This window comes from Rhizobium giardinii bv. giardinii H152 (genome assembly GCF_000379605.1).
Classification (GTDB): Bacteria; Pseudomonadota; Alphaproteobacteria; order Rhizobiales; family Rhizobiaceae; genus Pararhizobium; species Pararhizobium giardinii.
This window is the reverse complement of record NZ_KB902686.1, coordinates 1-57,671: the sequence shown is the minus strand read 5'-3', so window position 1 is coordinate 57,671 and position 57,671 is coordinate 1. Positions and strand designations below refer to the sequence as shown.

The 57,671-nt window shown below is 61.5% G+C and carries 46 protein-coding genes; 13 read left to right on the top strand and 33 right to left on the bottom strand.

What is annotated here, in order from left to right; translation table 11 throughout:
- Nucleotides 1–416: 416 nt before the first annotated feature.
- Nucleotides 417–725, top strand: coding sequence for a hypothetical protein (locus tag A3AY_RS0120520; protein WP_018327552.1), 309 nt, complete (start codon nt 417–419; stop codon nt 723–725).
- A 208-nt stretch (nt 726–933) separates the two neighbouring features.
- Entirely contained in the window at nt 934–1,434 is a 501-nt protein-coding gene (locus A3AY_RS0120515; RefSeq protein WP_018327551.1) for a DUF4334 domain-containing protein, read from the top strand.
- 130 nt (nt 1,435–1,564) lie between these two features.
- On the opposite strand, the gene ligD is transcribed toward A3AY_RS0120515, so the two are convergent.
- The 4 genes from ligD to A3AY_RS0120495 form a co-directional block, all read right to left on the bottom strand.
- Nucleotides 1,565–2,611, bottom strand: coding sequence for a non-homologous end-joining DNA ligase (gene ligD, locus A3AY_RS0120510; protein ID WP_018327550.1), 1,047 nt, complete (start codon nt 2,609–2,611; stop codon nt 1,565–1,567).
- The gene (gene ku / locus A3AY_RS0120505) at nt 2,608–3,417 is read right to left on the bottom strand and encodes a non-homologous end joining protein Ku (RefSeq protein WP_026203657.1); all 810 of its coding nucleotides are present in this window, start codon (nt 3,415–3,417) and stop codon (nt 2,608–2,610) included. Before ku (A3AY_RS0120505) ends, ligD begins: the two co-directional genes overlap by 4 nt.
- A gap of 15 nt (nt 3,418–3,432) precedes the next feature.
- Entirely contained in the window at nt 3,433–4,329 is an 897-nt protein-coding gene (gene ku / locus A3AY_RS0120500; protein ID WP_026203656.1) for a non-homologous end joining protein Ku, read from the bottom strand.
- Between the two features lie 702 nt (nt 4,330–5,031).
- On the bottom strand, nt 5,032–5,271 hold the full coding sequence (locus A3AY_RS0120495) for a DUF982 domain-containing protein (protein ID WP_018327547.1): 240 nt from the start codon (nt 5,269–5,271) through the stop codon (nt 5,032–5,034).
- Nucleotides 5,272–5,799: 528 nt separating this feature from the next.
- Here A3AY_RS0120495 and A3AY_RS38025 point away from each other — a divergent pair.
- Nucleotides 5,800–5,946: a DUF1127 domain-containing protein gene (locus tag A3AY_RS38025; RefSeq protein ID WP_018327546.1), complete on the top strand. Its 147-nt coding sequence runs from the start codon at nt 5,800–5,802 to the stop codon at nt 5,944–5,946.
- Nucleotides 5,947–6,439: 493 nt separating this feature from the next.
- On the opposite strand, the gene A3AY_RS0120485 is transcribed toward A3AY_RS38025, so the two are convergent.
- The 6 genes from A3AY_RS0120485 to A3AY_RS0120460 are packed head-to-tail and all read right to left on the bottom strand — an operon-like array spanning nt 6,440 to nt 13,660.
- The gene (locus A3AY_RS0120485; RefSeq protein ID WP_018327545.1) at nt 6,440–7,732 is read right to left on the bottom strand and encodes an amidohydrolase family protein; all 1,293 of its coding nucleotides are present in this window, start codon (nt 7,730–7,732) and stop codon (nt 6,440–6,442) included.
- A gap of 16 nt (nt 7,733–7,748) precedes the next feature.
- A complete protein-coding gene (locus A3AY_RS0120480) occupies nt 7,749–8,690 on the bottom strand; it encodes an ABC transporter permease (RefSeq protein WP_018327544.1) in 942 nt (313 codons plus the stop codon).
- Entirely contained in the window at nt 8,687–9,736 is a 1,050-nt protein-coding gene (locus tag A3AY_RS0120475; RefSeq protein WP_018327543.1) for an ABC transporter permease, read from the bottom strand. Before A3AY_RS0120475 ends, A3AY_RS0120480 begins: the two co-directional genes overlap by 4 nt.
- Entirely contained in the window at nt 9,726–11,252 is a 1,527-nt protein-coding gene (locus tag A3AY_RS0120470; protein WP_018327542.1) for an ABC transporter ATP-binding protein, read from the bottom strand. The genes A3AY_RS0120475 and A3AY_RS0120470 overlap by 11 nt, the downstream gene beginning before the upstream one ends.
- Nucleotides 11,249–12,661 carry an amidase gene (locus A3AY_RS0120465; RefSeq protein WP_018327541.1) on the bottom strand — a complete coding sequence of 471 codons (1,413 nt, stop codon included), beginning with the start codon at nt 12,659–12,661 and terminating at the stop codon, nt 11,249–11,251. The genes A3AY_RS0120470 and A3AY_RS0120465 overlap by 4 nt, the downstream gene beginning before the upstream one ends.
- Before the next feature lie 12 nt (nt 12,662–12,673).
- On the bottom strand, nt 12,674–13,660 hold the full coding sequence (locus A3AY_RS0120460; RefSeq protein ID WP_018327540.1) for a BMP family protein: 987 nt from the start codon (nt 13,658–13,660) through the stop codon (nt 12,674–12,676).
- 1,024 nt (nt 13,661–14,684) lie between these two features.
- Between A3AY_RS0120460 and A3AY_RS0120455 the strand changes: the two genes are divergently transcribed.
- A complete protein-coding gene (locus A3AY_RS0120455) occupies nt 14,685–18,875 on the top strand; it encodes a N,N-dimethylformamidase beta subunit family domain-containing protein (RefSeq protein ID WP_018327538.1) in 4,191 nt (1,396 codons plus the stop codon).
- Between the two features lie 4 nt (nt 18,876–18,879).
- Here A3AY_RS0120455 and A3AY_RS0120450 read toward each other — a convergent pair whose 3' ends face one another.
- The 9 genes from A3AY_RS0120450 to A3AY_RS0120410 form a co-directional block, all read right to left on the bottom strand.
- The gene (locus A3AY_RS0120450) at nt 18,880–20,220 is read right to left on the bottom strand and encodes a glycosyltransferase family 4 protein (protein WP_018327537.1); all 1,341 of its coding nucleotides are present in this window, start codon (nt 20,218–20,220) and stop codon (nt 18,880–18,882) included.
- The gene (locus A3AY_RS0120445) at nt 20,217–22,382 is read right to left on the bottom strand and encodes a glycosyltransferase family 2 protein (protein ID WP_018327536.1); all 2,166 of its coding nucleotides are present in this window, start codon (nt 22,380–22,382) and stop codon (nt 20,217–20,219) included. The genes A3AY_RS0120450 and A3AY_RS0120445 overlap by 4 nt, the downstream gene beginning before the upstream one ends.
- An 86-nt stretch (nt 22,383–22,468) precedes the next feature.
- Complete coding sequence (locus A3AY_RS0120440) at nt 22,469–23,206, bottom strand: hypothetical protein (RefSeq protein WP_018327535.1); 738 nt, start codon at nt 23,204–23,206, stop codon at nt 22,469–22,471.
- A 9-nt stretch (nt 23,207–23,215) separates the two neighbouring features.
- Entirely contained in the window at nt 23,216–24,466 is a 1,251-nt protein-coding gene (locus tag A3AY_RS0120435; protein WP_018327534.1) for a glycosyltransferase family 4 protein, read from the bottom strand.
- A complete protein-coding gene (locus tag A3AY_RS0120430; protein ID WP_018327533.1) occupies nt 24,463–25,302 on the bottom strand; it encodes a class I SAM-dependent methyltransferase in 840 nt (279 codons plus the stop codon). The genes A3AY_RS0120435 and A3AY_RS0120430 overlap by 4 nt, the downstream gene beginning before the upstream one ends.
- Nucleotides 25,299–27,557 carry a glycosyltransferase family 2 protein gene (locus A3AY_RS0120425; RefSeq protein ID WP_018327532.1) on the bottom strand — a complete coding sequence of 753 codons (2,259 nt, stop codon included), beginning with the start codon at nt 27,555–27,557 and terminating at the stop codon, nt 25,299–25,301. Before A3AY_RS0120425 ends, A3AY_RS0120430 begins: the two co-directional genes overlap by 4 nt.
- 65 nt (nt 27,558–27,622) lie before the next feature.
- Nucleotides 27,623–28,282 (bottom strand): calcium-binding protein, encoded by a 660-nt coding sequence (locus A3AY_RS0120420; RefSeq protein ID WP_018327531.1) that lies wholly within the window; start codon nt 28,280–28,282, stop codon nt 27,623–27,625.
- A gap of 274 nt (nt 28,283–28,556) precedes the next feature.
- Nucleotides 28,557–29,957 (bottom strand): HlyD family type I secretion periplasmic adaptor subunit, encoded by a 1,401-nt coding sequence (locus A3AY_RS0120415; protein WP_018327530.1) that lies wholly within the window; start codon nt 29,955–29,957, stop codon nt 28,557–28,559.
- Nucleotides 29,954–31,714, bottom strand: coding sequence for a type I secretion system permease/ATPase (locus A3AY_RS0120410; protein ID WP_026203653.1), 1,761 nt, complete (start codon nt 31,712–31,714; stop codon nt 29,954–29,956). Before A3AY_RS0120410 ends, A3AY_RS0120415 begins: the two co-directional genes overlap by 4 nt.
- A gap of 166 nt (nt 31,715–31,880) precedes the next feature.
- On the opposite strand from A3AY_RS0120410, the gene A3AY_RS0120405 reads away from it, so the two are divergent.
- The 7 genes from A3AY_RS0120405 to A3AY_RS0120375 all read left to right on the top strand — a co-directional run bounded on the left by A3AY_RS0120405 (nt 31,881) and on the right by A3AY_RS0120375 (nt 41,665).
- Complete coding sequence (locus tag A3AY_RS0120405) at nt 31,881–32,483, top strand: MarR family transcriptional regulator (RefSeq protein ID WP_018327528.1); 603 nt, start codon at nt 31,881–31,883, stop codon at nt 32,481–32,483.
- A 44-nt stretch (nt 32,484–32,527) separates the two neighbouring features.
- The gene (locus tag A3AY_RS0120400) at nt 32,528–33,772 is read left to right on the top strand and encodes a glycosyltransferase family 4 protein (protein WP_026203651.1); all 1,245 of its coding nucleotides are present in this window, start codon (nt 32,528–32,530) and stop codon (nt 33,770–33,772) included.
- Nucleotides 33,773–33,957: 185 nt separating this feature from the next.
- Nucleotides 33,958–35,439, top strand: a complete 1,482-nt coding sequence (locus A3AY_RS0120395; RefSeq protein WP_040669043.1) for a DUF6212 domain-containing protein — start codon at nt 33,958–33,960, stop codon at nt 35,437–35,439.
- A complete protein-coding gene (locus A3AY_RS0120390) occupies nt 35,429–38,107 on the top strand; it encodes a glycosyltransferase (protein WP_018327524.1) in 2,679 nt (892 codons plus the stop codon). Before A3AY_RS0120395 ends, A3AY_RS0120390 begins: the two co-directional genes overlap by 11 nt.
- A gap of 38 nt (nt 38,108–38,145) precedes the next feature.
- Nucleotides 38,146–39,324 (top strand): polysaccharide pyruvyl transferase family protein, encoded by a 1,179-nt coding sequence (locus tag A3AY_RS0120385; RefSeq protein WP_018327523.1) that lies wholly within the window; start codon nt 38,146–38,148, stop codon nt 39,322–39,324.
- Between the two features lie 39 nt (nt 39,325–39,363).
- Nucleotides 39,364–40,536: a polysaccharide pyruvyl transferase family protein gene (locus tag A3AY_RS0120380; protein ID WP_018327522.1), complete on the top strand. Its 1,173-nt coding sequence runs from the start codon at nt 39,364–39,366 to the stop codon at nt 40,534–40,536.
- A 4-nt stretch (nt 40,537–40,540) separates the two neighbouring features.
- A complete protein-coding gene (locus tag A3AY_RS0120375) occupies nt 40,541–41,665 on the top strand; it encodes a TroA family protein (RefSeq protein ID WP_018327521.1) in 1,125 nt (374 codons plus the stop codon).
- Nucleotides 41,666–41,966: 301 nt separating this feature from the next.
- Here A3AY_RS0120375 and A3AY_RS0120370 read toward each other — a convergent pair whose 3' ends face one another.
- From A3AY_RS0120370 to A3AY_RS0120305, 14 genes are all read right to left on the bottom strand, one after another.
- Nucleotides 41,967–42,674: a GGDEF domain-containing protein gene (locus A3AY_RS0120370; RefSeq protein ID WP_234913151.1), complete on the bottom strand. Its 708-nt coding sequence runs from the start codon at nt 42,672–42,674 to the stop codon at nt 41,967–41,969.
- A 341-nt stretch (nt 42,675–43,015) separates the two neighbouring features.
- Nucleotides 43,016–44,014 carry a dihydroxyacetone kinase subunit DhaK gene (gene dhaK, locus A3AY_RS0120365; protein ID WP_018327519.1) on the bottom strand — a complete coding sequence of 333 codons (999 nt, stop codon included), beginning with the start codon at nt 44,012–44,014 and terminating at the stop codon, nt 43,016–43,018.
- 166 nt (nt 44,015–44,180) lie between these two features.
- A complete protein-coding gene (locus tag A3AY_RS0120360) occupies nt 44,181–44,579 on the bottom strand; it encodes a hypothetical protein (RefSeq protein WP_018327518.1) in 399 nt (132 codons plus the stop codon).
- 1 nt (nt 44,580) lies between these two features.
- Nucleotides 44,581–46,179, bottom strand: a complete 1,599-nt coding sequence (locus A3AY_RS0120355) for a putative PEP-binding protein (protein ID WP_018327517.1) — start codon at nt 46,177–46,179, stop codon at nt 44,581–44,583.
- On the bottom strand, nt 46,163–46,507 hold the full coding sequence (locus A3AY_RS0120350; RefSeq protein WP_018327516.1) for an HPr family phosphocarrier protein: 345 nt from the start codon (nt 46,505–46,507) through the stop codon (nt 46,163–46,165). Before A3AY_RS0120350 ends, A3AY_RS0120355 begins: the two co-directional genes overlap by 17 nt.
- A complete protein-coding gene (dhaM, locus tag A3AY_RS0120345) occupies nt 46,504–46,902 on the bottom strand; it encodes a dihydroxyacetone kinase phosphoryl donor subunit DhaM (RefSeq protein ID WP_018327515.1) in 399 nt (132 codons plus the stop codon). The genes A3AY_RS0120350 and dhaM overlap by 4 nt, the downstream gene beginning before the upstream one ends.
- Nucleotides 46,899–47,513, bottom strand: coding sequence for a dihydroxyacetone kinase subunit DhaL (gene dhaL, locus A3AY_RS0120340; RefSeq protein WP_018327514.1), 615 nt, complete (start codon nt 47,511–47,513; stop codon nt 46,899–46,901). The genes dhaM and dhaL overlap by 4 nt, the downstream gene beginning before the upstream one ends.
- A gap of 12 nt (nt 47,514–47,525) precedes the next feature.
- Nucleotides 47,526–49,181, bottom strand: a complete 1,656-nt coding sequence (locus A3AY_RS0120335) for a dihydroxyacetone kinase subunit DhaK (protein ID WP_026203648.1) — start codon at nt 49,179–49,181, stop codon at nt 47,526–47,528.
- 35 nt (nt 49,182–49,216) lie between these two features.
- Complete coding sequence (locus tag A3AY_RS0120330) at nt 49,217–50,224, bottom strand: ABC transporter ATP-binding protein (RefSeq protein WP_018327512.1); 1,008 nt, start codon at nt 50,222–50,224, stop codon at nt 49,217–49,219.
- Nucleotides 50,217–51,314, bottom strand: coding sequence for an ABC transporter ATP-binding protein (locus A3AY_RS0120325; protein ID WP_018327511.1), 1,098 nt, complete (start codon nt 51,312–51,314; stop codon nt 50,217–50,219). The genes A3AY_RS0120330 and A3AY_RS0120325 overlap by 8 nt, the downstream gene beginning before the upstream one ends.
- A 3-nt stretch (nt 51,315–51,317) precedes the next feature.
- Entirely contained in the window at nt 51,318–51,524 is a 207-nt protein-coding gene (locus tag A3AY_RS0120320; protein WP_018327510.1) for a hypothetical protein, read from the bottom strand.
- Nucleotides 51,521–52,474 (bottom strand): carbohydrate ABC transporter permease, encoded by a 954-nt coding sequence (locus A3AY_RS0120315; RefSeq protein WP_018327509.1) that lies wholly within the window; start codon nt 52,472–52,474, stop codon nt 51,521–51,523. The genes A3AY_RS0120320 and A3AY_RS0120315 overlap by 4 nt, the downstream gene beginning before the upstream one ends.
- Nucleotides 52,471–53,418 (bottom strand): carbohydrate ABC transporter permease, encoded by a 948-nt coding sequence (locus tag A3AY_RS0120310; protein ID WP_026203647.1) that lies wholly within the window; start codon nt 53,416–53,418, stop codon nt 52,471–52,473. Before A3AY_RS0120310 ends, A3AY_RS0120315 begins: the two co-directional genes overlap by 4 nt.
- A 105-nt stretch (nt 53,419–53,523) precedes the next feature.
- The gene (locus tag A3AY_RS0120305; protein ID WP_018327507.1) at nt 53,524–54,849 is read right to left on the bottom strand and encodes an ABC transporter substrate-binding protein; all 1,326 of its coding nucleotides are present in this window, start codon (nt 54,847–54,849) and stop codon (nt 53,524–53,526) included.
- A 424-nt stretch (nt 54,850–55,273) separates the two neighbouring features.
- Between A3AY_RS0120305 and A3AY_RS0120300 the strand changes: the two genes are divergently transcribed.
- Both A3AY_RS0120300 and A3AY_RS0120295 read left to right on the top strand, forming a co-directional pair.
- Nucleotides 55,274–56,134 (top strand): tyrosine-type recombinase/integrase, encoded by an 861-nt coding sequence (locus A3AY_RS0120300; RefSeq protein ID WP_018327356.1) that lies wholly within the window; start codon nt 55,274–55,276, stop codon nt 56,132–56,134.
- A 10-nt stretch (nt 56,135–56,144) separates the two neighbouring features.
- Nucleotides 56,145–57,320 carry an IS91 family transposase gene (locus tag A3AY_RS0120295; protein ID WP_018327355.1) on the top strand — a complete coding sequence of 392 codons (1,176 nt, stop codon included), beginning with the start codon at nt 56,145–56,147 and terminating at the stop codon, nt 57,318–57,320.
- Nucleotides 57,321–57,671 lie beyond the last annotated feature (351 nt).

Genomic DNA, 57,671 nt, shown 5'->3' with positions numbered 1-57,671 from the left:
ATCATCGAAGAAAGCGAGATCGCACGGCGCAGGAAAACCGAAGTCCTGAGGGCGTTGCGGTTGGCTAGGTCCGAAGGTACGAGTGTCAACTCGTCTGACAACGCGCTCGCTCAACAACAAACGGGTCCAGGACATCTCTAATTGGCGCTCGGCATCTGATTTTTTGAACAATGTGACTGTTCGCTTGCCGCGAGCAGTCTTGGTTCGCCGAGCGCCGAAAAATTCCTCAGGCGTCCTGACCAGAACGCTGCTATTGATCGTCGACCTCAAGGATCGACCGAAGTCGCCTCGTGGTGATCGGCGCGCACGTTCTGGATCGACCAATCACGCCGTCCTCACTTGACCGGCTGTTCTACGAAACTACTGGGCTCTAAATGCGTTTGGTCTTTTGGCAATATGCAGCAGGAGCAAGCAACATGGCTGACGACAGCATCATCACGATCAGAGCCACTTTCCGAACACGCGAGGCAGCCGAACTTGCCGTCGAGCACCTGGTTCAGCGACAGGGCGTCCCAAGGCCCGACATCTTCATCCAGTCTACGACAGATCAAAATACCACGGGCACGCAGCCATCGGGTGGTGATGCCTCCCGTGAAGAAGGCGCGCGAAGTGACGCTCCACTCGCAGGCGAGATCGAGGTCTCAGTGGATACCGCAGCCGGCCAAATCGACGCCGTCCAACGCAGTCTCAGTGTCGCGGGCGCGATCGACGTATCGGGCAGTTAGGTAAACAAAGGAGCCGGTGCGACACGGTTCGCTGAAAGAGTTGGTGACGACCTGACCAGCACGAGCGCCGCCTGGAAAAAAAGGAGCTCGCTCGAGGAGGTGGCTACCGAAGGCGCGCTCCAAATAGCAACGGTTAGGACAGGGCAGATACCGCGCGGGTGGAGCCGTAGATTGCGGAAGAGGAACCTCCGGCTTCAGCAGGCCAACGATGCAGAAAGCGATTCAGGTATTTCAAGGTTTGCCGTCGATCGAGCCGCGCGACATGATCGGACTATGGACCGGTCGGGGCATTCCCTCCGGCCATCCGCTCGACGGCGTGCTGGAAAACCTCGGCTGGTTCGGCAAGCGGTTCACGCCGGAGATGCGTGCGGATGCGCTTCTGTTTCGCCTGGACGATCGGCGACTGGTTCCGATCGACCCCGCAAAAATACCGCTTCGCCTCGCGCTCCGTCTCCACAAGATGGGGAAGACCCGCGCTGCAAGAAACCTGTTTTCGTATCTTCAGCGCGGACTGCTGGCCAAGGGTCCCGTGGCTTCCTTGAGAACAATTTCTTTCCAGGGCGTGCCGAGTGCTGCGATGGTGTATGACGACCAGCCCATTGTCGATCATTTTCGCCGAATCGACGATCGCAGGGTTATGGGGGCGATGAGGATCCAGGAAGATGATCGAATTTATTTCTTCGAACTGGTTCGGGTTGATGTGCCATGAGCGCTGCAGCGATGAGCAGCATTTGGATTGCCGACAGCCAATTGTCATCTTTTGCTGCCCGTTTCGCGGCCGCCTGCCGCAGCAGCTTGGCGCGATTGTCCGGGTCTGACAAGGGTCGAGCGCCCTATTATTATCGAGGGGCAGCTCGCTCGACCAGATCAAAGACCGCGGCGTTATCCTGAACCTCACGCAGGCCTTTATAGGATGCATGGCGCAAATTACCGTCCTTGGTCCAGCCACGAAATTCGATTTCCGCGATCAGAGTCGGCAGAGTGAAGACGAGGTTCTTGCCCTTGAGCGGCACGATCGGTTGTTTTGTCTCGAGCTTGTCGAGCGCCTTGTGCAGGTACTCGGCATCCTTCGTGTTAAACCCGGTTCCGACCGAGCCGACATAGACCCAATCGTCTCCGTTTCGGCCGGCAAGGAGCAAGCTGCCGATTCCGCCGCGCGCCGAGGCCGATTGCTCATATCCGACAACTATGAAGCTCTCACTTTGCACACATTTGATCTTCACCCAGTCGCCGGTGCGACCCGAGCGGTAAATGCTGGCGCGGTGCTTGGCGACGATACCTTCCAGTCCGATGGCGCATGCATTCTCCAGAAGCCTGGCACCATCACCACCCACTTCCTCCGACAGCTGGATCGCGCCGCTGGCCCCCTCGATCAGGTCCTCGAGAAGGTGCCGTCGGACCGAGAGCTCTGTCCGCGTCAGATCATGACCGTCGAAATAAAGAAGGTCGAAGGCATAGAAGATGGATTCCGTCGACGTCCGCTTGCCGCCCCGTCCGCCGAGCGAGCGTTGCAGGGCCCCGAAATCAGATCGACCTTGTTCATCCAGAACAACGGCTTCTCCGTCCAAGATAGCTGTCGCGACACCAAGCTGACTTGCGGCGGCGGCGATCGCCGGGAAGCGATGGGTCCAGTCGTGGCCGCCGCGCGTGATGAGGCGCACACGCGCCGGCTCAATATGGATAGCGAGCCTATACCCGTCCCATTTCACCTCAAAGGCCCACTCTCCGCCCGCCGGTGCTGTTGTCTTCAGCAACGCCAGACATGGCTCGATGCGCTCCGGCATGGGATCGAATGGAAGGTTGGGTTGTGCCTCGTCGCGGCGCGAGCGCAACCGAGACTTGGCGACCTGGTCGTCTTGCTGTAGCAGTTTAGCACGTCTGCTCATTTGCCAGACCGGCTTTCCGCCGCAACCGACTTGCGCAACGCGTCCATGATGTTGACCACATTGTTCGGAGCTGGCGACGATGCGGGTTTGGTCTTGCTCTTCGACGGCTTCTTGAGTGCCTTCTTCTTTGCGTCGATGATGTCTAGCAGCCGGTCCTGCACCGGGTCGATGACCAATTTGGGCGTCCAGTCCTGCGTCTGCTTTTTAATCAGTTGCTGGATGAGTGGCATCATCTCGGGATCGGCGTTGTCATCGCCAATACCCTCGAAATAGGTTTCTTCATCCCTGACCTCGTCACCATAGCGCAACGTCCAAAGAACAATACCCTTGCCGCGCGGCTCCAGCATGACGGCGCGTTCACGACGGGTGATGACCAGCCGGGAGATGCCCACCATGTCCTGGGACGCCATGGCGTCACGAATGACGGAGAAGGCTTCCTGGCCCACAGGGTCGTTTGGGGAAAGGTAGTAGGGGGTGTCCAGCCAGATCCACTCGATGCTGTCGCGCTGCGTAAAGGTGGAGATGTCGATCGTTTTTGTGCTGTCCAGCGCGACATTCTCGAGCTCTTCATCCTCCAGAATAATGTATTCGTTTTCGCCACGCTGATAGCCTTTGACTTCGTCTTCCTCCTTTACTTCTTTCCCGGTGACCGAATCCACGTAACGGCTGACAACACGGTTTTGGGTCTCGCGGTTCAGGGTATGGAAACGGACCTTCTCGTTCTCCGAGGTGGCTGGCATCATTTGCACCGGGCAGGTGACCAGCGAGAGCTTGAGATAGCCTTTCCAGTAGGGACGAACTGCCACGGCAATATCCTCCAACTAACCCGCTCGCCGCGGGCGCGCCGCGGCGGGCTTGGGCTTCTCCGCCGGTTTTGCCGCTTTCTGACGAGCAGCACCCTTGTTGGCGTTGGCAGCGGTGCGTTTCGGTTTGGCCGCTTTCGCGCCCATGCCAGCACTTTCGCGCAGCGCCTGCAGGAGGTCGCTCGGCTTCGAGGCCACTGGTATCTTCCTCTTCGGCAGCGAACGGCCCTCGATCTTGGCTTTCACCAGTTCGGCAACGGCTGCCTCGTAGCGGTCGTCGAATGTGCGCGCATCGAAACTGCCCTTCTTGGTGCCGATGATGTGTTGCGCAAGCTCGAGCATTTCGCCTTCGATCTTGAGGTCAGGCATTTCCTCGAACGCTTTTTCCGATGAACGGACCTCATAATCAAAGTTGAGAGTGTTGGCGATGAGGCCTTTGCCTTGCGCGCGGATGAGGACGGTGCGCATCCTGCGGAAGAGAACGGTGCGGGCAATGGCAGCGACTTTTTCCTTTTTCATGCCATCGCGCAGAAGTACAAAGGCATCCGTGCCCATCTTGTCGGGGGCCAAATAGTAGGGCTTGTCAAAATACGTCGTATCGATCTGCGAGCAGGGAATGAAAGCCTCGATTTTCAAAGTTTTGTCACTGTCAGGCACTGCAGCCGCGACCTCCTCTGGTTCAAGTACTATGTACTGACCGTTCTCAATTTCGTAACCTTTGACTTGATCGTCGCGCTCGACGGGGTCACCCGTTTCACTGTCCACGAACTCCCGCTTGACCCGGTTTCCGGTTTTACGATTGAGGGTATTGAATGCGATGCGCTCGGACGAGGACGCGGCGGTGTAGAGTGCCACCGGGCAGGTGACCTCCCCGAACTTAACGGAGCCTTTCCAATTCGCTCTTGGGGCAACCATGACACCACCACTCCCGACGCCACCGCGATTCAACCGAATCACCGGGCGAATCGTTCCGTTTCAAAACGATTCATTTTTCAAATGCTTGGCCGTGGCGCGCTTCCTGCATTGCAAGCCGCGATTAGCGGCTTGATTCGCATGTATCTTTTGACGTTCGGGTGCGTTTCTCACGAGAGCAACCTCACAGGAGTCCTGCAGTGAAAAAGCGTGATGTTCGTCGCAAAAGGCGCTGAATTCAGCGTCGCCTTGAAGAGGGCTCGGAAGGAGAGTCGCTGTCGCCGGAAAAAAGACGTAAATGCCGTCACGCAGGGCGGTATGTGCCCACCACCCTCAGGCGTGTGGATGCAACCGTCGATCTGCCAGTTCAGCTTAGGTCTCTCAAAACATCGCCAATGCTCGGCAGGTCCGGATTTGGTTCGGGTTTGTCATCCGGCAGCCGGTCAGGATCGGGCTCATCGGGAGTCGGGTTCGGCTGATCGAGCGGCGGGACGGGCGGTGTTGGCCCCGGAAAATCAGGCCCTGGGTTTACGGGGATAGTCATCGTCGTTTCTTCCTTCTTTGATCTCCGTCAACCAACCAGCCGCATCATTGTTCCGATCGGAAGGCCGTGAACGACACTGCCCTCTACATAAGACTCTTTCCCCTGGAGACGATTGAATGCCGTCGCTGCGTCGCTGGCCAAGCAACGGCAACGGAGCGACATCAATTTTGTCGCAGGATGCCAGCCTCCTTCGCCGCAGCCTCAAACGCGACACGCGCTTCCGCGCCAGGGACAATCCCCTTCGCCGCGTCCAGGCATGCCTTCCGCGCTTTTGCGTAACTCGCGCTCTTTGTCTCTGGCCAGTATCTCTTCAGGAATGCGACTGCCTCTCGAGCGCTCCTGATCACGTGAAAGCGCTCATCTATCCTCAACTCAACGTTTGCATCCCATATGCTGATCATGGCGTCCTCGCAGTCAGGCTTCCCACAAACGTATATTAGCGAGATCTGTTCCCCGCGATCGATCCGGCCGGACTAAGGGTGGCTGTTAGGCTGTTCCACGACAAATGGCTTCGGCGAACTGTAACCACGCAGCTTCGATTTCATCATGGCGGATCCGCAGACGACAGCCCGATCTGGAAAGACGTGAAGAAGGTGTGACCGGCAGGCTGACAACGTCCTGCCGCTTTCGCGCGAATGCGAGTTGTCTAACCGTATGGAAGTCGCATGTAGCGATCAGTCCGATGTATAGCCGAAGTGATGGCAGATCAATGACCAGAAACAAGTCACCCCTCGGGAAGGATTTTGATGCCGCTGCTTGAAAAAGAGCTTTCCGTGCAAAAAATAACGTTCCATGCGCCCAGTGCATAGGTGGTGCGAGGGATTGTCACTGTTTTAAACCGATTGAACCATCTATGTTCCACTCATCGAAACGACGCCGGACCAAGCAAGATTGGTGACGTCAGACAGCCCTCAGGAAAGGGGATCATCATGAACGTAGCACGCTCCTTCAACAATTGGCGCAAGTTCCGTCAGACAGTCACCGAACTCAGCCGCATGTCCAGCCGTGAACTGCAGGACCTCGGCATCGACCGCGCCGATATCCGCAGCGTGGCGCGCGCATCGGTCGCGCGCTAACCGCACAGTATTTGATCCGAAGACTGCTCGACGCCCGCTAATGACGCGGGCGTTTTTGCGTCGAACTTTGCCTTGGGCCGATCAGATCGGCGGTTTCATCTGGGCCCTTTCCGACATGCAGTTTGTGCATAGCTGCAGTGCAGCAGAAGACATTGGTACACTGCAGGGTCGGTGTATGATCAAGCCATCGAAGCGATGCACCTCCTCCCGCAAAGCTTCGGGGTTCAGACGGCCCACTCCTCCTCCCGAAGGGACGTCTGTCGGAACGGCGGCACTCCTCCTCCCAAGTCGCTGTTCGGTTCTTTTCGGAAAGCCTGCCGCACCTCCTCCCGCGGCAGGCTTTTTGATTTTCGGAGATTTGTTGGGCGAGGTGACCGGCGACCTAGGTGATGCACGCCCCTGCGCAGCGCGCAGAGGATCGTACCCTATGGCCGCGGCCGCGGCGCTGGCATCAGATTGTCAACACGCCAGCCCCGCCGCCCGGGCATCGGTCTCATCGGATCTTCGGCACGTAGTCTCGGCCGCCGTCGATGCTCTTCGGGCGGCCGTCGAGAAAGAGTTCGCCTATCCGGGGCGCCGTGCGGGCGATCACCTTGCCGCCCTTGATGACCGCAAGCCGGTTCGGCTTCAGCCGGAGCGCCTCCATCGCATCGGCGGCCTGAAGGATAATGATGTCGGCCTTGCAGCCTTTCTCCAAACCATAGCCCTGGAGGCCGAGCGCTTTTGCAGAATTGACCGTGAGTGCGTCGAAGATCTGTCTCTTGTCTTCAATGCCTGCCATCTGGGCGACATGGATCGCCATGTGTCCGACCTCAAGCATGTCGCCCGACCCCATCGAATACCACGGATCCATCACGCAATCATGCCCGAAAGAAACATTGAGCCCGGCTGCCATCATCTCGCGTACACGGGTCATGCCCCGGCGCTTGGGATAGGTGTCGTGCCGGCCCTGCAGCATGATGTTGATCAGCGGATTGGGAATTACGTTGATTTGGGCCTCCGCCATCAGCGGGATGAGCTTCGAGACGTAGTAGTTGTCCATGGAATGCATGGACGTGAGGTGCGAGCCGGCGACGCGACCCTGCAGGCCGTGGCGGATTGTCTCGGCGGCCAGCGTCTCGATATGGCGCGACATCGGATCGTCGGTCTCGTCGCAATGCATGTCGACGGGCAGGCCTCGGTCGGCGGCTATCCGGCAGAGCGCCTCCACCGATAGCCGGCCATCCTCCATGGTGCGCTCGAAATGCGGAATGCCGCCGACAATGTCGACGCCCATGTCGAGTGCGCGGTTGAGCGCGGCGACACCGTCCTTCGCGCGATAATAGCCGTCCTGTGGAAAGGCCACGAGCTGCAGCTCGATATAAGGCTTGACGCGATCTTTAACTTCCAGCAGCGCTTCGACCGTGACGAGCCTGGGATCGGACGTATCGACATGGCTGCGGATGAAGAGCAGGCCCTGCGTAACTGCGAGGTCGCAATAGCGTAGCGCCCGCTCGACCAGTTCCTCCTTGGTGACGATCGGTCGGAGCTCACCCCAAAGCGCGATGCCTTCGAGCAACGTGCCGGACACGTTCATGCGGGGAATGCCGAGCGACAGCGTTGCATCCATGTGGAAATGCGGGTCGATGAAAGGCGGGCTCACCAGTCGGTCGGTCGCATCTATCTCCTCGCCGGCACTGGCCGCGATCCCCTTCTCGATTGCGGCGATCTTGCCTCGGGTGATTGCGATGTCGATGCCGCTACGCCCATCGGGAAGGTTCGCGTTTCGGACAATGAGATCAAACATGTCAGGACCTTTCAAATTATCGTTCGCCGCGGCGGTAGGGCTGCATCAGCGCCTGCGGTACGCGGGCTCGTCGCGCCATGAGGGCGAGTGCGAAGATGGAGAGGATGTAAGGCGTCATCAGGAAGATCTGGTAAGGCACGCCTTCGACGACTGTCTGCAGCCTGAGCTGGAAGGCATCGAAAAAGGCGAAGAGCAGCGCACCGAACAGTGCCCGCCCCGGTCGCCAGGAGGCGAACACCACGAGCGCGATGCAGATCCAGCCGCGTCCCTGTACCATGGTCGGGAAGAAGGAGTTGAACGCCGAAAGCGTGAGGAAAGCGCCGCCGACAGCCATCAGCGCACTGCCGACGATCACCGCGCCGTAGCGCACCTTCATCGGGTTCACCCCTTGAGCTTCGGCGGCATGCGGGTTCTCCCCCGTCATCCGGATTGCAAGCCCGACAGGCGTGCGGAAGATGATATAGGCCATGATCAGCGCGACGACGATGGCGAGATAGGTCGGAGCCGTCTGGGTGAAAAAAGCCGGGCCGATGAAGGGAAGCGACGAAAGCGCCGGAATGTCGATCGGCTGGAACGGCATGACCGTTGGCGGTGTGCCCGCCACGGGGACAACCAGCCGGAAGACGTAGTAGCTGAAGCTCGAGGCGAAGAGCGTCACGCCCAACCCCGAGACGTGTTGCGAGAGCCCGAGTGTAACCGTCAGCAGCGAATGCAGAACGCCGAAAAGGGCACCAGAGATCGCGGCGACCAGCACGCCTGTCCACAGATCCGCACCGTGGAACACGGCAAGCCAGCCGATCATCGCGCCGAAGGTCATGATACCTTCGATGCCGAGATTGAGGACGCCTGCCCGCTCGCAGAGCAGCGCGCCGAGCGTCCCGAAGATCAGCGGTGTGGCAATGCGCAGGATCGCTGCCCAGAGACCCGCCGAGGCCAGTATGTCGAAAACGACGCTCATCGGCGGATCCTAAACTGGGTGAAGAAGAGGGCGACCAGCATGGTGAGCAGCGCTAGCGCCACGGTGACATCGGCGATGTAGGTCGGGATTCCAAGGCTGCGGCTCATGCCATCGGCCCCCACGAACATGATGGCGGTGAACAGGGCTGCCAAGACGACGCCGATCGGATTGAGATTGGCGAGCATGGCGACGACGATGCCGGCATAGCCGTAGCCCGGGGACAGGTCGGTTGTGACATAACCCTTGATCCCCATAACTTCAATCGCGCCGGCCAGGCCCGCAAGCCCACCGGAGAGACAGGCAACTTTGACAAGCGTGCGCCCGAGCGGCACGCCCATGAAGAGGGCCCCTTGCGGATTGAGCCCCGCCGCGCGCGACTGCAGGCCGAACACGGTACGTGACTGGACGAGGTAAACCACGACAGCCAAAACGATTGCAATCGCAAGGCCGATATGAAGCCGCGACCGCGCGATGAGCTTCGGAAGCGTTGCATGGTCGGCCACCGGCTGGGACTGTGGCCAGCCAAAGGCGAGGGGATCCTTAAGCACGCCATCGATGAGCATCGAGACGAAGAGAACGGCGATGAAGTTCATGAGCAGACTGGTCACGACCTCATCGACCGAGAAGCGCAATCTCAGCCAGAGCGGCACGAGGATCAGCGCCATTCCCGCGATCGCGCCGATGACCAGCAGCAGCGGGATCAGGATCGGGCCTGGCAGATCCGCCAGCAGCTTGGAACCGAACGCGGCGACAGCGATCGCACCGAGATAGAACTGTCCCTCGGCACCGATATTCCAGAGCCGGGCACGGAAGGCGACGGCGGCCGCCAGTCCTGTCAGGATCAACGGTGTGGCTCGGGTCAACGTCTCGGTCGCCGAAAGCCGCGAGCCGAAGGCGCCGATCAGGATCCGCCTGTAGGCATCAAACACCGGTGCGCCTGCAATGGCGATCAGGATGCCCGAGAGGGCGAGTGCTGCGACGATCGCTGCGATCGGTGCACCGATCAGCAGCAGCAGCGGACGGTGTTCGCGACGTTCAAGGCGCATGGGCGGCCTCCGCCACGTGGCTCCAGTCGCCGGACATCATAAGTCCAAGCCGCCGGGCATCGACCCTTCCAGCGTCGAGGGGCGGCGAGAGCCTCCCACCAACGATCGCTTGGATCCGGTCGGCCAGGGAGATAACCTCGTCGAGGTCCTCGGAGATCAACAGCACTGCTGTACCCGCCTTCCGGGCCTCGAGAATCCGGGTGTGGACGGCCGCGACTGCGCCCTCGTCGAGCCCGCGTGCAGGTTGCGCAGCGATTAGGATGCGCGGTCTGTGCGACAGGTTGCGGCCGAGGATAAGTTTCTGCATGTTGCCGCCCGAAAGAAGCCGCGTGCGGCTCGCGGGCGTCCCGCCGCGCACGTCGAAGGCATCGATGATGGACCTGGCGAAGGCCATCCCGGCCTTGCGATCGACGAGACCGTTGTGGGAGTAGGCCGGCAGCCTTTCCAGCACTGCATTCTCCCAGATCGACATTTCCCCGATCACGCCTTCGCCATTGCGGTCTTCGGGGACGCGACCGATACCGGCGTCGACAACATCGCCGACACTGAGATGCCCCACTGCCTCGCCATAGAGCAGAAGTTCGCCGGAGGTGCGCGCGAGCGTGCCCGAAAGCACGCGGGCGAGCGGCACCTGGCCATTGCCGGACACGCCGATGATGCCCAGCACCTCCCCCTCGCGCAGCGCGAAGCCGATATCCTTCAGCCGCTCGACGCCACCGATCCGAACGCCGAGGTCACGCACTTCCAACACCACGGCGCCCGGCGTTGAGGGTTCGCGCACCGGCCGCATTACGCGGCGACCCACCATAAGTTCTGCGAGCTCGGCCTTGTTGCTTTCCGACGCCTTGCGCTCGGCCACCACCTTTCCACCGCGCAGTACGACGATACGGTGGGCGGTCGCCATCACTTCATCGAGCTTGTGTGAGATGAAGATCAGTGACAGGCCCTGTCGCGCCATGTCCTTGAGCGTCGCAAACAGCCGCTCTGCCTCGATATTGGTCAGCACCGCGGTGGGCTCGTCGAGGATCAGGATACGGGCGTCATTGTAGAGCGCCTTCAATATTTCCACCCGCTGCTGCTCGCCAACGGAGAGGTCGCCGAGCCGGGCATCAGGATCGACCTTGAGTCCGAAACGCTCAGCGATCCTTACAAGCTTCCTGCGCGCCTGCTGGGTTGCCGACCACAGCTTCCATAGCTGCTCGGTCCCGGTCATAACATTCTCAAGCACCGTGAGATTGGACGCCAGGGAGAAGTGCTGGTGCACCATGCCGACCCCGGCGCCGATGGCGGCGCGTGGTTTGCCGGGAGGCAGTTCTTCGCCATCGATCCGGATTTGGCCGTCGTCTGGCACATAGTGGCCGAAGAGAATGCTCATCAGTGTCGTCTTGCCGGCGCCATTCTCGCCAAGCAACGCCACGATCTCGCCCTTGCCGAGCGACATGGAAATTCCGTCGTTTGCGAGGGTGTCGCCAAAGCGCTTGCTGACGCCGATAATGTCGAGGACTGGTGTTGTCATGCTGCGAGCCCCGCGACGGGAAATCTGTGTTGCCAGCGGTCCTCGGACTCGAGCCGGGCTGCGAGCGCAAGAAGCAGCGGCTCATGACCGAACGGGGCCATCAGTTGCACCGGAAGCGGCAGGCCCCCTGCGTCCGCGCCGAACGGCAGCGTGATCGCGGGAAAGCCCGAGATATTGGCGAGAGATGCAAGCGGCGCGAATGTGGCCATGCGGTCGAGCTGGAGCTCGGCGTCCTCATGATTGGTCGGGAAAGAACCTATTGGCAAGGGTGCGCTGGCCAACATCGGCGTCACGATGACATCGACGCGTTGGAAGACCCGCCAAAGGTCGCGGCTCACGAGTACGCCCTCGTTCAGGATGTCCCAGAGCGAGGTGCCAGACATCGCGCGGCCACGCGCCACAAACGCCTGCGTCAGGGGTTCCGCTCCCTCGATCGCGATGCCCGACGACTCCACCATGGCCGCGAGGTTGACCGCAACGATGCCGCCAAACGTCCTGCCGCTCGCAGCAACCATGGCCTCGAATTCCATCCAGTCGAGCGGAACGAGTGTGTGTCCCTGCGCCTCGAGGCCGAGAGCCGCGGCCTCGACGGCTGCGCTTCGCTCGGCTGATGTGGGCTGCGCGGCGCCCGTGTCCGTGAGGACGCCAACCCGAAGCGCCATCGCCTCGAAGCGTACCGGTGCGCTGTCCGCGAAAGGTCCGCGCGCCTGTCCACCGAGGGCTTCGAAAGCAGACGCCGCATCACGCACCGAACGCGCCACGACCAACTCGTTTGCGATTCCGCCGAGATGGTTGCCGAAAGAGGGCCCTGCCGGGACGGCGCCGCGTCCCGGTTTCAACCCCACGAGACCGCAGCATGCCGCCGGCACGCGGATCGAGCCGCCGGCATCGGTCGCATGCGCGATCGCGACGATTCCGGCCGCGACCGCCGCGGCGGCACCGCCCGAGGACCCCCCCGGTGTCAGCGACCGATCAAGCGGATTGTGGCAAATCGGCCCAATCGCAGGCTCGCTCGCAAACGAAAGGCCGAATTCCGGGCTCGTTGTCACGCCGAAAGGACAGAAGCCGGCATGGCGAAACCGCTTTGCCAGATCTGAATCCGATTTGGATGGCTCGCGCTTGAACAGCCGTGAGCCGGCAGTGACCGGCAGTCCTGCGAACGGCCCGCCGAGATCCTTGGCGAGCGTAGGCACGCCCGCGAACGGGCGCTCCTGAAATATAAGGGTTGCGCTATCGCGTTCGCGATCCATGCCGCGCGCGGCGCTTTCGCCCAACTCCCGATTGAGATAGACGATCGCACCGAGCGCCTCAAGGTCATGCGCGGCGTGGAGAGAAGCCTGCATCGCATCGAATGCGGTCAGGCGTCCGACCTTGATAGCCTCAGCCAGCGTGGTGGCGTCTCCGGTCATGACGGAGCCGAGTTACTTCGGCTCTTCCATGTTCCTCGGAACCTCGAATGCACCTGACTTGATGTCGGCCCGCACCTTCTCCATGGCCATTTCCGCGTCTGCTGGCGCCACGCCCTTGACGTAGACAATGTCGCTGCCACCTTCCTTCATCAGGCCGGAGGCGGTGTAGTTCTTGCCGACCGGCTTGCCGGCCTGCACGTCGGCGATCGCGGCGTCGAGGATCGGACGGAAGCCCCAGAGCGCGTTGGCAAAGACAGTGTCGGGATAGCGCGGGGTGTAGTCAATCAGCGAGCCGACCGCCTTGATGCCGCGCTCCTTGGCAGCGTCTGCCGTGCCGATACGCTCGCCGAACAGGATGTCGGCGCCAGCGTCAATCTGGGCGAGGCCGGCTTCGCGCGCCTTCGGCGGATCGAAGAAGGTGCCGATGAAGGAGACGAGGTGCTTGGCATTCGGGTTGACGGCTTTCACGCCCTCCGCGAAGGCGTTGATCAGCATGTTGACCTCGGGAATCGGGATTGCGCCGACGGAACCGACGACATTCGACTTCGTCATCTTTCCTGCCAGCATACCGGCGAGATAGGCGCCGTCATGATTCCAGGTGCCGAACACGCCAAAATTCGAGCCTTCCTCGTTGCCGCTCGAACCGAGCACGAAGGCCGTGTCGGGGTAGTCGGCAGCCACCTGGCGCGCCTCCTTCTCGACGGCGTAGGATTCACCAATGATCAGCTTGTTACCCTGCTCTGCATATTCGCGCATGGCACGGGGATAGTCAGTGCCCGAGACTCCTTCGGAGAACACATACTCGATCACGCCTTCCTTGGCGGCGGCCTGAAGCGCGGCATGAAGACACGAATTCCAGGCATTCTCGACAGGCGAGGCATGGATGCCGGCGACCTTGAGCGGCGCAGCGGCGCGGGCGATCGGCGCCAGCGTCGAAACGCCAAGAGCAATGCCCGATGCGATCACGCCGCGGCGTGAAATCAGTATGTCTTTGGTCATGATCGTTCCCCTTTTTTACCATTTGGTTTAAAAACCATATGGAGGGGTAGAAGGGGTGTCAAGCAAGGGTGAGGGGCGAAGGGAAAGGCCGTTTTTCGTTGCGGCCGATTGGTTGGACCCATGCTACCGCGCGGCTTCGACAGTTTGCCGGCTCCCTGCGGGAATGACATGACAGGCCCCCCCGGGGGAGCCATTCACCTACCCATTGTAGTCCCAAGGGAACCGGCGCCGCTCACACAAGTTCGTTCACCTGAAAGGATGCCGCCTGTAGTCGAAATGGGTAGGATATGCTGCGTCATTCTTCGACTATAATTTTGGCGGAACGATCCTCAGATATCTGACTTTGCCAATTTCACGAGAGGGGCTTGCAATGGACCGCAAAGCTCGCCGGTGGGCTTCACGCTCACTCCTAGTGGATTCCTGGGTTCCCCAGTGGCTGATCGTGGGCGCAAGGGGGAGGTCGCGCAAGTCTACCGACACGCGCGAGGTTTCTGTTCAAACTGCGACATCCGTGCAAGCTGCGGATGGGAACAAATATCAGGCCCTTGTCGTCGGTCCCCTCGCCAGCTCTACGCTCACTGAGCATGACATTGGACAGGGAGTGAGCGTGATCCCCGCCACGGACGGTCAGGTCAATATCAAACCGCCGACCTTGCCCCACACGTTCGCAACAATTAGCGGAACGGGGGTTCCAAGCGACGCTGTTACCTCGCCTCTGCAGTCCGCCATTGCGTCGGGTCTTGCACCTTTCGAGCAGAACGCGAACGCAATTACAATCGGGGTTGCATCGTCCCCTTATGAGGCTGACGCTGACGCCGGCGGCGGGATGCTTCAACAGGACGTTCAATTGTCGAGTACAAGGCTGAGCGCCGATGCGAATAGTGTGCCGAGCGGTGACGGCATCTTGGATACTTCGACCAGTGATCCGTCACTCGCGCGGAGCATGGCCCCGTTGGCACTCGGAAGCGGGGAGACTGCCAACGCAACGACGACGCCGGTCAGCACGTCGCCCAGCTCGGTCAGCATGGAGGCGGTTGCCCCCAGCAACTCTCAAATTGTTTTCGCGGCGGCAGCGACCAATCCGATCGTTCTCGAGAACCAGAAGCCTGGCAACCCGGAGAGTGAGTGGGGCATTGACGGCGCCGGCAGCTCGAATATCGAGGGCTTCGCCACCGACATCAGCATCAATCGCGGCCAGACCGTCAGCTTCAAAATCAATACGAATTCCAGCAACTATCGCATCGACATCTATCGCCTCGGCTATTACGGGGGCATGGGAGCGCGCAAGGTTGCCACCATTCAGCACACGGGCGTCCAGAACCAGCCTACGCCGTTGCGTGACAGCGCCACCGGTTTGGTCGACGCCGGCAACTGGTCGGTTTCAGCGTCCTGGGCAATTCCGGCCGACGCAGCGTCGGGGATCTACTTCGCCAAGCTCGTGCGGCAGGACGGAACCGCCGGCCAGAACCATATCCCGTTCATCGTACGCGACGACAGCAGCCACAGCGATGTCCTCTTCCAGACCTCGGACGAGACCTGGCAGGCCTACAACCCTTGGGGCGGGGCCAATTTGTACCAAGGCAACGGGCCGGCCACCGACTCCGCCCCAGGTCGCGCATATGCGGTTAGCTACAACCGCCCGATCACCACCAGGGGCGGCGGCCTCGCGTCCGGGCCGCAGGATTATATCTTCGGTGTCGAGTACCCGGCCATCCGGTGGCTCGAGAAGAACGGCTATGACGTTGCCTATATGGCCGGTGTGGACTCCGATCGCCTCGGCAGCCTGATCCAGAACCACAAGATGTTCCTGAGCGTCGGCCACGACGAGTATTGGTCGGGACAACAGCGCACCAACGTCGAGGCAGCACGGGATGCGGGCGTGAACCTTTGCTTTTGGAGCGGCAACGAGGTCTACTGGGAGACGCGCTTTGCACCCAGCATCAGTTCTGGCGCACAAGCGTATCGCACCCTGGTGTGCTACAAGGAGACCAGGGCCGGCCCCATTGATCCGAACAACCAATGGACGGGAACCTTCCGGGATCCGCGGTTCGTCTCGCCGACCGCGGTCGGAGGAGGGCGGCCGGAGAATGCGCTGACCGGCACCATGTTCCAGGTCGACTCGTACCGAAGCGATGCGATCACGATCCCCTATGACGACGCCAATCTGCGCTTCTGGCGCGATACCAGCGTGGCAAACCTGCAGCCGGGGCAGACGGCCACCCTTGAGCGGAACTATCTGGGTTATGAATGGGATGAGTCCCCTGACAATGGCTGGCGTCCCGCTGGACTCATCGCGCTATCGTCGACAACCTTGCCCGTGAACCAATATCTGCTGGACTACGGCACCACGACCGGGTCGGCCACCGCCACTCACAATCTGACGCTTTACCGCGCTCCGAGCGGCGCCCTGGTGTTCGGCGCCGGCACAGTTTACTGGGCGTGGGGACTCGACGAGAACCATGATCTCGAGCCCACCCCGGTCGACCCGCGGGTCAAGCAGGCTATGGTCAACCTGCTGGCCGACATGGGTATCCAGCCTGGCACATTGGAGGCCGGACTGATATCAGCAGTCCAGTCGACGGATAGCACAAAACCCGTGTCATCGATCACCGCGCCGAATGACGGGACCGCCCTGAAGGTGGGCAACGCCGTCACCATCAGCGGAACCGCTTCCGATATTGGCGGCGTCATCGCCGCGGTAGAGGTCTCGACCGATGGCGGCACGACGTGGCACCGGGCGGTTGGAGACGAGACCTGGACATACAGCTGGGTCGCGCCGAGAGCCGGCACGTTCACCATCAAGACTCGGGCGGTCGACGACAGCGTTAATCTGGAGACCCCTGGCAGCGGCCGCACCGTAACGGTAACCGGCAACAACTTCTTTCCCGCTTCGGCCATACCGCCCACCGTGCCGGACGTCGATGCCAACGCCATCGAAGTGGGAATGAAGTTCCAGTCGTCAGTGGCCGGCACCGTAACGGGCGTGCGATACTACAAGAGCGACTTGAACATCGGGACGCATACGGGATCTCTGTGGTCGAGCACTGGAACCAGGCTGGCGACCGTCACCTTCACCAACGAGTCAGGAGTAGGCTGGCAGGCAGCGAGCTTTTCCAACCCGGTCGCGATCGCCGCCGGCACGACATATGTGGTCTCGTATCACGCGAACTATGGACACTATAACGCAACCGGAAACTATTTCGCGGCGCCTGTGACAAATGGACCACTTACCGCGCCGACGAATGCGGGTGTCTACGCCTACAATTCGGCCAGCGTCTTCCCGAGCAGCACCTTCAACGGCGAGAACTACTGGGTCGATGTCTTGTTCAACCCGACGACGTCAAGCAACACGACGCCGACGGCGGTTGCCGACACGGGGGATGCGACCGAGAAGGGCGGTGTGGCCAACGGCTCGGGCGGCGCGCCCGCCACCGGCAATGTGCTCACCAACGACACCGATCCGGATGCCGGTGACACCAAGACCGTCACGGCGGTCAGCTTCGGCGCGACGGCCGGCACGCTCGGCTCGGCGCTGAACGGCACGTACGGCAGTCTCGTGCTCAATGCCTCGGGCGCCTTCACCTATACCGTCAACGAGAACGATGCAGCCGTGCAGGCCTTGCGGCAGTCGACCAATACGCTGACCGATGCGTTCAGCTACACCATGCGCGATGCGGCCGGCGCCACCTCGACGGCAACGCTGACCGTCACCATCCACGGCGCAAACGACGCGCCGGTGCTCGCCGCCCAGACCGCCAACCAGAACGCCACCGTCGGCTCGGCCTTCTCCCTGGTGCTGCCGGCCAACACCTTCACCGATGTCGACAGCGGCGATACGCTCACCTACACGGCGACCAATGCTGCCAATGGCGCGCCACTTCCCGCCTGGCTGAGCTTCAACGCCGCGACGCGGACCTTCAGCGGCACGCCGGCGGCCGGCGATGTCGGTACGCTCAGTGTCAGGGTCACCGCCGCCGATCTCGGCAGCCTTGCCGCCAACGAGACCTTCAACATCGCGGTGTCGTCGACACCGAACGCGACGCCAACGGCGGTTGCCGACACGGGCGACGCCACCGAGAAGGGCGGCGTGGCCAATGGTTCGGGTGGCGTGGCCGCCACCGGCAATGTGCTTGCCAATGACACCGATCCGGATGCCGGTGACACCAAGACCGTCACGGCGGTCAGCTTCGGCGCGACGGCCGGCACGCTCGGCTCGGCGCTGAACGGCACGTACGGCAGTCTCGTGCTCAATGCCTCGGGCACCTATACCTATGCCGTCAACGAGACCAATGCCGCCGTGCAGGCGCTGCGGCAGTCGACGAATACGCTGACTGATGCCTTTAGCTACACCATGCGCGATGCGGCCGGCGCCACCGCCACGGCAACGCTGACCGTCACCATCCATGGCGCCAACGATGCGCCGGTGCTCACCGCCCAGACCGCCAACCAGACCGCCACCGTCGGCTCGGCCTTCTCCTTGGTGCTGCCGGCCAACACCTTCACCGATGTCGACAGCGGCGAAACCTTGACCTATGCGGCAACCGCCGCCGACGGCTCGGCGCTTCCCGCCTGGCTGAGCTTCAACGCCGCGACGCGGACCTTCAGCGGCACGCCGACGACAGCCGGTACGTACGGCGTCAGGGTAACGGCGACCGACCTCGGCGGCCTCGCCGCCAACGAGACCTTCAACATCACCGCGTCGACGGCCCCGACGACCTATAGCCTGTTCAGTGCCTCCAACACGCCGGCCCAGACGAACCTCAACGATGGTCAGCAACTCGAGGTCGGCGTCAAGTTCCAGTCCAACGTTGCCGGTGATATTACCGGCATCAAGTTCTATCGCAGCGCCAGCGACACCGGCCAGAACGTCGTCGACCTTTGGACCACCGCAGGCACCAGACTCGCTACCGCCGCCTTCACCAACACCTCGGCGAGTGGTTGGCAAACGGTGAACTTTGCCTCGCCCATCCCCATCGCCGCCAACACCACCTATGTTGCGTCGTATCACACGACAGGTGCCTACGTGGCGACCGATGGCTTCTTTACAAGCGCTGTCACCAACGGCCCGCTGACGGCCTTGTCCAGCGCCGCCGCCGGTGGTAACGGCGTCTACGCGTACGGCGGATCCGCCACTACAGGTCTCTTCCCGACCAACACCTACGATTCGGCGAACTACTGGGCCGACGTGGTCTTCCGCCCGCAGCTCGCCGGGTGACGCGTCAGATAGATCGCCTATCTGACCGTGATGATGCGACGGCGCCGGTAGGGCTCTCGGCCATGGCGGCATCGAGTTTCCGCCGCAGCAGCGCGCGATAGAGCTTGAGGTGTTCGCGCGCGCTGCCGAGGTGGTCGGCGGGTTGTCGCATGGAGACGCGTAGCCGATCCCAGATTTGGGTGTCACCCAATACCTCGACGATACGGTCAGCGAGATCCTGGCTGCTGCCTGCGCGGAAGTGCAGGCCGTCCTTTCCGTCACGCACCTTCTCGGCCATCCCGCCGATATCGGAGCAGATCATTGGTCTGCCATGGAGCAGGGCCTCCTGGATCACAACGGGCGAGTTTTCCCACCAGACAGACGGCAGAACCACCCAATCGACGGAACGCATCAGGCGTGGCATGTCCGCATTCTGGTAAGTGCCGTAGAACCGGACGCGGTGGCCGGCGTCGGCGATGAGCTTCTTCATCCGTTCCTGGAACTCGATCGGCTGTCGCTCGAGGTTACCGCCGAAGATCATCAAGCAGGAGTCTTTACCCCATATCTCCTCGGGGATGCGCGAAACAGCGTCGATCAGGACATCGACCCCCTTGAACGGAGTCATCTGGCCGAAATAGGCAAAACGGTTGCGGCGCGGGTCGGGACCTTGCAGCTCTCGCGGGGGCATAGCTGCGTCCACGATGATCCCGTTCTCGATGACGCGGAGCTTGTCCTCTTCAATGCCCCATTTGACATAGCGCTCCGCCAGAAACCGGCTGGGGGAGACGAACGCGTCGGCAACGCCAAGCATCCCGCGCGCAAACAACTCCCGCTTAAGGAAGCGCGAGACGGGGATGTCGGGAAAGCAGCCGTGGCAGGCGACTGGGGAGGCTGCTTCGCAGAGCTGGCCGGAAGGCCGTTTAACCATCTGCCCGTGATTGTGGCAGATAGATAGGTATTCGTGGAACGTGACGAGTATGGCTGCGTGCGGAAATGCTTCTCTAAGGGCGTAGAGCGCTTCGAGACCCATGCCGAGAACATGATGGAAATGCACGACATGGGGCATGAGATCGTACGCGAAACGCAACAGGTCTCGACTGATCGCCTGCGTATCGCCGTTGGACAAAAAGAAGTGGTCGTAGTCGTCCGTGTGGAACAGTAGTTCATCTTCGGCAAGGCGAAGGCTCATCAGCGCGGACGCGGCGTGGCGCGGGACGGGATGGCCGACCCGGGCCAGGTAGACCGATTCCACGTTCGGCAATGCCTTCAGGCCAAGATGCAGGTTGTGAGATGCGATTTCCGCTCCGCCGAGCGAGACTGTCGGGTGCGCATGCGAAACGACGAGGACGCGAAGCTTCTCGTTCATGTAGGCCTCTTTCTCGGGTGTTTTTCCACGGCAAGGACAGGCGCCCACATACTCTTGAAGATCTTTCGATCGATCCCCTCCACAAGGGTCGCCATTGCCGGCCCCCCCTCTTCGCGTGGTTCGTCGCAGCCCCACATCTGCACCGATGGCAGCAAATAGGAGTCGATGCCGGACCGGCTGAGACGGAGGCCGAGATCCAGGCCTTTTTCCTGCGCGCCCAGATAGCTGCCGGAAAAGCCGCCCGCGCGCAACAGGGCGTCGCGGGGCATGATGCAGCACTCGAGCGAGGCTGCCGCGATACGGGTCAGCGTCATCTCGGTAACTGCTTTGAGCGGATATCCAGTATAGCGACCCACGACTGGTTGGTCGTAGTTGTCATCGATCCAGCTTCCCGCCCACCGAACGGAATGGTCCTCGTAAGCTTGGACGGGCGAGATGATGCTTCCCTTCAAGGTCGCGGTTGTGGCCACGAGCTTTCCGTACCAGCCTGTCGCGTGCGGGATCAGGGAGGCGGAAAGTGGAACGATAGTTTCACAGGAGAGTGCTTGCGCGCCGGCTTCAAGCAAGTCGTAATAGTCGGCTGTACCCTTCGCCGATACCAGCCTAACCGAAAGACGATAGAACCGCGCGAGTTCACTAAGGCAGGCGGCCTGCCTGCGATAGCGCTCGGCAGGCATGACGATCACGATCGGCGCGCGCCGGGTCTCCGGATCGAGCGCAAGCAAGGCCAGCAGCGGGGAAATGTGCCCCTCTGTCCCCCCGGCTCCGATGATGATCGGCGGGCTGCTTTCCTGATCGAAGGATCCAGCATCCAGGATGGCGTCAATGACCGGCGCCGACCTTCCGGTTTCGCCGAGGAATGGGACAATTTGTGTATCGATGATCGCCGGCAACGCACAGGTCTCCGGATCGATGGAGCCGATGTGGCGCAATGCCGCCAGGCGCGCTGAAACCCGCGTTGGGTGCACCGGCAAAAATGCACGGCGCGAATCGCGCAGCGTCAGTTCGAAGTAGAGAGGCGCTCCACAATCTTCGCTCGTCAATTTGGCGTGCGAGATGAAGCCGTGCGCATGCTGTTCGCTCCGCAGGCTCGACACCAAGTGCTGCTGGTCGTTGAAACTGTCCGTGACATCGGGGCGATCGAGCCGCGTCCAGCGTTCGTCGACACGGGTAGCAGCATCGCCTCGACGCAGTCTTACCGCTACAACGTGGTCATCGGGGTCATAAAGCCAGCCGGAGACGAGGAGATTTCCTCCATCGGCCTCAAAGGTGTTGTCTGTTCCCATCCGGACGGGATACGGCAGGCTGGAGACGGTTTCTTTGCCGTCGAAGCTGTTGGCGGCCGCTCGGAGCGACAGGAGCACGTCTGGCGCGCTATGTGAGCGCAACAAGTGCGACCGGATGTGTTCGGGCGTCTCCAGCGGTCCGGCGATGCGCCGTCGGGGGTGGACCGCGGCATACCTCCAACCGGCGCGCCCTCGATAGACCAGACCTTCAATGTCGAGAGCGCGCGCAGCCTGATTGGCCGCGAGCAGACCAACAAAACCTGATGCGCTATCGGGAGCGTCCGGGCGGGGAAAGACCGCGATGCCGCACTCCTCGACGACCGGTGTCGCGTTGCCTACCAAGGACACCCGACAGGGCCCCGGCACCATGCTGCGGCTCCAGCCCTGCAGGAACGTCGTGCGGTCATGGCTATCACCAATCAACTCGACGAAACCATCACTTGCGTCGGCTGCCTGCAAAAGTTTTGTGATGGTCAGAAGCCTGCGGCGATTAACGTTGCCGACCATCAGAACGTCCACGAGACGGTCAATGACCGCGGCCGACTGAGATGCTGCGGACTCGGTCACGAGCGCGGCTGCTTCCTCCGCAGAGGCAAGTCGGGGCGCGAAGATGTAGGCCGCGCCCGTCTCATCCTCACCGAACCGTATCGTGGTCATGCCCCGGTCCGTGGCCCCTGCCGGTAGGAGTGCCGCGAAGCCGTGTTTGGCCCGTGGTGAGGGCGCGGCCAATCGCCATTGCGAGACAAACGCGCGTCGCGTGCCCGCTTGATCCCCGTCGACGCCGACCACCACTTCGCCGGCCATCACACGACCGAGGCCGAGGATCAGCAAAGTTGTCTCGTCAACGCGGCAGCCGAGAACCCTTCCAGAGCGCATTGCCCTGCTCGCCCCTTGCTTGCCTGTTGCGGGGCCAGTAACCGCGGGGGACTGTTCTGTAACCAGCACGGCGTAACCTCCCTGCATCAGATCCTGGCAATCAGCGCAAGGCCAGCGCCCGCGGTAAATCCCACAAGTACGAACAGCAGCAGCAGCAGGGGCTTCAACTCGCCGTTCGCACGTTTCTGCAACGAATTCAGGCTTTTCTCCATTCCTGCCACCACCCCGTCCAGCCGCATCAGATGGACATCGAGATCATTGAGCCGTTGGCTGATATCCACCCTGAGGCTGTCGACCCCGTCGCTGATGTCGGTCAGGCCGATGATCTCGGTCTCGGACTTGTCGGTATCGATTTGTGATGTGCGCTGCACTGATCGCTGTGAGACCTGCAACTGCCGCTGCGCTGCCATCAATACGTCGAGCTTGTCGAGCACTTTCGTCAGCGGCGCGGCGATAAGAGCTTCGGCCGCCTGCTCATCCGGCTGTGGAACGCGCAAGGCTTGCTCGGAACCACTTCCATTTCGCGCCACGACGACGAGATCGCTCGCCCGCGAGTGGACGGGTTCGGGCAGGGCGATTTCAAATGCGTGCTTGCCATCGCCGATACCGTTGCGCCGCAAGTCGGGACGATTGCGATCGGCAACCGCCTCGGCAATCACCTTTGCATCGAGAAGCACACGGATGGTCAGCCGTTGGTCCGGCGCCATCGGGTCGAATGCCCAGCCGAAGATCCGACCCATGTCGATGGCATCCACCCGGCCGTTCATCGGCTTGGCGTTGTCCTGTTCGGATGCGGCATCCGGTCTTTCAGCGGGATTAGCCATGGTGTTCTCCTATGCCTGAACCTGCGCGGGTTCGATCTGCCTGAGATAGCGGCGGGCGGTCGTGTCGATGTCGTCGGGTTTGCGAGCGTTTTTGGAGAACTGGCGCAGCAGGTCGGGCTCTTCCAATATGCTACGCATCGCCGCGGCGAGCGCTCGTGCATCGTTGGGTGGAACAGTCAGGCCGTTGACGCCGTGCTCGACCATTTCAGCCATTCCCCCGATGTTGCTAGCAATGACCGGCCGGCCCTGGGTCTGGGCTTCCTGAATGACCAGCGGCGCGTTCTCCCACCAGACGGAAGGAACGATGGTGCAATCGACCGCGGCCACCAGATCACCTATATCTTCGCGCCGATAGGGGCCCCGGGGCTGCACAGATGCTGCCGTTTCTGCGAAGCGGCGATCGATCTCGTCGACGAAAGCCTGGCTCTGGAAGGGCGCGCCACCATGGACGCGAAGCTCGAATTCCAGGCCATCGGCCAGAAGCAGGCGCGCAGCGTCGAGCAATATAGTCACCCCTTTCCAGGGGTTGAGATTTCCGAAATATCCGAAGACGGGCCGCCCGCCCTCGAGCAGCTCCCTTCGCGCTCCAGCATTTCGGATGGGGATACCATTGGGAATGACGCTGATCGCATCTTCGCCCAGCCCCCATTGCACGAAGCGCTCTCGTAAAAAGGCGCTTGGCGCGACGAAGTGATCGACCGTGTTCAGCAGAGCCTTCAGGTGGCGTTCGCGCAAAGCAAAGCGATCGAGCGGAATGTCCTTGAAGCAGCCATGGCAGCGGTCGGGGCTGGCTTGGTGACAAAGCTCCTTGCTGCCGGTGCGCACCATCAGGCCGTCGTGATGGCAGATGGGGTAGTAGTCATGGAGCGTCATGACGATCTGGCAGTGGGGCAGGGTGCGGCGGACGATGTGCGGGAACTCGGCGCCAAGCAGCAGCAGGTGGTGGAGGTGGACCACATCCGGTCGGAAATCGCGCAGCAACTCCGCTATGTCCGGCACCACGCCATAAAGGTCGATCTGGCTCATGAAGAAGCGGTCGAAGTGCCCCGACCACAGCAGGACCTCGTCTCCTGCCGGGCCGATGCCCTGAAAGCTCGTGCCCGGCCTGGCCTCGCGATGGATTTGGTTCGTGGCACCGAGAAACAAGGCCTCGTGCCCTGCGCGCTGGTAGGCACGAAATAAGTCGTGAGCGAAGATCTCTGTTCCTCCTGGGTGGAGAGACGGATGGTTGTGGGCGGCCACCAGAATGCGCTTGCTCATCGCCCATTTCCCCGACGCTTGGCCACGATGAAGTCCTGATGGTGCCCCGCATCGGTACCGCGCCAATGGCCGAGCGATTTCAGAGCGACGGAGAGGCCGGCCCGTTCGAGCGCTTTGTCCAGAAAGCCGTCTTCGAAGCCGATCGCGGCAAGCGGTGGCTGGTTGGGTACAAACCAGAATGGGCTTTCGCCATAGCGGTGGAAAGCGAGACGCGGATCGCGCCGCCTGTTTTCTTTTGCCGCAGCGATCCCGTCGATGACGAATGCAGTCATGAACAGGCGGCCCCGGGGTGACAGGACTCTGCGGACCTCTGAGAGGTAGACAAGCACCTCCGCAGGCGGCAGATGAGTGACTACAGACGTCATTATGACGAAGTCGAAATGATAATCCGGAAAGGGCAGCGCCAAGGCCTTCCCGCTGATCTTGCCACTCGGATTGTAGAGTTCGTGCGCGACGTCCAGTCGCTGGAAGGCGAAATTGGGGTAGGCGGGCGTGATCGTACGCTGACACCAGCCAATGCCGCCCTCAACTGGATCGATGCCATCGTAGCGGCTCGCTTGCGGGTCGAGATACTGGGTGAGCGGCACGGCCATGCGGCCAATACCACAACCAATGTCGAGCACGCGGCTGTCTTCACGCAAGCCGCCGATGCGAATAAAGTAACCGAGAAACTCCGCTCCTATCGCGCGGAAATCTCCGTCTCCCACGAAGACATTGGTCGAATCCGGTTGCGGCAGAAAACGATTGCCCCGAACGGATTCGATCAACCACCGAACACGGTCTTCATCGATCAGCCGGGCCGGCGCGGGGGGCTGCACGAGTGCCGCTTGCGTCATGCTGCGTTCCTTTCCCGGATGTTTCCACCCGCTGCCGAAGGCCGATCCGGGTCGCTACCGAACTGGCTGCTGGCCATCAGTTCGGTGATGTCGTCCTCCCAGCGCTGCGTGTGCAGCCATGAATTATATTGGCTCGCAACGCCGCGCATGTAGTCCTGGCTACGGCGGATCGAGCGACGCTCGAAATGATACAGGCACACTGCCGGCTCATAGGCTATCTGGAGCCCAAGGCGACGGATCTTGAGGCACAGGTCGCTGTCCTCGTAGTCGCCAATCACGTAGTCCTCGGTGTAGCCGCCAACGCGCTCGTAGGTATCCCTGCGGGTCACGAGGCAAGCGCCGGTGACGCCAGGAACGTTGCGGGCACGTTGCGCCGGCGCGTAGTCGCCAGGCATCCCCTTGTGGAAATGGTGGTTCAACCAGATCCCGCGCTGGTCGCGGGCGAAGTAGAGCCCGGCATGCTGCAGCGATCCGTCTTCGAAAATCAGCTTCGGGCCGATGGCCCCAAGTTCCTGCCTTTCCAACAACTGACGCGACAGGACCTGGAGCCAGCCTGGCGCGCACGGCACGACATCCGAATTTAGCATTACCAGTATGGCGCCGCGTGCAAAACGTGCGCCGGCATTGCAAGCACGGGCATAGCCTCCGTTGCGGTTCATCACCACCAACTTCATCGGTAGCCCGTGCAGAAGGTGCAAGCCGCCCAGCAGGTGCTCCGTCTCGTCCTGAATTTCCGGTGAATCAAGGACGTAGATAATCTCCACATTCTCGGCGAGCCATGGATCCGTAGCCATCCCCGACAACTGGAAACGCAGGAAGTCGAGAACGCGGTAGAGGGGCACAACGATGGAAACAAGGGGCGCACATTTGGGAATGCCGTAGTCCTTTGTGGAGTTAACCTCTATCGTCTTGCCCAATCGCCGCTCTACGCCCTGCAAGGCGGGAGCAAGGATCGTACGGAAAGCGCGGTCGACGGCATGCTGCGGTGGCACGGCGCGCAGGATGTGGTTTCGTTGTATCGTGGGCTCGAAAGCCTGTGGCTTCGGTACAAGCGGTCTCACCGCTCCCGAGGCAAGGCGCATCTGAAATCGTGGTTGCAGAAGCGGCCCGGGAGATTCCGCCAGCGGGACCCAGGCAATGAAACCGGTCACATCGGTCTTGCTGTTGGCATCCTTGCCTTGCGCCCATGCTGGAAATTCGTAGCTGTTCCCATCGAGCGGCACCGCAGTGCCGTCCTCTTTGACGTAGTCGATGCCGGCGAACACGGATGACGGCGCATGGAACCAGCCGCCGGCCAGCAAACCGTCATCGAGCGCCAGGGCGAGATCAACCTCCCCGGACGGATGCATGGACGACTTGGCGATCCTGCTTGTTGCCAGTGGTGCGCGGACTTGAAGGTCGATGGCCGTGGCGGCGCCGCTTTGCGGCAACGTCGCGAGTCGACGGACAATCATTTCGCGCAGTTCCGCCGCCGCCCGGTTATTGTCCCACCAACTCTGGAGGCTGGGATGGCGAGGCTTGCCGTCGACAACCTGGCGGATGGCGACGCCATTCTTGCTCACGAGGACGATCGGAAAGGGAGTGGAAGGGAAAGGCGCCTCCGCGATGAAATGACACGAGTGCAGGCTGCCGTGTTTCGCGCGTCCGATAACCAGCCTTACGGCCATGCGTGTGATCGAAGCCGGCCCGATCGCATAGATCGCTGTGATCTCGCCCAGATCCGGATTGATAGCCGTCTCAATTAAATGGCACCCTTGCGCTACCTGGCACACGATGCTGGCGGCCTGCGGTTCAGGTACGAGCGCGTGAAGGGCGTCTTCAACCACCATGCTGAAAAGGTGATCGCCGGCAATGCGGAAGGCGCTTCGCCACACAGTCAGTAGGTTGTTGACGAATTTGATACGGGCTTCTGGCGCAAGATTGGCGAACAAGGCCTCCACATCGAGAGGCGCGAGCGCGCGCGCAGGCTGCATTACGATGGTATCGAAGGTACCGCCGTCTTCGGTGCAAATGCCCACACTCTCCGGCTGCTTTCCTGGTCGCATCGCCCAGAACATGCGTTGCCGTCCGTTGGCAAGCGGAAGCATCATGCTGACAAGCGGTATCGGCGACTGGTCCATGGACAACAGGCACCTTGTGGCGGCGGGGAGGGCTGAGGGGAGGTCCCAGACAAGGACGGCAAGCTCTGTGCCGAGCCGAAAGATCCTTGCGCTCCTGAAAACGCCAGTGGCGTCTATCGAATCGTCGAACGTCACACGCTATCCTTCTGAATCGGAATAGCGCGCCCCACGGGAGGAGGCAGGGCGCGCCGAGCTCAGGCTCAGTGAACAGTGAAGTAGTTGTCGGGATTGGCCTGGATGTCGTCGGCATCGGCATTTACCAATGTGAGCGTATCGCCATGGCCGAGATCCACGACGACATTGCCGCCAACCTGCGTGACGCGCGAGGCCAGGTCTTCGGGCGAAGACACGTCGAGGCCATTGATGCCCTTCGATATCTGCAGCAGATCCTCGCCCGCGGTAAAGTCGAGAATGACGTCATTCCCGCCGCCGCCGTCGAAGACGAAGATGTCATGGCCGGCACCGCCAGCAAGGGTGTCGTTACCGTCCCCGCCGTCAATGATGTCGTGGCCATCACCACCATAAAGTATGTCATTGCCCTTGCCGCCGGACAAAAGGTCGCTTCCCTGTCCGCCGAACAGGATATCGCTGCCCTTGTCGCCGTAGAGAAGGTCATCACCCCAGCCGCCGACGAGGGTGTCGTCGCCGTTTTCACCGTTCAGCAAGTCGCTGCCGTCGCCGCCGAACAGGGAGTCATTTCCCTTTCCGCCGAACAGCAGGTCGTCACCGTCACCACCGAACACGAGGTCGTGCCCGTTGCCGCCGCTCACGAAATCATCGCCCCCATGGGCGCGAATGAAATCGCTGAAGCGGGAGCCGAACAGGGCGTCATCGTATGCGCCGCCTTCCAATGTGGCCATCTGCCTCTCCTTTATCAGGTTACTATGAACGCGTTTTCGGCGCAGGGGCGACGATCGCGCGTCTGGACTGTGCATTGCAACAAAGAACAACGCAAGCGTCTAAAAGAGAGAATGTGCTCAAACTTGGGAAATAAATTTCCGAATTTGAGTCTTAATGGTACATTATTTCGGCAATGACAAGTTTTATGAAGTAAAATTTATCTACTTTATTTGTAAATAACTTCAAAAATCGAAACATTTTACATGCAAAATGTTTCGATTTGCATTCCGCGTGCTAGTCTTCCCTGAAGGCGCGATTGAAACTCTCGACGGCGGGAGAGGTGAGGTAATCGATTGCAAGGCGTGACTTGTGGATAATCAACACCTCCGCGGGCATGCCGGGATAGAGGCGGACATCGGGATTTGCCTTGAGCGATGCCGCGTCGAGTTTGGCGCGCGCGACGAAGAACGCGGTGTTTGATTTTTCATCTACCGACTGGTCTGCGGCGACATACGTTATGGCGCCTTCCATTGGCAGGCGGGAGCGCTGATTATAGGCCGTCAACCGGATTTGCGTCTGGGAGCCGATGGCGATGCTGTCGATATCACGAGGATTGACGCGCATCTCGATCAATAGGGGCTCATTTTCCGGAACGATCTCAAGCAATGCCTGACCGGGCGTGACCGCGCTGCCAGGGGTGCGCAGCCAGATGTCACTGATGATACCGTCCTGCGGAGAGCGGATCTCAAGGCGCCGCAGCACATCCTTCGAGGTGGTGATCTGCTCTTCCACATCCGCGAGCTCGACGCGTGTCGTCGTGATTTCGCCAGCAATCGTCGACTGAAACTCGCTTTCGATTCCGATCAGCGCGAGTTGCGCGCCCGCTCTGGCTTTTTCTGCCCTGGCCTTTTCGCCGACGAGTTCGCTCCGTTCCCGCGCAAGCTCGCTGAGCCGGGACTCGATCTCGATGAGTTGCGTGCGCGAAAAGGCACCCTTTTTCACCAACGTTGCTATCGCCGTCCGCTGCTCGTCGATAAGGTCGATTTGCTGGTCCGTCGCCTGGATCTGGATGCCGAGTGACTTCGCTTGTTCGAGGTGCTCCTCGATGGTTTTTTTCTGGACCTCTATGCGCCCCCCCTGGGTCTCGCGCCGCTTCTCGAAAAATATCGTCTCAGCCATCACGGCGTCGTCGATCGCGGCGTCCCGGGCGTCCCCGAAATCCTGTGGAAAACTGATCCGGGGCGCGCCGGTCTGCTCGGCCTTCAGTCGCGCCAGTTTCGCGATCAGGCCAATGCGCCGGATCTGGAGTGACCGCAGGCTGGAACGGGCTCGCGTATCCTCCAACTCGATCAGGAGCTGCCCGGCAGAGACCTTGTCGCCCTCCTGAACGAGCAGCCGGCTCATCACACCGCCTTCAAAATGGCTGATGGTCTTTCTCTTTGAATCGACGATGACCGTTCCGTTGGCGACCGTCGCGCTGCTGAGTTCGGTCGAAAACGCCCAGGCAAAGAATCCACCGAAGGACACCAGGATCGTGGCGATGCCCGCGATGACAAGACGGCGGAGCGGCGATCGGGTATCAGGTTGTTCGAATTCCAAGCGCGAGGGGCTGATATTCAGCGGCACCGGCTGATCAAATGGCACTCGACGCTCGGAAAGACCGGGGCGGACCGCAAGAGGCTTCTTCACTGTCATATCGCCGCCACCTCGCGGCGTGCTTCGCCCGGCATTGTGGCCGGAATCACGTCCGCTCGCGGCCCGAACTGTGTGACGCGGCCGTTTTCGAGCACGAGCAGCTTGTCGGCGACTTGCATGATGGCTGGCCTGTGAGCGATTATGATGACGATGGCGCCATCGCCGCGCGCGTGCTGGATCGCGCGGATAAGTGCCTGCTCGCCAATCGCGTCGAGGTTTGCGTTCGGCTCGTCGAGCACGATGAGGCGAGGCCTGTTGTAGAGGCAGCGCGCCAACGCTATGCGCTGCCGCTGCCCTCCGGAAAGGGTGAGGTGTCCGTCGCCGACGGGCGTGTCGTAGCCGAGTTGTAGGCGTCCGATCATGTCGTGGATGTCGGCCAGTCGCGCCGCCTCCAGCACTTTATATGGATCGCTTTCGGCCATCCGCCCGATGTTTTCTCGAATCGTGCCTTCCAAAAGCGACACGGATTGCGGCAGATATCCGACCACTTGGCCGAACGAGCTGCGCTCCCAGAGATAGGTGTTGTTGCCGTCGAGGAAGACACCGCCGGACGTGGGACGCAAGATTCCGACCAGCAGGCGCGCGAGGGTCGATTTGCCTGCCGCGGAAGGACCGACCACACCCAGGACCTCGCCCGGAGAGAGGGAGAACGAAATGCCCTTGATGATTGGCACATCCAGCCCCGGGGCTGCGTAAACCAGCTTGTCGACCACGATGTCGCCCGACGAATGCGGAGTGGGCATCGTTTGGCGGATCGCAAGGTCCGCCTTGAGGGTGGCCTCAAGGCGACGCCAGCCCGCGATCGCCAGAACCCACTGCCGCCAATTGTCGATGATCGAATCGAAGGGTATCAGGAGGCGTCCGACAAGAATGCTCGACGCCATCATCGCGCCGGGCGTAATTGCCTGCTCCAGCACTAGAAATGCTCCGGCCGCTAGAGTGACGATCTGGATGGAATAGCGCAGGCTGCGGGTGATGGACGACATCGCCTTGCTCCTGCTCCCACTCGTTTCAAAGGCGCTGAGGGCTTGCATTTGCAGGGTGCGCCAACGATTCGCCAGAGCCGGCAGCATACCCATCGCCTCGATAGCCTCGGCATGTCGCAGTGATGCGCCAATCTTGGACACGGCTTCGATATTTGTCTGGTTCGCTTCCTTGGTGAGTTGGCGTGTCAACATGTCCGTGACCAGGCCGCCGCAAAGCAGCAGCGCCGCGGATACCGCTCCAATAAGGCCGAAAAGCGGATGCAAAATGAAAAGGGCGCCGAGGAAGATCGGTGACCAGGCCGCGTCGAGGGGCGCGGTCACCGCTGACGAGGTCAAAAAGCTTCGCAATTCTGCGATGTCGCGAAGCGACTGGGTCGCCCGCGCCAAGCCCTGGTCGACCGAGGCCTGAACGGCGGCGGCCAGGACTGGCATGTTTAAGCGGCGCACGAGCGCGCCACCGATGACTTGGAAAGAGAGGGCGCGGATGAATTCCAGAACACCGAGCACCACAAGTGCGCCGATCGCCAAAATGGTGAGCATGACGAGCGTGTCCATACTCTGACTATTGAGCACTCTGTCATGCACTTGCAGCATGAATAGGGGCATCGTGAGTTGTAGCAAATTTAGACACACGCTAAGCGCAGCCGCATACAGTAACCCGGAGAGGAATACACGCTTTGCTTGCGATATCAGCAATCCCGGGTTGGTTTGTTCTTCTCCTCCCAAAATTTGGCTCTTGCTTCTTGTCTCATTTTGAACAGTATCACGCATGGCAATTTGCCTTGAGTTAACGTTAGAGCCATCTTCTGGAGGGCAGAAGCGGTTATAACTGGTCGGAAGTGTAGTATTGCTTCTGCCAATCTGGCACAGAAGGGAGGGCTTGCGCAAGCTCGGGGTAATCCGGCGTGATGGGGATATTTGAAGATTACTTCAACTTTTGAAGTATTTTTCCGAAATGGAGCGTGAAGTGAAAGAAGATAATGTGCTCATTCTGTCCAATCTGAATGATGATCTGGGAACTCGAAATAAGGGGCAGGCAGCACAAGCGGACCCCGGGTATCCTCAGGATGCCGAGTTTGGTGATCTCCGGCAGATTACATATTTCGAGCTTGCTCGCCTCATGGAGCGGGCAAGCCGACGGTTTTCGGGCCTCATTCGGGCGGAACTGACGAAGCTTCGTGTCGATGACGTCGGGCCGGCACAGGCGATGATTCTGCTGGCAATCGGCGACTCGGAGCTCTCGGTCGCCGAACTTCTGGATCGCGGGCATTATGTTGGTTCCAATGTTTCCTACTATCTGAAGCAGCTTGCCGACGGCGACTACATTGATCGCGTTGCCTCCCAGCGCGACAAGCGGTCCGCACGCATCAAGTTGACAGAAAAGGGGCGGCAACTGAGGGCAAGTCTCCGCGACGCGGCCATGACGTATGAGCGCGCGGTAAACCGTGGCGACCAGGACCAGCGGATGCTTGAGACGGCTTTCCAGACACTGCACCAGCTCGAACTGGCCTGGGGCACGGCTTCACGGTACGGCGTCTAAGTGGTGAGCGATGCCGTGGGCCCGGCAATGACGGACTAGGCGCGATGCACGTGGCGTTTGTACATCGGCGGGGCTTCGGCCAATTCGCGGCCTTGGCCGCCCAGCTCGCGCAGGCGGGAAATGAGGTAAGCCTCATCACCGAAACCATAGATCAGAAGATCCCGGCCGTTCGCGTCGTTCGACATCGAGCGGAATCGGGCCCGCGCGCAAATCCACACATGGCCCGGCACATGGGGACTCCCGATCATCACGCGCGTATCGGCCATCGCGTCGCCGAAACGCTAGATGCGATGGTGCGGCAGGGGCTGGTGCCCGACATTGTCGTCGGCCATATCGGCTGGGGCAGCATGATGTTCTTGAAGGACGTACTGCCGCGGGTGCCTGCATTGGGATATTGCGAGTTCTTCTACCGGCCGGAAGGGGCGGACATAGGGTTCGCCCCCGACGATCAACCCGATCTGGAGACGCGCAAGAGGCTGCGGCTGCGTAACGTCGCGCAGCTCTTGTCCCTTGAGGCCATTGAGGCCGGCATCAGCCCCACCCATTGGCAGAGAAGTCTGTACCCCGCCGACGCCCAGGGGCGCATTTCGGTATGCCACGAGGGCATCGATACAGCGCGATTTCGACCGGACCCGACAACGTCGGTCAGGCTTTCGGACGGACGTGTGCTCAGGGCTGGTGGTTCTCCAATCGTCACCTTTGTCGCGCGCGACCTTGAGCCGTATCGCGGATTCCCGCAGGTGTTGGAGGCTGCCGCGAAGGTTGTGCGGCAACGTCCCGATGCGCTGTTCGTCTTTGTCGGCGGAGATGGCACCAGCTATGGTGTGCCGCCGCCCGGCGGCGGGGCGTGGAAGGACCACCTCTTGGAATCTCTGGACATACCGCGGGAAAATATCCTCTTTCCCGGTGTGGTGCCGCATTCAGTTTTGCGGCAGCTTTTCCAGATCTCGGCCGCGCACCTCTACCTGACCTATCCGTTCGTTTTGTCTTGGTCGGTGTTGGAGGCAATGGCGTGCGGCGCCCTGGTCATTGGATCAGATACCGCGCCTGTGCGGGAGGTTATCCGCACCGGCCGGAACGGCCTGTTGGTGCCATTCTTCGACGCGGACGCACTCGCCGAAGCCATTCTCGGTGCCCTGAAGAGCCCGGAGCAACATATCGGGATGCGCGCCGCGGCGCGCCGGACAGTCGAGCGTCGCTTCCGACTGAGGGACTGCCTCGATCGCCAACAAGATATCCTTGAAAGAATGAGTGAGAAATCGCTTATCCGCGACAGGGTGGTAAAATGATAGATTATTACTTCGATTTTTAAAGTAGATATGAAATATATTGCTTGTTTTGCTTTGATTTTTATCATTGTGCGTTGCAAAAATAGTTGTTACATTCTCCTGGGGTGATGCCGGAATATTTGAACAAACAGCCAAATATCCAGCGTCGTTGATTTTTGATCGGAATAGTTCTTCAGAGGCGATGCGTGCAAGATTCGATATCTTCCGGCACAGGGCGGCGAATAGCGGCAAGAAAACTGGTGGCGGCTTCGGACCGGGACCGGTCGTGCTTCGAGGGAAGCGATATAGAGCATCTGGTCACCTATCTCGAAATGGATGGGCGCCCTCAGGCGACCTTGCAGAACGCCTTTCCGTTAATCGCCGTCGCCTTTTCCGACGAGGGCGAGGTGGATCTGCAAGAGCGCCTGGCGCTGCTGGGGTCGCTGGGTACTGTGCCCGCAGTTCCCCTCCAGCGGCTTGATCCCGCCAACAAGTCAGACAGTCTTGCGCTTCTGCGAACGCTGGCCGAGGGCGGCGTCGGCCGGCTCGCCCGATACAGCACATCGATCACCTCGGAGCTGTCAATTCTGCGGCGGGAACGCGAGACGCTGCTGGAAAATTACCGGGCTCTCGAAGACGCGTTCCAGGCGCGAAGCTGGGAGCCGGTTTCAGAGGTATTTTCCCACGATCCCTATGCCGACCCAAAGGATGAAGGGATCGGCCAGCTGCTCGCCAACGCTTTTGTCGAGCAACTGCTGCCGGTGTCCAGCCTCGGCGTGGCCGGGCTCGCGCTTCACCTGCATTCCGTACCGAAAGCCAGTGGAGAGCTCGTCGTTGCGCTGAGGTATCTTGAAAGCGGGGAGGGCGTGGCCGAGTGGATCGTGCCCTACGCGCAACTCGTCCCTAATTGGAACTTCTTCTCCTTGCCGCGAGCCTGCGGCGGCGCGGCACGGACACTTCGGCTGCGGATATCCGCGACCGGACCCGAGACCGTCGGCCTTTCGCTTGGCTATCCGATTGCCGGCGAGCGCTATTCGGCGCGGTCGGAACTTCCGCATCCGGATCTCGACCTGCGCCCGCTGGCGTTCAAAGTGTTCACGGGACTGCCCGGGGTGAAGCCCGCCAGTGCACCCAACATGATCGCGCCGAGTAGCCTGCTCGAGGGTCAGTACATCATCGACTATCGCCTGGCGGTCGACACGTTGAGCCAGATCGCGGACGTTTCGATCACGCCCATCGTCCCGGAATTCCAGACGGTGCGCTTCCTTGAGCATGAGCACGCCATCGTCTGCCATCCGTTGTCGAGCGGTATATCGGCGGGCGCGGTCAGTCGCGCTGTCGAGCCCGGAACGATATCCTTCTCGGCAAGTGCCGTTATCGATCATCCGAAAGGTGAGCCCGCGGCGGTCAGCTTCCTGCTCGCCCCGGCGAATTCGAATGCGCGTTCCGAAGTGGCCGAGCTTGCGCGAAAGGGCACGGCCAAGCCATCGGCATTCTTCAGCGGGTGGCGCGAAGTCACCGCCAATCAGGTCGTCAACATCAACATCCAGCTGGACGAGCCTGTGCGCGGCCCGATGGATCTGATGATCCTCAGCCGCGCAGTCACGGATTCGGTCGATTTCTCCTGGCTCAAGGTGTCCGGCTTCAGGCTGGTCAAGCAATCGACGGAGGCGGCCGATGTCCGGTAACCGGGAGCTCGCGGACCTGGTCGCAGTGGCCATGCCCCTCTACGGTCATGCGGCACTCGCCCTGGAGGCGATTGAGTCCGTACTTGCCTCGAATTATAGTGGCTGCCGCGTCGTCATTGTCATCTCGGTCGACGGCGATCCACGGCACGAGACGTTCGATCAACTGTTGCTCTATGCCGCGGCCCATCCTTCCGTCCATGTCGTGTTCGGCCAGAATGCGGGGCCGGGCGGCGCACGCAATCGAGCCATCGAATTCGTCCTTGAGCGCTTTCCCGAGACGAAGGCCGTCTATTTCCTCGATGCCGACAATCGTGTCCTTCCCGGCACGATCGCGACGCTTTACCGGCAACTCCTCTTCAGTGGTTGCGGTTGGGTCTACACCAATATCGATACATTTTCGGTAAGCTGGCGCGCCCACTACGGCAACCGCTATTCGCGGCTGGCCCACTGCATCACCGACAATATCTGCGACACGGGATCGATGATCTCGATCGATGTTTTTCAGGAAGGCGTCCGTTTCAACGACGACAGGCAGAACGGCTTCGAGGATTGGGAGTTCTGGCTGTCCTGCATCGAGCATGGTTTCGTCGGCACGCCATGCCACGACACCGTCTTCGAATACAGGCTGAGGGCGGAGAGCCGCTTCAAGGAGGCGAACCGAGACCGCGCCACGTCGGTGAGCTTCCTGCGCAAGCGCCACATGCCGCTGTTCCAGCGCCCGATGCTGGTTGATTTCGAGCATGAGGAGTGCCCGCGCTACCTGTTTGCGCGAACGGAAGATACGGCGATCTCCTTTTTCACCGATCCAACCAAGCTGCCGATGATGCTTCGCCTCGACGACATTATCCCGGCGTTCTGGGCGAACATCGGCGAGCCCGACAATGAGCATTTCCCGCCGTTCCTAATCGCAGGAAGCGGTGCGGCGCTCGACCTGCTCCGGCGTTCGCGCATGCTGCCGAACGTTCTTGCCCACCTTGAGCGCCTGAGCGAGAACAGCAACGTCGTCTTCGTCCAACTCGCCAACGATGCCGCGCAGCGCAAGATCGAGCCAATCGCTCATGGGGCGGGCGGACAAAAAATCGGCCCTACGGACCTCATTTTCCTTTCGACCCGGCTCGTCCAGGACGTGGTCCAGAACAATGCGGTGGACTGGTTTGCTTCGATCGGCAGCCAGCAGGTATGGCCGACATTGACCGTTCTGAAGGTGCGCTTCCCTTTTCCAAGGAGCCTTCCGCGCCGCTCTCTCATCACGCCTCAGCAAGTCATGATCAATTGTGTCAACGCGATTGCCACCAGTCCCCTGCGCGACACGGCGGGCAGGCGGTGGACCTGGCGTCCGGCACGGCTCGTGCCCTACACCGAACTGCACAAGGCGCTGCGCAAGGAGGTCGGGGGATCACCGGTCCTGCCGCTCGGGCACAGCGAAGGCAAACGGACCGTAGCGCTGCTCGTGCCGAACGCCTCGTTTGGTGGGGCCGAGAAAGTCGTCTATGCGGCCGCCCGAGAATTGAAGGCTGCGGGTTACGAAACCCATCTTTTCGTGCTCGGCACGTCCCGGATGGACGTGATCGATGAATTCGATTCTAGCTTCGACTACATTCACTTCTGGGACCAGGGAGTTCCGGCCTGGGGAGGGTCGGGTTCCTTCCTGGGGCAGGACTTTATTGCCGAGGGGCATTCTGTCGACTGGGAGGCGCTGAAGGGACAGCTTTCCGGATTCGACCTGGTCATCAACAACCACGTCATGGCCGCCCATCCCCTCATTGCGCGACTGCGCTCCGAAGGCACGCGTACCGCCTGCTATCTTCATGTTGTCGATAACACGGCTTTCAAGAGGCCCGCCGGCCAACCCTTCGCAGCGATTGCCCACGAGCATTGTTACGATGCCTTCCTGACCTGCTCCGAACAGCTCAAGATCTATCTGCACAGCTACGGTGTCCCGCACGAGAAAGTCTTCGCCGTTGCGAATGGCGCGAGCTTCTCCGTGCCACCCAAGGTCCTTTCGGAGGTTCTGGCGGTCAGACGGATCGAGCGCAAGGACGACCGATTGAGGCTTCTTTACATGGGACGGCTCGATCAGCAGAAGGGGATCGATCGGCTGGCGGCGGCGCTCGCGGAACTGCGGGCCTCCAACGTCCCCTTCGACGCCCGGGTCGTAGGAGGGGAAATCCTCGCGGATTCCAGCGTCTCCTGGAGCGAACGACTGAAGGACCTGGGCGTCGACGTGCGCCCGCCCGTCTTCGCCAGCAAGGATCTGATCAAGGCCCTGGGATGGGCCGACGTTCTCGTCATGCCCTCGCGCTGGGAGGGCGCGCCGTTGATGATCGCCGAGGCGCAGCAGCTTGGCTGCGTCCCCATCGCGACGGCGGTCGGCGCCGTAGACGAGCTCATTTCCAGCGGCGAGGACGGTATACTCATCAACGCGGCTTCCGATCCTCAGGTCGTGAGGGAAATGGCGCGTATCATCGAAGATGTTGCGCACAATCGCGAAAGGCTCGCTCCGCTGATGGAGGGCTGCATCAGGACCGCCGCACGCCGGTCATGGGCTTCCTCCTTCTCGGAGTTCATCTCATGGAGCGATCGGTCCGTGAAAAATTCGTCACTGTCCCGCGCCGCGGTCTTTCGCGAGCAGGCGGCGGCAAATCCCGTGGTCGCGGCGATCGGCTGATTGCCGGCCCGCTTCTCTGAAACAGAAAGGTTAGTCGAATGCGTCCACGAATTCTCGTGACGGGTATTCCTGGTCACTACACGCGCCTTGCCAATGGCGCCCAGGGCTTGTCCGTCTCCTATGCGGAGCGGCAGAAGCAGCCGGAAACGAAAGAGGAGTTTCTGCAGGAGCTGCGCAACATCAGCAATACAGGGAACTACCTTATCGGTGAGGGTGCCCTGCGTGCGCTCGCGCCGCATGCGAAGCAGGTTCCCTTCTGGCATCTCTACAATTTGAGCAAAAGCGGCAGCGGGTTCGATGAGTTCAACGCCAACTTCGACATCTGCGTCTTCACCTGCGCCAACCTCTTGCGCAAGGGGCTTTCCGCAGATGCCGAGGCGGAGGTCCTGAGCCGACTCAACATGCCCATCGTCATGCTGGGCATCGGCCTGCAAAACCGCAGGGACTTGGAGAACAATCTTCCGGAGGGAACCAAGCGGCTCCTGGCCGTCTTGAAAGAGCGTGAGCACTACTTCCTGACGCGCGGCTACGAGTCGGCCGGCTTCCTGAAGGACCAGGGCTTCTCCTTCGTGCGCCCGACCGGTTGCCCTTCGGTCTATTTCATGCCGGACAACATGCGTCGGTCCATGAAGAGGCTGTCGAGCGTGAAGATCGGCAAGGCGCGGACGATCTTTTCAGGCTACCTCGGCGGCAACCAGGATGCGATCCTTGACGCGAATGCGCTTGCCCCGCAGGACACTGTGCCGCAATACGTGGTGCAGGACGAGTTCCTCCACTTCGACATGAAGGTGGAGCCCCAAGATGAGGGGCGCGTTTATGATTCCGCATCGGGCCTGATGATCGGCGATGTTGCCTATCCCGGCACGGAGCGGGAGAAGCAGCGGTTTGAGGTTCGCACCTTCTTCGACACCAACCAGTGGCGCGCCTGGGCTTCGTCGATGGACTTCAATCTCGGCCGACGTTTCCACGGATCGATCATTGCCATGCAGGCGGCCGTGCCGAGCCTCATGGTGGCCGTGGACGACCGCATGCGCGAGATGCTCGGCTTCACCGGCCTGCCCGCCGTCGACGTCACCGAGATCGACAAGGCGGAGAACCGCGCCGAGTTCGTGGCCGATCATCTGGCAAAGCTCAACACGACCGAACTTGTCGACCGGTATTCCGACCGCGAACGCGCCTTCCGCACGACGCTTCGTGAAATTGGCATCGCGAATTAACGGCCCGAAGGCCTCCATTTATCGGTTCAGAGGATAGTTATGCGTATTTTGCTAACGGGAATTCCGTCTTATCTGCAGAGAACGATTGCTCAGGTGTCGGGCACGACTGTCGTCCACCGGCCCTATTTTGACGAAGCCAGCACCAAGAAGGACCTGATTTCCCAGATCAGACGGATTGCCAATACCGGCAACTACCTGATCGGCGAGGGCGCGGCCGAAAGCCTCCGCGGTCATGATGTCACCTACCTCCCCTTCTGGCACCTCGCCAACAACCGGGGATCGGAGGACCTCTACGAGCGCGTCAACCGCGAGTTCGATCTTTGCGTTTTTGCCTCCGCCAACCTCTTGCGGCCCGGCTACTCCGCGGACCTGGAAGCCGAAGTCTTCGCCAAGCTGAAGATGCCGGTCGTGGTGATGGGCATTGGTATCCAGCGCAAGGAGGGGCTCAAGGACCTGCTGCCGGCCGGTACGCTCCAGTTCCTTGAGGTCTTGAGGAAAAAGGAGAGCTTCTTCCTTACCCGCGGCTATTTCACTGCCGAGTTTCTCAGGGAACAGGGCATGAAGTTCGTCAAGCCGACCGGCTGCCCATCGCTCTATTTCGCTCCCAACGAGATGAAGCGGTCACTTTCCGCGCTTGCCAATCCGGGATTGGCAGAAGCCCAGAAGATCGCTTTCGGCGGCTATCTCGGCAGTGTTGCCGATACGATCGTCGACGCGCATGCGTTGCTTAAACCCGACAGCGTCGCGAGCTATGTGGTTCAGGACGAGGTGGTTGCCTACAACCTTGCCCTGACCGGCGACGACAATGACATTGTCTATGACCGGGCGAGCGGACGCATCACTGGCGCGACCGAATACAAGCATTCGGAAAAATGGCAGCGGAAATCCGAGCTGCTGGTCTATTTCGACACCAACCAGTGGCGCGGCGCGATGTCCTCACGCGATCTCTGCTTCGGCCGCCGTTTCCACGGCTGCATCATCGGTATGCAGGCCGGCACACCCGCGCTGATGATCGCGGTCGACGACCGCATGCGGGAAATGCTGGAGTTCATCGGCTTCCCCTATATAGAGGCGGCGACCTGGAACCGGGACGCGGACAAGCGCGCATATCTGTCGAATTTTCTCGCCAAGATAGACACGCAAGCCGTGATCGACCGCTATTGCGCCTGCGAAGCGAATTTCCGAACTGCTCTGAGGCAGATTGGACTTTAAGAGGATGAAAGCGGCGGCGCGAACACGCGCGCGCCTCGCTTGCTTGTTGGCAGCGTTCTGGGCCCTTGCCCCGGCGGCGCCGGCGGACGCAGACGATGTGTTTCCCGATCGCATCGGCATTAACCGGTTAAACCTCGCCTGGCTTTCCCGCCCTGATCAGAAGCGCGTGCTGAAGGAAATTGCGGCAAGCGGCATCACCCATGTCCGGCTTTCGCTGTCGAGGCCGGTGGAAAAGAGCATCGAAGCGCTGGAAATGGCGGACCGCCTGGGGCTGAAAATCCTTCTCGAGATCCAACTCGGCAACAAGGACTACTATCCGCCTGACGTGCGGCCTCGCACCGGTTTCGGCCGCATCTGGGATGTCCGGCGGCTTTCGGATCTCGACCCGGATCTTTACCGCACACACCTGCGTTCGGTGCTTCGCCGCATTGATGGCATGGGCATCCGTATCGACGCCGTCGAGCCCGGAAACGAAATCAACTACAGCGCCTACAATGGCGACCTCGTCGTCTATCAAAGACCCGGGCGGCAGACACCGCGCAGCGTTTCGGAAGTCGCAAATCGCACGGCCTTCGAGCGCGGGCTCGACGCATATGTCGCCGCCGTCCGGATCACCCGAGAGGAACTGCGCTCAACGGTGCATAGCCGCGGCGCGTTTCTGATTTCCGCCGGGCTTTCCGATGTCGGTGCAGACGAGGCCGACTATCGCGGGATGGAACGGCTCGATCCCGGCGCGTTTGTCTCACTCCTGCGGGAACGGGGGATTGACCCGTTGATCGATGGCTATGGCATTCACGTCTATCCGGGGCGCAAAGGTGACGCGGCGCTTACGCGGTATGTGACGGCGCTTCTCGATTTTTGCCAGCCTGAAGGGGAGGGCAAGCCGTGCTGGGTGACCGAATGGGGCATTGCCAACACCACGCTTTCTTGCCCGATCGACGACCGGGAGCGAGAAGGGGCTATCCGCGCCATGCGCGGCGTCTTCGGTCAAGGGATGGCGGAGCGAACGCTGAAAGCGGTGTTCTATTATGACTGGGATACCCAGCCGGTCTACAGCGTCTGGCGTTGCGGCGCCTTGAGCCCGGCCGGCGTGGCGGCCACCGAACCGGCACCGGTGAGGGATCGGTGATATGATCAATGTGATCTGCCCCTTCTGTATTCTTGATCCGAGCCTGGCTGCGGTGCGCTTCAGCGGTAGAAACTGCATGAAAGGGATTATTCTGGCACCCAAGAGAGATTGCACGACGCGGCATTCTCGCGCGCACCTTGGAATGCCGCCAGGGCGTGAAGATCAGGTGCCCGGAGAGATGGTATTCGAGCCTGGCTGTCTTTCTGCGGACCGGGCGCAGGCTTCATAGGTTCCGCTGTACATTCAACGCTCCCGGACGGGACAAAGCGCCGCCCCGCAGAGCAGGCCGAGAGCCTCCCTGTCACGAAAACAGCTCCCGGAACAGGAGGGGCCCAGCCTCTTCCTCCGCAAGGGCGGCGTGGTTGGCTGCCTCGCGGAGTGCCTGAAAGTCGGCCTGGTCCCCGACCCTCGTGCCACCAAGCCGCAACGTCACCGATATATGGCGCTCTTGCCCGGCTGCGAAGGTTGTCTCTTCTATCCGCGTACGGATGCGCTTGCAGATGTCTCTGGCGTCTTCCGTTGTTGTGCCTGGCAGATAGATTCCGAGTTCGTCGCTGGCAAGGCGGGCGACGAGATCTCCATAGCGCACGCAAGAATGTACGATCCGAACAATCGATTGAAGCAGCGTGTCTGCCCATTGCGGGCCATAGCGACGACCGATCTCATCGAAATCGCCGACCCTGAGAACGAGCATGACGCCATCCGGGCTTTCAGCAGTGGTCAGGCGCCTGCGGTCTATCGCATGCTCGACCGAGGTCGCAAATGCGGTGGCGTGCAGTGTACCGGTGACGGGATCATGCCGGAGTGCGTGCTGAAGTTCTTTTCGGATCTCACGAAGCGCTTCGTTGCGCAGACAAAGGGCAAATTGAAGCGGAAATGTAACGGCTGCCGTTATTGACGCCACTGCGGTCAATTCTGCCCAAAACGGACGGTCGGGAACGAGAAGTCTTATTACGCAAACGGCGACGATCGCTCCAACGGCGCAGGCAAGCGCGCCGAGCGTTGCCATCTTGATATGCGGGACGATTACGGCTTGGGGAAATTGCAGAGTCATCGGTAAACGGAGCTTTTGCAGGGGTCGCTATCTTTTGACGGATCCGGTGAAATATCAGGTGAATAAATCTGATGGCATTTTAGCAATGGTCTCACGCTGACCTTCACGCCAACCAGATTGCGGGGCCTGTGAGGCCAAGCCAATGCGCACGCTTAAAATCGCGGTTCGTTGCCGGCGCACCCCTGCAGCGGAAAAACCGACAATCGCGCCCTTCCGGCGGCAGCGCGCCGCAAGATCGCAGTGGAGACAGATCGCCTATCAGATCGTGATGCGACGGGCGACCATTTGTTGGCAGGTCAATGGCCCCATCGCAGCGAGGGGGTCAGCACGGGTGCGTCCCAGAACTCGCATCCGGTCGCGTCGAGAACCGCCAGTGTCACCGACAGGCCCGCCATGTCGAGAGAAGTGACGTACGATCCGACCAGTGAGCGCGCAACGACGAGATCGCTGGCTTCCACGCGCTTTCGCATCGCGCCATACATGAGATAGAGCTCGGAGGCGGGTGTACTGCCGAACCCGTTGACGAAGAGCAGGACATCGCGACCACGCTCCGCGACCAGAGCCCTGATGACATCGTCCGCAAGGAGCCCCGCGATCGTCTCCGCATTCTGGAATGCCGAGCGGGCGCGGCCCGGTTCGCCATGGATGCCGACGCCCATTTCCATTTCATCTGGCCCCAGGGCAAAGGTTGCGCTCACTCCTCCGGGCACGGTGGCGCCGCCGATGGCCACCCCCTTGCTGCGGATTGCGGCTACGGTCTTCTCACCCAGGCGTTTTAGGGTTTCTAGCGGCATGCCGGATTCGGCGGCGGCGCCGATGATCTTTTCCACGACCAGCGTGCCGGCAACGCCGCGGCGGCCGGTGCTGCGCGGCGCGGCTTCCGTGGCGACGTCATCGTTGACGAAGACCATATCGACGCTGCGGCCACCGGCCTGTGCCAATTCAGCGGCCATTTCGAAGTTCATGACATCACCGTCGTAGTTCTTCACGACCAGGAGGGTTCCGGCGCCGGTGTCGCAAGCCTCGATCGCGGCCAGTACCTGGTCCGGTGTGGGTGAGGTGAAAACATGCCCTGTGCAGGCGGCATCGAGCATACCATGGCCGACGAAGCCCACGTGCATGGGCTCGTGCCCCGCGCCGCCGCCGGAGATGACGGCGACCTTGCCCTTCTTGAGATGTGTGCGGCGGATGAACTTCCGGCCTGGGCCGAACATGACAAGACCGTCATGCGCGCGCACGAAGCCGTCAAGGCTCTCGGCGACGAACGTGTCGGCCCCGTTCATGAACTTCTTCATGCTCCTCCTCCCCGCCGCGATTCCTCGGCACCTCGCGTTCAATATTACGCGCAAAGGCCGCTGTGGCACTTTAAAAATGCCGCACCGTTTTATCCTTAAGATCGAACCCGCTTTAAGGAACGAAGCGGCAAGCATTCTGGCCACCTGCCAGCATGCAGAGCTCCGCTCAAAGAAGGGCGGACAGCCTTGCAATAAATTCAGTGACGGCCTCGTCGAACTGCCTGTTCTTTCGCTCATCGCCGGTGTCCGCGACCATCAGCGTGAGCGTCCGCAAGCCCTCCAAGGCGGTCGCCTCCGGTAGCTTGCCTGGATGAGCGCGCTCATAGGCTTCCAGAAAGCGCTCCTGTTCCGCCGGGCTCATGTGGCAAACGCGAAAGATGGTCGGCAGATGGCGGGAGGGCAGGGGTGTCGGATAGGCAGGACTGGTGATCTGGGTTACGAAACTGCGATGCTTGCCGAGTGCGGTGGCAAGCCGCTGCCGCGTGCCGGAGGGGCGGCTGTCGATGATGTCGGCCAGGATCGTCTTGTAGGTGACCGTTGCCTCTTCGCCTGCCTCGCGCGCCATTTCAACCCCTTGCCTTGCTTCCGTCGGCGTTCAACCCGGAAATCGTCTCTCGCACAAGCGGCATCCTCGCCGGTGGCATGGAAAATTCGCGAAAACCGCAGGCGAGCAGTTCCGGCAGGGCAAGCGTATCGGCCGCGAGGTCGCCGCAGATGCCGACGGGCTTTTGCGTCGCCAGTGCCAGCGGGACGGTGTGGTGCAGGAAGCGCAGTGTTGCCACGCGCGACGCTTCGTGCAGGCCAGACACTGCCGCGCTGTCGCGCGCCGATGCCCCGATGTACTGGGCGAGATCGTTGGTACCGAAGGAAAAGAAGGCGGCCCGCTGGAATGCCTCGGGCATGAGGGCGGCGGCTGGCACTTCCACCATGATGCCGAGCGGAGGAATTGCGTGCTCGATCTGCCGCTCGGCAAGCCCGGCGGCCTCTGCCGCGAAGATTGCGGCGGTCTGTTCCACTTCGGCGGGCGACGTCACCATCGGAATAAGCACTCGCAACTGTCCGGCAGGGGCTGCCCGCATCAATGCACGCGCTTGGGTCCGCAGCAGGTCCGGACGGGCCAGGAGAAGGCGTATGCCGCGCAAGCCGAGATAGGACGTGAGATCCACTTCGGAGTCCGGCAGCGGCTTGTCGGCGCCGAAGTCGAAAAGCCGGATAGTAACCGGCTTCCCTCGCGCCCAGGTCAGCGCCTGTCGGTAGATCTCCTCCTGCCGCACCTCGTCGGCAAGCTGGCCCAGCGTCGGAAAGAGATATTCGGTACGCAACAGCCCTATGCCTCCGAAAAGCTGGGGCAAGAGCCCCTCCAGTTCGGCGGGATGATCTATGTTGGCGCGAAGGGTGATGGCGACACCGTCTGCGGTCTTGCAGTTTTGCGGCGGCGGGTCCTTCGCCTGAGAACTCGCTGCCGCACCAGTACCGTCGGCCGACCTGTCACCTACGCCGTCGATGTCCTGGACGGAACCCTCGCCACCATGGACGAAGAGTTCCCTGCCGCTCTCGATGGCCGCCTCGCCGACGCCCACAACCATGGGTATTCCGCGGCTCCTTGCCAGCATCGCCACATGGCTGGCGACGCTTCCGCCGAAGAGAACGACAGCGCCGCCACCGCTCCAGTCATGCGCCAGGAACATGCTGGGCGCCATGTCCCGCCCGAGGAAGATCGATCCTCTCGGAAAATCTGGAGGCGCCTCACCGCTCAGCGCCCGCAGGACCTGGTTCTTGATGTCGAGAAGGTCGCCGCTGCGCGCGCGGATGAGTTCGTCGTCCGAGGCCTCGAAACCGCGGACATAGTCGTCCATGGCAGAGGCCCAGGCAAAGGCTGCGCTCTCACCTTTGCGGATCCGGGCAAGGCTCGGCTCGAGGATCGCGGGGTCCTTCAGCATCTCGATCTGGAATTCGAGGATTGCGCGGCTCTGAACGTCAGATCCGTCTGCGAGCGCGCGCAACGCCCTGATGGTGTTGTCGACGGCAAGCAGAAGGCACTCGCGGTCCCTTGCAGTCGGCGCAGAGGCCGCGCTCAAGGTGCCCGCGTGCGGCAGGACATGAGCCGTTCCGCGTGCAAAGCCCGGCGAAGCGCCCTGACCCTTAAGCCTAAGCGGACCGGGCATGGCTCTTCTCCTCGTCGAAATTCCGCTCGACGAGGGCGCACAACGCCTTCACCGCGTCTTCGGCACCAATCCCGTCCGCACGGATGGCGAGGACGAAGCCCTTGCGAATGCGCGCACCCATGATCTTGACGATGCTCTTGCCGTTCAGCCACACACCGTCGCCGTTGACCTCGACGCCGATCGTGCAGGGAAATGACTTGGCAAGGCGGGTGAACACGACGGACGGACGGGCGTGGAGACCGATGTCGTGCGTGACCTCGACGCGCGCGCACGCAGGGCCAGCCAGACGCGGCGCCGATCCCGCATGCTTTGCCTGGCGGCCGGTCATGGCGAGAGCTCCTCCGCAGTCGCGACAACGCGGGCCAGTGCCGCGCCCCCGGACGCCTCTGCTGCAGCCATCACCGCGCCCTCGACAATTGGGGCATTGCAGATCAAGACCCGACGCGCACGGGCAGGCTCGAGCATCTCGATCGCCATCTCGCTGTTCGTCTCTGCGCCGCCGAGATCGACGAAAACAGCAACGCCAGCCTCCGACCAGGCGCTGGTGATTGCCGTCAGGATTTCTCTGGCGTTCGTGCCGAGCCCGCCTTCCGCGTTGCCGCCGCACCAGGCGAGCGGCACGCTGTCGCCAACCATCTGGCGCACCATGTCCGCCGTACCGCGTGCGATCAGCGGTGAATGCGATACGATGACGATGCCGACATTTGCGCCATTGTTATTCATGCGGGTGGAAACTCCTCCAGAAAGCGGCAGATCGACCCCGTCAACAGTGCGCAGCTGCAAGCCCCGGGGTCCATATGCCCGATGGACCGATCCCCTAGAAAGGACGCGCGCCCGCGCAACGCCTTCATTGAGATCGTGTCCCTTGCAGCAGACATTGCGTAGGCGGCAACCTCTGCCGGTGGGCTCTGCTTTAATACTGCCCGCTGCACCGCGTAAAGCACATCCAGCAACGTCTTGTCTCCAGCCTGCGCCCGGCCCCGTCTTGCGACGGCCGCGACAGCCTGAGGCAGGGTTTCAACGAGCACTCCGTTGCCTCTGCCTGCGCGCAAGCCGCGACCCATTTCGATCAGCAGGGTGCCGTAGAGCGGGCCAGCCGCGCCGCCGATCGTGGTGACGAGCAGCATGCCTATCTTTTCCAGCGCCTCAGGCAGCGGCAGACTGCCGAGTTGGTCGCGCTCAGCATAGACGACTTCGCTTCCCCTTTTCATGTTGGTGCCGTGGTCGCCGTCACCGATTGCCCGGTCAAGTTCCCCGAGGTGATCGGCGTTGGACGCGATCACCGCATGGCAAGCCTCGATGAGACCGGGAAGCAGCGGGCGGCTGGCGTGCATGTGGTCCCCCCGTCAGTCGGCCGCCGCCGCGGCCTCGAATGCCGCTGCCACGGCTTCGGCCCCGGGATCGGATACGCCTTCGAGATCGCGTGCGGCCAGATAGGAGGACCGACCGGCTTTGGCGCGGGTCATGTTCCCGGTTGCCTTCGCACCTTTCCGGGCTGCCGCCGCCGCGGCAGCGAGGCCGCTCGAGGCGAGTGCGGAAAGTGCCGGCGAAAGCGCATCGACCATCGTACGGTCGCCCGGATTGGCTCCCCCGTAGAAGGTCATGCGGTCGAGCCCGGCCGAGAATGCCGATGCAGGGTCGGCACCTTCCGCAAATTTCTGTGCTGCCGCGGTGAAAAAAATCGAGAGAAGCACGCCGCTCGATCCACCCATGCTCGTTCCGAGCGCCTCTCCGATCGCGGCGCAGGTGGCGGCGGCACTTCCGAGCGGCAGCGTCGGGCGCAGGGCCAGCACGCTTCGGGCCCCGGTCGCGACGGTCGATCCGGTGTCGCCGTCGCCCGTCTTTGCATCCAGCCGGTTGAGGTCGGCCTCCATCGCGACGAGCCTGTTGCACACCGCGTCGAGCAGCTTTCCGGCGACAACGGGATCGGCTGCGGTCGCCACTGCGTCGTCCGTGGTTGTCTTGTTCGTGTCCGTCCATCCTGGAGCCGGCAGCACCGCCAGCTCGTGTCGCCTGGTCGGCGGTACCCACGCCCGCGGTGCGACGGCGGAGGTCAGGGCCGCGTCGCGGGTGGCGTCGAGCTTGATCATGGAGAGGGAAAACCCATTCATGTTGAGCGCGGTCATCAGCGGTGCCGGGCCGACGATCAGTTCTACCCGGTCGGCGAGCGGCGAGTCGAGCACTGCCTTGGCAATGACCCCCATCTCGATCGGCGGAACCGCACCGAGATTGTTGATCAGCAGCGCATGCTTCCCGTCCGTCTTGATTGACGCGACAAGACGCTCCGCCATGGTCGAGACGAGCGAAGCGGCTGCTTGGAGCGCAATACGCTCGACGCCCGGTTCGCCGTGGATGCCAAGGCCGAGTTCGCCCTCATCCGGACCCAGGCGATCCTCGTGGGCCTGCCCGGGGATGGAGCAGGTGGAGAGCGACACGCCGAGCGAGACGATGTCCGCGGCTGCCGTCCGCGCGGCTTCTGCGACCGCTTCGAGCGGCTCNCCCGCCTCTGCCAGATGGCCGGCGATCTTGTGCACGAACAGCGTGCCGGCGACGCCGCGCGGCTGGGGGAGGTCCGGAAGGGCGATGTCGTCGGCGACGATGGCCATCTCCACCGTCAGGCCCTGTGCGCGTGCCTTCTCGGCGGCGAGGCCGAAGTTCAGCCTATCGCCCGTATAGTTTTTGACGATCAACAGGCAGCCCGGAGCGCCAGTCACGGCCCGAATCGCGGTCAGCACGGCATCCACGCTCGGCGAGGCGAAGATCTCGCCGGAGACGGCCGCAGTCAGCATGCCCCTACCGACGAAGCCGGCATGCGAGGGTTCATGCCCGGCGCCGCCACCCGAAATCACCGCGACCTTCGACTTGTCCCAGTCGGCGCGAACGATCACCTTGATCGCCGGATAGGTATCGAGCCGGGCCAGTTGTCCCGGCGCAGAAGTGAGCAGAAGGCCGTCGAGGGCCTCCGCGACAATGTCTTCCCTGCGGTTGAAGAAATGCTTCATCATATCCATCCAGTCATTGCGTTCGATCTTCGCCGTCACGTCAGCCGCTGTCCGCCCGCATCGAAATAAAGCGGGTTGCGCAGTTTCAAATCGATCCGGTCGCCACGTTGGATCGCAAGGTACGGATCGGCAAGCGTCACGAGCTTGTGTTCTCCAACCTTGATGTGAAGATGGTTCTGGTCGCCGAGGTGCTCGATCCAGTCGATCTCGGCGTTGCCGGGCGTCGAAGCGGAGATTTCGAGATGTTCTGTCCGCGCTCCGATCGTCTTCGTGCCTGCGGGCGCGTTGCAGCCGGGAAGAAGACCCTGCGGGAGAAGATTGATATGCGGCTGGCCAAGCCGGGCGGCGACATGCAGGTTCGCCGGGTTGCTGTAAATCTCGCGCGGCGACCCGATCTGCACCAGCTTGCCTTCCGCCAATATGCCAATGCGGTCCGCCATCGTCATCGCCTCGACCTGGTCATGGGTGACATAGAGCAGCGTGGCACCGAGTTCGTTCTGGATCCGCTTCAGCTCAAGTCGCAGTTCGGCGCGTAGTTTCGCATCAAGTGACGACAGCGGCTCGTCCATCAGGTAGATCGCCGGCTTGCGCACCAGTGCCCGCCCGATTGCGACGCGCTGCATCTCGCCGCCCGAAAGGCGGGTGGAGCGGTTCTGGAGCTTGTGGTCGATGCGCACCATCTTCGCAACCTCGCGCACGCGAGCGTCGATTTCGGCGTCATGCAGCCGACGCGCAGGCGAGCGAAGCGGAAAGGCGAGGTTCTCGTAGACCGTCAGGTGCGGATAAAGCGAATACTGCTGGAAGACGAAGGCGACGTCGCGGGTCGCCGGTGCCGCGCCGGCGACATCCCGCCCGGCAATGGTGATGCGTCCGGCGTCGGGTGCCTCGAGACCGGCGATCAGCCGCAGCGTCGTGGTCTTGCCCGCGCCGGTCGGGCCGAGCAGTACGACGAATTCGCCGTCGCGGATCGTCAGGCTAACGTTGTCGACGGCCCCCGTTTGGCCGAATGTCTTGCTGATGCCTGCGAGCGTGACTTCAGCCATGATTGACCTCCGCGTAAAGGGACGAGGGGATCGCTTTGCCCGAACCGCAATCGAACAGCGAGAGCTTGTCGCTGTTGAGCTCAAGCCCGACATTCTCGCCGATGGTGAAGTTCCGGTTCGCCGGAACGCGCGCCTTGACCAGGCCCTGCGCCGTCTCGACCGAGACGATCTGGTTGGTGCCGAGGTACTCGCTGCCATATACGGCGCCGCGCAAGGGTGCAGCGTCGCTGAAGCGCACATGTTCCGGCCGGACCCCAAGGGCCAGTTCGCCGGGTTCGTGCGCCGCGTACACCTGCGGCACCCGGACCGGAACGTTGCCGAGCTCAACCGTCGTCGCCCCGTTCTCCAATCCCGACTTGAAGCGCAGGAAGTTCATCGGCGGAGAGCCGATGAAGTCAGCGACATACATCGAGACGGGGCGGGCGTAGATCTCCTGCGGCGTGCCGTATTGCTCGATCACGCCGTGGTTCATCACGGCGATCTTGTCGGCCATGGCCATCGCCTCGTGCTGGTCGTGTGTCACGTAAACCGTGGTCGCATGGATGCGGTTGTGCAACTCGCGCAGCTCGTGGACCATCACCTCGCGGAACTCCGCGTCCAGTGTGCCGAGCGGCTCGTCCATAAGGAAGCACTTCGGCCGGCGCACGATGGCCCGACCGAGCGCCACGCGCTGGCGGTCGCCACCGGCAAGGCCGGAGACGGACCGGTCGAGGATGTGGCTGATCTGCAGGAGCCGCGCCGTTTCCTCTACGCGCTTCTTGATCTCCTCCTTGGGTACACCCTGCGACAACAGCGGAAAGCCGATGTTCTTGCGCACGTTCATGTGCGGATAGAGCGCGAAGAGCTGGAAGACGAAGGCGATGTCGCGGGCGCTTGCCCGATTGAAGGTGACGTCTTCGCCGTCGAGCAGGATCTTGCCGCTGGTCGGCAGTTCGAGGCCGGCGATCATGCGCAGCGTCGTCGTCTTGCCGCAGCCGGAAGGTCCAAGCAGCGCCAGGAACTCGCCGTCCTGCACGGTGAAGGTGGAGTCTTCCACCGCGGCAAAATCGCCGAACTGCTTGCGCAGGTTCTCAACCCTGATCTGCGCCATTGCCTACTCCGGAAACTTCGAGACGATGATGAACATTACGGTACCGGCGAGAAGCGTCACCAGCGACCAGGTGTAGAGCACCAACGCGAACGGCTGGAACAACATGAGGAAGCCGAGGGCGATGAGCGCGGTTGCGATATTCTCCATCGGCCCGCGGCGCAGGAAGAAGGGGCGCTTATTCTTGGGCAGAGGCGAGGTCTCGACTGTCATTTGCGCACCGCTCCGAAGGTGATGCCACGCAGCAGTTGCTTCCGCAGCAGGATGGTGAAGACTAGGATCGGGACGAGGAAGATCGTGGTACCGGCGGCGACTGCGGGCCAGTCCATGCCGCCCTCGCCGATGATGGTCGGGATGAAGGGGGGTGACGTCTGGGCAGAACCCGAGGTGAGCAGCACCGCAAACGCATACTCGTTCCAGGCGAAGATCAGGCAGAAGATGGCGGTCGCGGCTATCCCCGTCGTCGCCTGCGGCAGCACGACCTTGCGGAAGGCCTGCAGGCGCGTGTAGCCGTCGATCATCGCCGCTTCCTCGTATTCGCGCGGGATTTCGTCGATGAAGCCCTTGAGCAGCCACACGGCGAGCGAGACGTTGACCGCCGTATAGAGCAGGATCATGCCGAGCGCCGTGTCGGAGAGGCCGAGTTCGCGGTACATCAGGTAGATCGGGATCGCGACCGCGATCGGCGGCATCATGCGCGTCGACAGGATGAAGAACATCAGGTCGTCGGCGAGCGGGACGCGGAAGCGCGAGAAGCCATAGGCCGCGAGCGTTCCGAGGAAGACGGCGAGGAACGTCGAGCCGAAGGCGATCACCATGGAATTGGTGAAGCGCGGCCAATAGTTCGACGGCCCGGCGATGACCATGTTGCGGCTGCGGGTGATCTCGTCGCAGATCGACTGCGGCGGTCCCAGCGACTGGATGTATTCCGGTGTCTGACGGGTGCGGGTGGTAAAGAGGTTGCAATAGCCCTCCAGCGTCGGCGTGAAAACGACCTTCGGCGGATAGCTGATCGAGTCCGGCGGCGACTTGAAACTCGTCATGAAGATCCAGGCGAGCGGCACCATGGTGATAACCGCATAGAGGACGACGATGATCCCGGCGATGCGCTTGGTCGTGGCACTCGGCTCGACAACGGAATGGGCGGAGGTCGCGCTGCTCATCTCTGCTTCACCTTGTTGAGTGCCTTGACGTAGATGTTTGCAAGCCCGAAGACAGCCACGAAGAGGATGATGGCGAAGGCGGAGGCACGCCCCGTTCGCCAGCTTTCGAAGGCCTCCCGCTTGAGCGTGATCGAAGCGACCTCGGTGGTCGAGCCGGGTCCGCCGCCGGTGAGCAGCATCACCATGTCGAACATCTTGAAGTTTTCGATGCCGCGGAAGAGCACCGCGAGCATGATGAAAGGCAGGGCCATGGGAATCGTGATCGACCAGAACTGCCGCCAGGCTGACGCCCGATCGACCTCGGCGGCCTCGTAGATATAGTCGGGAATGGAGCGCAGCCCGGCGAGGCAGATCAGCATCACATAGGGAGTCCACATCCAGGTGTCGACGATGATGATCGACCAGGGTGCCAGAGACACCGAACCGAGCATCTCGAAGGAAGACGGCGGTACACCGGTTACGTAGGAGACGATGTAATTGAAAAGGCCTATTTGCGGCTGGTAGAGGAACCGCCAGAAATTGCCGACCACCGCCGGCGACAGCATCATCGGGATCAGGATGACGGTCGTCCAGAAGGCGTGGCCCCGGAACTTGCGGTCGATCAGATAGGCGAGTGAAAAACCGATCAGCGTCTGCAGGAGGATCGTCCAGAAGACGAAATGCGCCGTCGTCTGCATCGCGATCCAGATGTCGCTGTCGGTCAGGACACGGTGATAGTTCTGCAGGCCGACATTTTCCAGCACCGCGTTCGGTCGATTGGCGCGGTAGTTCGTGAAAGACAGCCGGATCGCCCAGATCAGCGGAAAGATGTTGATGGCGAGCAGCAGCGCTATTGTCGGCGTGATGAAGAGCCAGGCGATGGCGCGGTCGGAGAGACCGCCGATGCGCCGTGCAAGCGAGACCGGAGTGGACGTGGCAGCGTGCTTCGCGCTTTTCTCCAGAATGGTCGTATCGGAATTGATCACGGACTCTACCTTGAGATTTCAAAACGTCGCTCGGCGGCGGGGCCGCCCGGACGCTTGCGCGCCGGACGACCCACGGGGAGGAAATCAAAGCTTTCCTTCATCCTCGAGGATCTCGGTCCAGTCCTTGACCAGGCCGTCGAGCGCGTCCTTGGCCGTACCCTGGTCGGCCACCACGAAGTCATGCAGGCGCTTCTGCATGGCCTGGAGAAGGATGGCGTAGGAAGGCTCCTGCCAGAAGTCCTGCACCTGATTCATAGCGACGAGGAAATCGGCCGCAAACGGCTGGCTGTCTTTGAAGGATGGATCGTTCAGCACGGCGTCGTGCACGGCGTAGCCGCCGAGCTGCCACCACTTCTTCTGGACCTCGGGTTGCGCGAACCATTTGATATAGGCGAGCGCGCCGTCCATGTTGTCGGTGTTGGCGACGACCGAGATCCCCTGGCCGCCGAGTGTCGAGGCTGCCGTCGTCTCCTTCGGGTTGACGAAGAAGCCGATTTTGTCGCCGCCGACATTCTCATCCTTCGCAAGGCCGGGGAAGAAGGCGAACCAGTTCATCGCCATGGCCGCCTGGCCCGACTTGAACGCGTCCAGTGTCTCGCCCATGTAGGCGTCGGTGTAGCCCGGCGGCGTGCAGCACTTGTAGAGATCCTTGTAGGCCTCCAGTCCCTTGACCGCACCGTCGGAGTTCACCGCCCCTTCCATGTCATACTTGCCGGTGGTGTTCTCGTACTTGAAACCGTAGGGGTAAAGTGCCTGGGTGGCACCCATGGTGATGCCTTCAGAGGCGCGCTCGGTGAAGATCGCAGCACCGTAGACCTTCTTGCCGTCGATCTCCTTGCCATTGAAGAACTTGGCCGTTTCGAGCAGTTCGTCCCAGGTGGTCGGCGGTGCGAGGTCGCGACCGGTCTTTTCCTTGAATTCGGCCTGGATTTCCGGCTTGCTGAACCAGTCCTTGCGATAGAACCAGGCGTTGGCGTCGCCCATCGCCGGCAGCGCCCAGTAGTTCGGCGAACCCTTCGGCCAGGTCGAGTAGGCGTTGACGGCGGCTTCGGCGAAGTCGCTCATCTTGATGCCTTCCTTGTCGAAGAAGTCGTTGAGCTTGACGTAGTAGCCATTCTCCGCCGAGCCGCCGATCCACTGGCTGTCGCCTATCAAAAGATCACAGAGCTTGCCGCCAGAGTTGAGCTCGTTGAGGATGCGGTCGGCAAAGTTCGGCCAGGGCACGAACTCGAACTTCATCTGCGTACCGCTCTGCGCCGTAAAGTCCTTGGACAGTTCGACCAGAGCGTTGGCCGGATCCCAGGCGGCCCAGCAAAGGGTCAACTCGTCGGCCTGCGCCAGGCCCGGCAATGCCGTCGAAAGGCCAAGCGCCGTCATTACCCGGAGAAGGGTTCTTTTCGTCGTTTTCATGAAATCCTCCCAAATTCGAAAGGAAGCTCCACGCTACCCTTCGGAAAACTCATGCCCGGCACGGCCCTCACTCTGCTGTGTTGAGCAATATGTTAAGTGAAACTCAAATTACTCAACAAAGCAAGTGTGAATCTGTGCTGCGGTGCAGCGTTACCGACCATGCGGACAACATGCGCCGCGCAGAGGGGCGCGGCAGGACCGTTCAGCTTTTGCCCAGGATCGTCCGCAATCGATCTATTCGTCGGCTGTTCTGCGCTCCCAATGGGGGCGTTTGCGGCAGGGGGCGAAATTCTACGCTAGGACCGATCGACATTCAGGATTGAACGAAGCCGCTTGCGCGGCATTTGGAGCGCGGATTTGCATAATACGCTTCTGATTTGAAGGATTGGGCTGTTTCAGCCCAACCTTTGAACAGGAGATGACGATGACAGAGATGAGCCCGCTACGCCGGCGCATGATCGATGACATGACGATCCGCAATCTTTCGCCAGCGACGCAACGATCGTATTTGCATGCGGTGACGAAGTTTTCTCGCTATTTCGGCCGTTCGCCAGACCGCCTTGGACTGGAAGACGTGCGTGCCTTTCAGGTGCATCTGGTATCATCGGGCCTATCGTGGCCGGCCTTGAACCAGACGGTCTGCGCTCTGCGGTTCTTCTTTGGCGTCACGCTCGGTCATGCCGAGATACCGGAACGCATTGCCTATGCCCGGACCCCCGCCAAGCTGCCGACGATCCTCAACGGCGACGAGATCGTGCGGTTTCTGGAAGCGGTTCCGAGCCTGAGGACCCGCACCGCGCTGACGACGGCCTATGCAGCGGGGCTGCGTGCCTCGGAAGCTGTCCATCTCAAGGTCCGCGACATTGATGGCGAACGCGGCATCATCCGCGTCGAGCATGGCAAGGGCGGCAAGGATCGCAACGTCATGCTGTCAGCGCAGTTGCTCGCGATCCTGCGGGTCTATTGGCGGCTGGCGAGACCCGAGGTCTGGCTGTTTCCGGGTCGGGACAAGACCAAGCCCATCGATGTTCAGGTTCTGTATTCTGCCTGCCGCTCGGCGTGCACTGCTGCCGGCATCGATAAGAGAGTGACGGTGCATACGCTGCGCCATAGCTTTGCTACCCATCTTCTGGAAAGCGGAACCGACATCCGCATCATCCAGGTATTGCTTGGCCATAATAATCTGTCCACCACGGCACGCTACACGAAGGTGTCAAACACCTTGATCCGCAGCACGACCAGCCCAATAGACCGGCTGGCGCTGGAGGTGGTGCCGCCGGGTTGATTGCCTCGACATGGCGGCGGGGCCAGAGGTGGCGGACATCTTTCGCCGCCACGCAGAACGATATCGTCAAACACACGGCGCTCATCTCGGGCGTGTCGAACGCCGGGTCATAAGCGCGATCGAGATGTGCCGGACCGCTCGCCTCGGCGGGCATGTCCAGCAATGCCAGGACTGCGAGGCGATCCGTATCGCCTATAATTCCTGCCGCAACCGGCATTGTCCAAAGTGCCAGGGACAGGCGAGCCGTGACTGGCTTGCTGCACGGCAGGCCGACCTTCTGCCTGTCGGCTATTTCCACGTCGTATTCACCGTGCCGCAGCAGATCGCCGAGATCGCCTTCCAGAACAAGGAACAGGTCTATACGATCCTGTTTCACGCCGTCGCCGAGACACTGCGCAAGCTTGCTGCCGATCCCAGGCATCTGGGCGCAGAGATCGGCTTCATTGCGGTGCTGCACTCCTGGGGCCAGAACCTCCATTATCACCCGCATATCCATTGCATCGTGCCGGGTGGAGGTCTGTCGCTCGACCAGTCCCGTTGGGTTGCCTGCCGGCAGAGCTTCTTCCTGTCCGTGAGGGTTCTGTCACGCCTGTTCCGGCGTTTGTTTCTCGAAGAACTGAAGCAGGCCTATGATCTGGGCCAACTTCGGTTCTTCGGCGATATCGCCAACCTGGCCGATCCGGTCGCCTTCAATCGAACCCTTAAAGCAGCGCGTCGCATCGACTGGGTGGTCTATGCCAAGCCGCCATTTGCCGGACCCCGACAGGTGCTGGCCTATCTTGGCCGCTACACCCATCGCATTGCCATCTCCAATTCCCGCCTCGTCAGCATCGATGGAGATCGCGTCTCATTCCGATGGAAGGACTATCGAACGGGCGGCAGGCAAAAGGTGATGATACTCGATGCCCACGAGTTCATCCGCCGTTTCCTGCTTCACACCGTTCCGGACGGCTTTCACCGCATTCGTCATTACGGACTGCTGGCCAACGGCCATCGGCAATTGAAGCTGGACCAGTGCCGAAGCCTGCTCAACGTCCCACCGCCGGAACAGCCGGCCAAAGAACCGGACGCAAAGCCACCACCTTTGGCGCACTGCTGCCCCTGTTGTGGTGGAGCCATGACGATCATCGGCGCGTGGATCCCGACCCAGCCGGTCTGCCGGCCGTCATGGAACAACAGCTCATGATCAGATCAGGCGGCATCGTTGCAACGATCAGCGTCGCCATGCCGAGGGCGCGAGGCAAGTGTTTTGGCAAATCGTGCCTGAGCGACGGAGAGCGGAACACCACCAAGGGTTCCATCGACGCAAACCAGCCGACGGGAGCGTCGAAGACACTGCAATGATCGCCAACAATCTCCTACCAAACCTGTCCACGCGTTCCGGCAAGGCTCGATCTTCCCAAACGCCATCCGCCGCTTCGGCTAAATCCCCATAGCGCCAAACAACCCGCGCCTTCGCTCAATCCGGCTTCAATGAGGTCCGATCAGCGAATGCCGCACGCATAGCGCACGGACCTCACAGAACCCTCCAGATTCC

Bases quoted from the DNA above. Each gene is read 5' to 3' on its own strand.
- A3AY_RS0120350 (WP_018327516.1), bottom strand. From the start codon at position 46,507: ATGACCGGCCGCCAGGCAAAGCATGCGGGATCGGCGCCGCGTCTGGCT.
- A3AY_RS0120495 (WP_018327547.1), bottom strand. From the start codon at position 5,271: ATGATCAGCATATGGGATGCAAACGTTGAGTTGAGGATAGATGAGCGC.
- A3AY_RS38025 (WP_018327546.1), top strand. From the start codon at position 5,800: ATGAACGTAGCACGCTCCTTCAACAATTGGCGCAAGTTCCGTCAGACA.
- A3AY_RS0120520 (WP_018327552.1), top strand. From the start codon at position 417: ATGGCTGACGACAGCATCATCACGATCAGAGCCACTTTCCGAACACGC.
- dhaL (WP_018327514.1), bottom strand. From the start codon at position 47,513: ATGCACGCCAGCCGCCCGCTGCTTCCCGGTCTCATCGAGGCTTGCCAT.
- A3AY_RS0120385 (WP_018327523.1), top strand. From the start codon at position 38,146: ATGCGTCCACGAATTCTCGTGACGGGTATTCCTGGTCACTACACGCGC.
- A3AY_RS0120330 (WP_018327512.1), bottom strand. From the start codon at position 50,224: ATGGCTGAAGTCACGCTCGCAGGCATCAGCAAGACATTCGGCCAAACG.
- A3AY_RS0120315 (WP_018327509.1), bottom strand. From the start codon at position 52,474: ATGAGCAGCGCGACCTCCGCCCATTCCGTTGTCGAGCCGAGTGCCACG.
- A3AY_RS0120390 (WP_018327524.1), top strand. From the start codon at position 35,429: ATGTCCGGTAACCGGGAGCTCGCGGACCTGGTCGCAGTGGCCATGCCC.
- A3AY_RS0120305 (WP_018327507.1), bottom strand. From the start codon at position 54,849: ATGAAAACGACGAAAAGAACCCTTCTCCGGGTAATGACGGCGCTTGGC.
- dhaM (WP_018327515.1), bottom strand. From the start codon at position 46,902: ATGAATAACAATGGCGCAAATGTCGGCATCGTCATCGTATCGCATTCA.
- A3AY_RS0120435 (WP_018327534.1), bottom strand. From the start codon at position 24,466: ATGAGCAAGCGCATTCTGGTGGCCGCCCACAACCATCCGTCTCTCCAC.
- A3AY_RS0120515 (WP_018327551.1), top strand. From the start codon at position 934: ATGCAGAAAGCGATTCAGGTATTTCAAGGTTTGCCGTCGATCGAGCCG.
- A3AY_RS0120480 (WP_018327544.1), bottom strand. From the start codon at position 8,690: ATGAGCGTCGTTTTCGACATACTGGCCTCGGCGGGTCTCTGGGCAGCG.
- A3AY_RS0120400 (WP_026203651.1), top strand. From the start codon at position 32,528: ATGCACGTGGCGTTTGTACATCGGCGGGGCTTCGGCCAATTCGCGGCC.
- A3AY_RS0120450 (WP_018327537.1), bottom strand. From the start codon at position 20,220: ATGAACGAGAAGCTTCGCGTCCTCGTCGTTTCGCATGCGCACCCGACA.
- A3AY_RS0120475 (WP_018327543.1), bottom strand. From the start codon at position 9,736: ATGCGCCTTGAACGTCGCGAACACCGTCCGCTGCTGCTGCTGATCGGT.
- A3AY_RS0120465 (WP_018327541.1), bottom strand. From the start codon at position 12,661: ATGACCGGAGACGCCACCACGCTGGCTGAGGCTATCAAGGTCGGACGC.
- A3AY_RS0120375 (WP_018327521.1), top strand. From the start codon at position 40,541: ATGAAAGCGGCGGCGCGAACACGCGCGCGCCTCGCTTGCTTGTTGGCA.
- A3AY_RS0120295 (WP_018327355.1), top strand. From the start codon at position 56,145: ATGGCGGCGGGGCCAGAGGTGGCGGACATCTTTCGCCGCCACGCAGAA.
- A3AY_RS0120445 (WP_018327536.1), bottom strand. From the start codon at position 22,382: ATGCGCTCTGGAAGGGTTCTCGGCTGCCGCGTTGACGAGACAACTTTG.
- A3AY_RS0120300 (WP_018327356.1), top strand. From the start codon at position 55,274: ATGACAGAGATGAGCCCGCTACGCCGGCGCATGATCGATGACATGACG.
- A3AY_RS0120325 (WP_018327511.1), bottom strand. From the start codon at position 51,314: ATGGCGCAGATCAGGGTTGAGAACCTGCGCAAGCAGTTCGGCGATTTT.
- A3AY_RS0120360 (WP_018327518.1), bottom strand. From the start codon at position 44,579: ATGGCGCGCGAGGCAGGCGAAGAGGCAACGGTCACCTACAAGACGATC.
- A3AY_RS0120485 (WP_018327545.1), bottom strand. From the start codon at position 7,732: ATGTTTGATCTCATTGTCCGAAACGCGAACCTTCCCGATGGGCGTAGC.
- dhaK (WP_018327519.1), bottom strand. From the start codon at position 44,014: ATGAAGAAGTTCATGAACGGGGCCGACACGTTCGTCGCCGAGAGCCTT.
- ku (WP_026203656.1), bottom strand. From the start codon at position 4,329: ATGGTTGCCCCAAGAGCGAATTGGAAAGGCTCCGTTAAGTTCGGGGAG.
- A3AY_RS0120410 (WP_026203653.1), bottom strand. From the start codon at position 31,714: ATGCGTGATACTGTTCAAAATGAGACAAGAAGCAAGAGCCAAATTTTG.
- A3AY_RS0120470 (WP_018327542.1), bottom strand. From the start codon at position 11,252: ATGACAACACCAGTCCTCGACATTATCGGCGTCAGCAAGCGCTTTGGC.
- A3AY_RS0120415 (WP_018327530.1), bottom strand. From the start codon at position 29,957: ATGACAGTGAAGAAGCCTCTTGCGGTCCGCCCCGGTCTTTCCGAGCGT.
- A3AY_RS0120370 (WP_234913151.1), bottom strand. From the start codon at position 42,674: ATGGCAACGCTCGGCGCGCTTGCCTGCGCCGTTGGAGCGATCGTCGCC.
- A3AY_RS0120455 (WP_018327538.1), top strand. From the start codon at position 14,685: ATGGAGGCGGTTGCCCCCAGCAACTCTCAAATTGTTTTCGCGGCGGCA.
- A3AY_RS0120380 (WP_018327522.1), top strand. From the start codon at position 39,364: ATGCGTATTTTGCTAACGGGAATTCCGTCTTATCTGCAGAGAACGATT.
- A3AY_RS0120320 (WP_018327510.1), bottom strand. From the start codon at position 51,524: ATGACAGTCGAGACCTCGCCTCTGCCCAAGAATAAGCGCCCCTTCTTC.
- A3AY_RS0120355 (WP_018327517.1), bottom strand. From the start codon at position 46,179: ATGCCCGGTCCGCTTAGGCTTAAGGGTCAGGGCGCTTCGCCGGGCTTT.
- A3AY_RS0120420 (WP_018327531.1), bottom strand. From the start codon at position 28,282: ATGGCCACATTGGAAGGCGGCGCATACGATGACGCCCTGTTCGGCTCC.
- A3AY_RS0120440 (WP_018327535.1), bottom strand. From the start codon at position 23,206: ATGGCTAATCCCGCTGAAAGACCGGATGCCGCATCCGAACAGGACAAC.
- A3AY_RS0120430 (WP_018327533.1), bottom strand. From the start codon at position 25,302: ATGACGCAAGCGGCACTCGTGCAGCCCCCCGCGCCGGCCCGGCTGATC.
- ligD (WP_018327550.1), bottom strand. From the start codon at position 2,611: ATGAGCAGACGTGCTAAACTGCTACAGCAAGACGACCAGGTCGCCAAG.
- A3AY_RS0120460 (WP_018327540.1), bottom strand. From the start codon at position 13,660: ATGACCAAAGACATACTGATTTCACGCCGCGGCGTGATCGCATCGGGC.